General features: G+C 71.6%; 51 protein-coding genes (2 of these 51 running past the window's edge). 29 read left to right on the top strand and 22 right to left on the bottom strand.

The genetic code is table 11. The features are described from left to right. The 5 genes from priA to ACFC96_RS30070 all read left to right on the top strand — a co-directional run. On the top strand, positions 1-233 hold the 3' portion of the coding sequence (gene priA / locus ACFC96_RS30090) for a bifunctional 1-(5-phosphoribosyl)-5-((5-phosphoribosylamino)methylideneamino)imidazole-4-carboxamide isomerase/phosphoribosylanthranilate isomerase PriA (protein ID WP_376258627.1). The gene continues 496 nt to the left of window position 1, outside the view; the window shows 233 of its 729 coding nt (coding positions 497-729); the start codon falls outside the window, past its left edge; the stop codon is at positions 231-233. Continuing rightward, positions 230-631 carry a RidA family protein gene (locus ACFC96_RS30085; protein ID WP_340460909.1) on the top strand — a complete coding sequence of 134 codons (402 nt, stop codon included), beginning with the start codon at positions 230-232 and terminating at the stop codon, positions 629-631. The genes priA and ACFC96_RS30085 overlap by 4 nt, the downstream gene beginning before the upstream one ends. Further along, positions 628-1,383: an imidazole glycerol phosphate synthase subunit HisF gene (gene hisF, locus ACFC96_RS30080; protein ID WP_376258625.1), complete on the top strand. Its 756-nt coding sequence runs from the start codon at positions 628-630 to the stop codon at positions 1,381-1,383. Before ACFC96_RS30085 ends, hisF begins: the two co-directional genes overlap by 4 nt. Before the next feature lie 128 nt (positions 1,384-1,511). Next, on the top strand, positions 1,512-2,099 hold the full coding sequence (locus tag ACFC96_RS30075) for an ArsR/SmtB family transcription factor (protein ID WP_376258624.1): 588 nt from the start codon (positions 1,512-1,514) through the stop codon (positions 2,097-2,099). A 14-nt stretch (positions 2,100-2,113) separates the two neighbouring features. Then, complete coding sequence (locus ACFC96_RS30070; protein ID WP_376615057.1) at positions 2,114-3,364, top strand: MFS transporter; 1,251 nt, start codon at positions 2,114-2,116, stop codon at positions 3,362-3,364. A 7-nt stretch (positions 3,365-3,371) separates the two neighbouring features. Here the strand turns inward: ACFC96_RS30070 and ACFC96_RS30065 are convergent, their stop codons facing one another. Then, positions 3,372-4,007, bottom strand: a complete 636-nt coding sequence (locus ACFC96_RS30065) for a TIGR03085 family metal-binding protein (RefSeq protein WP_376258620.1) — start codon at positions 4,005-4,007, stop codon at positions 3,372-3,374. Between the two features lie 140 nt (positions 4,008-4,147). Here ACFC96_RS30065 and hisI point away from each other — a divergent pair, with 140 nt between their 5' ends. The 11 genes from hisI to lgt all read left to right on the top strand — a co-directional run bounded on the left by hisI (position 4,148) and on the right by lgt (position 13,005). Further along, positions 4,148-4,522 (top strand): phosphoribosyl-AMP cyclohydrolase, encoded by a 375-nt coding sequence (hisI, locus tag ACFC96_RS30060; protein ID WP_376258618.1) that lies wholly within the window; start codon positions 4,148-4,150, stop codon positions 4,520-4,522. 75 nt (positions 4,523-4,597) lie between these two features. Then, entirely contained in the window at positions 4,598-6,079 is a 1,482-nt protein-coding gene (locus tag ACFC96_RS30055) for an anthranilate synthase component I (RefSeq protein WP_376258616.1), read from the top strand. Between the two features lie 22 nt (positions 6,080-6,101). Beyond that, a complete protein-coding gene (locus ACFC96_RS30050) occupies positions 6,102-6,758 on the top strand; it encodes a TIGR02234 family membrane protein (RefSeq protein WP_376258614.1) in 657 nt (218 codons plus the stop codon). A gap of 140 nt (positions 6,759-6,898) precedes the next feature. Next, the gene (locus ACFC96_RS30045) at positions 6,899-7,141 is read left to right on the top strand and encodes an HGxxPAAW family protein (protein ID WP_376258612.1); all 243 of its coding nucleotides are present in this window, start codon (positions 6,899-6,901) and stop codon (positions 7,139-7,141) included. A 114-nt stretch (positions 7,142-7,255) separates the two neighbouring features. After that, positions 7,256-7,702 (top strand): DUF2752 domain-containing protein, encoded by a 447-nt coding sequence (locus tag ACFC96_RS30040; RefSeq protein WP_376258610.1) that lies wholly within the window; start codon positions 7,256-7,258, stop codon positions 7,700-7,702. A 146-nt stretch (positions 7,703-7,848) separates the two neighbouring features. Then, a complete protein-coding gene (gene trpC, locus ACFC96_RS30035) occupies positions 7,849-8,658 on the top strand; it encodes an indole-3-glycerol phosphate synthase TrpC (RefSeq protein WP_376258609.1) in 810 nt (269 codons plus the stop codon). 8 nt (positions 8,659-8,666) lie between these two features. After that, a complete protein-coding gene (trpM, locus tag ACFC96_RS30030; protein WP_368080809.1) occupies positions 8,667-8,813 on the top strand; it encodes a tryptophan biosynthesis modulator TrpM in 147 nt (48 codons plus the stop codon). A gap of 105 nt (positions 8,814-8,918) precedes the next feature. Next, a complete protein-coding gene (trpB, locus tag ACFC96_RS30025) occupies positions 8,919-10,205 on the top strand; it encodes a tryptophan synthase subunit beta (protein WP_376258607.1) in 1,287 nt (428 codons plus the stop codon). Further along, positions 10,202-11,017: a tryptophan synthase subunit alpha gene (trpA, locus tag ACFC96_RS30020; protein ID WP_376258605.1), complete on the top strand. Its 816-nt coding sequence runs from the start codon at positions 10,202-10,204 to the stop codon at positions 11,015-11,017. Before trpB ends, trpA begins: the two co-directional genes overlap by 4 nt. Positions 11,018-11,109: 92 nt before the next feature. Next, positions 11,110-11,889 carry a DsbA family protein gene (locus ACFC96_RS30015; protein ID WP_376258603.1) on the top strand — a complete coding sequence of 260 codons (780 nt, stop codon included), beginning with the start codon at positions 11,110-11,112 and terminating at the stop codon, positions 11,887-11,889. Positions 11,890-11,979: 90 nt separating this feature from the next. After that, positions 11,980-13,005, top strand: a complete 1,026-nt coding sequence (gene lgt, locus ACFC96_RS30010; protein WP_376615055.1) for a prolipoprotein diacylglyceryl transferase — start codon at positions 11,980-11,982, stop codon at positions 13,003-13,005. A gap of 73 nt (positions 13,006-13,078) precedes the next feature. Here lgt and ACFC96_RS30005 read toward each other — a convergent pair whose 3' ends face one another. The 7 genes from ACFC96_RS30005 to ACFC96_RS29975 form a co-directional block, all read right to left on the bottom strand. Then, the gene (locus ACFC96_RS30005) at positions 13,079-13,915 is read right to left on the bottom strand and encodes an HpcH/HpaI aldolase/citrate lyase family protein (RefSeq protein WP_376258599.1); all 837 of its coding nucleotides are present in this window, start codon (positions 13,913-13,915) and stop codon (positions 13,079-13,081) included. Then, positions 13,912-15,174: a CaiB/BaiF CoA transferase family protein gene (locus ACFC96_RS30000; protein ID WP_376615054.1), complete on the bottom strand. Its 1,263-nt coding sequence runs from the start codon at positions 15,172-15,174 to the stop codon at positions 13,912-13,914. The genes ACFC96_RS30005 and ACFC96_RS30000 overlap by 4 nt, the downstream gene beginning before the upstream one ends. Beyond that, positions 15,171-16,625 carry an ADP-ribosylglycohydrolase family protein gene (locus ACFC96_RS29995; RefSeq protein WP_376615052.1) on the bottom strand — a complete coding sequence of 485 codons (1,455 nt, stop codon included), beginning with the start codon at positions 16,623-16,625 and terminating at the stop codon, positions 15,171-15,173. Before ACFC96_RS29995 ends, ACFC96_RS30000 begins: the two co-directional genes overlap by 4 nt. After that, a complete protein-coding gene (locus ACFC96_RS29990; RefSeq protein ID WP_376615050.1) occupies positions 16,625-17,836 on the bottom strand; it encodes an ADP-ribosylglycohydrolase family protein in 1,212 nt (403 codons plus the stop codon). Before ACFC96_RS29990 ends, ACFC96_RS29995 begins: the two co-directional genes overlap by 1 nt. Next, positions 17,836-19,035, bottom strand: a complete 1,200-nt coding sequence (locus ACFC96_RS29985; protein ID WP_376258592.1) for an ADP-ribosylglycohydrolase family protein — start codon at positions 19,033-19,035, stop codon at positions 17,836-17,838. The genes ACFC96_RS29990 and ACFC96_RS29985 overlap by 1 nt, the downstream gene beginning before the upstream one ends. A gap of 329 nt (positions 19,036-19,364) precedes the next feature. Next, a complete protein-coding gene (locus ACFC96_RS29980) occupies positions 19,365-20,462 on the bottom strand; it encodes an ADP-ribosylglycohydrolase family protein (protein WP_376258590.1) in 1,098 nt (365 codons plus the stop codon). A gap of 34 nt (positions 20,463-20,496) precedes the next feature. Then, positions 20,497-20,796 carry a LacI family DNA-binding transcriptional regulator gene (locus ACFC96_RS29975; RefSeq protein ID WP_376615048.1) on the bottom strand — a complete coding sequence of 100 codons (300 nt, stop codon included), beginning with the start codon at positions 20,794-20,796 and terminating at the stop codon, positions 20,497-20,499. A gap of 273 nt (positions 20,797-21,069) precedes the next feature. Here ACFC96_RS29975 and ACFC96_RS29970 point away from each other — a divergent pair, with 273 nt between their 5' ends. The 3 genes from ACFC96_RS29970 (at position 21,070) to ACFC96_RS29960 (ending at position 28,196) form a co-directional block, all read left to right on the top strand. Further along, positions 21,070-21,801, top strand: a complete 732-nt coding sequence (locus tag ACFC96_RS29970; RefSeq protein WP_376258586.1) for a VIT1/CCC1 transporter family protein — start codon at positions 21,070-21,072, stop codon at positions 21,799-21,801. A gap of 346 nt (positions 21,802-22,147) precedes the next feature. Then, positions 22,148-26,743: a glutamate synthase large subunit gene (gene gltB / locus ACFC96_RS29965; RefSeq protein WP_376258584.1), complete on the top strand. Its 4,596-nt coding sequence runs from the start codon at positions 22,148-22,150 to the stop codon at positions 26,741-26,743. Further along, positions 26,736-28,196 carry a glutamate synthase subunit beta gene (locus tag ACFC96_RS29960; RefSeq protein WP_376258582.1) on the top strand — a complete coding sequence of 487 codons (1,461 nt, stop codon included), beginning with the start codon at positions 26,736-26,738 and terminating at the stop codon, positions 28,194-28,196. Before gltB ends, ACFC96_RS29960 begins: the two co-directional genes overlap by 8 nt. A gap of 137 nt (positions 28,197-28,333) precedes the next feature. Here the strand turns inward: ACFC96_RS29960 and ACFC96_RS29955 are convergent, their stop codons facing one another. From ACFC96_RS29955 to ACFC96_RS29925, 7 genes are all read right to left on the bottom strand, one after another. Beyond that, positions 28,334-28,780 carry a hypothetical protein gene (locus ACFC96_RS29955; RefSeq protein WP_376226029.1) on the bottom strand — a complete coding sequence of 149 codons (447 nt, stop codon included), beginning with the start codon at positions 28,778-28,780 and terminating at the stop codon, positions 28,334-28,336. A 343-nt stretch (positions 28,781-29,123) separates the two neighbouring features. Further along, positions 29,124-34,286, bottom strand: coding sequence for a caspase family protein (locus ACFC96_RS29950; RefSeq protein WP_376615046.1), 5,163 nt, complete (start codon positions 34,284-34,286; stop codon positions 29,124-29,126). 103 nt (positions 34,287-34,389) lie between these two features. Beyond that, complete coding sequence (locus tag ACFC96_RS29945) at positions 34,390-35,295, bottom strand: chitosanase (RefSeq protein WP_376258579.1); 906 nt, start codon at positions 35,293-35,295, stop codon at positions 34,390-34,392. 323 nt (positions 35,296-35,618) lie between these two features. Continuing rightward, positions 35,619-36,533: a rhomboid family intramembrane serine protease gene (locus tag ACFC96_RS29940; RefSeq protein WP_376258577.1), complete on the bottom strand. Its 915-nt coding sequence runs from the start codon at positions 36,531-36,533 to the stop codon at positions 35,619-35,621. A gap of 73 nt (positions 36,534-36,606) precedes the next feature. Beyond that, positions 36,607-37,557, bottom strand: coding sequence for an alpha/beta hydrolase (locus ACFC96_RS29935; protein WP_376615044.1), 951 nt, complete (start codon positions 37,555-37,557; stop codon positions 36,607-36,609). Continuing rightward, a complete protein-coding gene (locus ACFC96_RS29930; RefSeq protein WP_376258575.1) occupies positions 37,554-38,282 on the bottom strand; it encodes a glucose 1-dehydrogenase in 729 nt (242 codons plus the stop codon). Before ACFC96_RS29930 ends, ACFC96_RS29935 begins: the two co-directional genes overlap by 4 nt. Continuing rightward, positions 38,279-39,412: an LLM class flavin-dependent oxidoreductase gene (locus ACFC96_RS29925; RefSeq protein WP_376258573.1), complete on the bottom strand. Its 1,134-nt coding sequence runs from the start codon at positions 39,410-39,412 to the stop codon at positions 38,279-38,281. The genes ACFC96_RS29930 and ACFC96_RS29925 overlap by 4 nt, the downstream gene beginning before the upstream one ends. A gap of 89 nt (positions 39,413-39,501) precedes the next feature. On the opposite strand from ACFC96_RS29925, the gene ACFC96_RS29920 reads away from it, so the two are divergent. Then, positions 39,502-40,107 (top strand): helix-turn-helix transcriptional regulator, encoded by a 606-nt coding sequence (locus ACFC96_RS29920; protein ID WP_376615042.1) that lies wholly within the window; start codon positions 39,502-39,504, stop codon positions 40,105-40,107. Here ACFC96_RS29920 and ACFC96_RS29915 read toward each other — a convergent pair. After that, positions 40,032-40,583, bottom strand: coding sequence for a flavin reductase family protein (locus tag ACFC96_RS29915; protein ID WP_376615040.1), 552 nt, complete (start codon positions 40,581-40,583; stop codon positions 40,032-40,034). The genes ACFC96_RS29920 and ACFC96_RS29915 overlap by 76 nt on opposite strands. 109 nt (positions 40,584-40,692) lie before the next feature. On the opposite strand from ACFC96_RS29915, the gene ACFC96_RS29910 reads away from it, so the two are divergent. Genes ACFC96_RS29910 through ACFC96_RS29900 form a run of 3 tightly spaced genes read left to right on the top strand, consistent with a single transcriptional unit; the run spans position 40,693 to position 43,923 of the window. Further along, entirely contained in the window at positions 40,693-42,276 is a 1,584-nt protein-coding gene (locus tag ACFC96_RS29910) for a FadD3 family acyl-CoA ligase (protein WP_376258569.1), read from the top strand. Further along, on the top strand, positions 42,273-43,313 hold the full coding sequence (locus tag ACFC96_RS29905) for an acyl-CoA dehydrogenase family protein (protein ID WP_376615038.1): 1,041 nt from the start codon (positions 42,273-42,275) through the stop codon (positions 43,311-43,313). Before ACFC96_RS29910 ends, ACFC96_RS29905 begins: the two co-directional genes overlap by 4 nt. Before the next feature lie 43 nt (positions 43,314-43,356). Beyond that, positions 43,357-43,923: a HutD family protein gene (locus ACFC96_RS29900; protein ID WP_376615036.1), complete on the top strand. Its 567-nt coding sequence runs from the start codon at positions 43,357-43,359 to the stop codon at positions 43,921-43,923. A gap of 641 nt (positions 43,924-44,564) precedes the next feature. Here ACFC96_RS29900 and ACFC96_RS29895 read toward each other — a convergent pair. Genes ACFC96_RS29895 through ACFC96_RS29885 form a run of 3 tightly spaced genes read right to left on the bottom strand, consistent with a single transcriptional unit; the run spans position 44,565 to position 47,571 of the window. Beyond that, positions 44,565-45,527 carry an acyl-CoA dehydrogenase family protein gene (locus ACFC96_RS29895; protein ID WP_376258563.1) on the bottom strand — a complete coding sequence of 321 codons (963 nt, stop codon included), beginning with the start codon at positions 45,525-45,527 and terminating at the stop codon, positions 44,565-44,567. After that, positions 45,527-46,669 (bottom strand): acyl-CoA dehydrogenase family protein, encoded by a 1,143-nt coding sequence (locus ACFC96_RS29890; protein WP_376258561.1) that lies wholly within the window; start codon positions 46,667-46,669, stop codon positions 45,527-45,529. The genes ACFC96_RS29895 and ACFC96_RS29890 overlap by 1 nt, the downstream gene beginning before the upstream one ends. Then, positions 46,669-47,571 carry an enoyl-CoA hydratase gene (locus ACFC96_RS29885; RefSeq protein WP_340460672.1) on the bottom strand — a complete coding sequence of 301 codons (903 nt, stop codon included), beginning with the start codon at positions 47,569-47,571 and terminating at the stop codon, positions 46,669-46,671. Before ACFC96_RS29885 ends, ACFC96_RS29890 begins: the two co-directional genes overlap by 1 nt. Positions 47,572-47,618: 47 nt before the next feature. Between ACFC96_RS29885 and ACFC96_RS29880 the strand changes: the two genes are divergently transcribed. The 6 genes from ACFC96_RS29880 to ACFC96_RS29855 all read left to right on the top strand — a co-directional run bounded on the left by ACFC96_RS29880 (position 47,619) and on the right by ACFC96_RS29855 (position 53,706). Next, the gene (locus ACFC96_RS29880; RefSeq protein WP_376615035.1) at positions 47,619-48,767 is read left to right on the top strand and encodes an acyl-CoA dehydrogenase family protein; all 1,149 of its coding nucleotides are present in this window, start codon (positions 47,619-47,621) and stop codon (positions 48,765-48,767) included. Next, on the top strand, positions 48,764-49,549 hold the full coding sequence (locus ACFC96_RS29875; RefSeq protein ID WP_376258558.1) for an SDR family oxidoreductase: 786 nt from the start codon (positions 48,764-48,766) through the stop codon (positions 49,547-49,549). Before ACFC96_RS29880 ends, ACFC96_RS29875 begins: the two co-directional genes overlap by 4 nt. Positions 49,550-49,585: 36 nt before the next feature. Next, complete coding sequence (locus ACFC96_RS29870) at positions 49,586-50,206, top strand: TetR/AcrR family transcriptional regulator (protein ID WP_116502637.1); 621 nt, start codon at positions 49,586-49,588, stop codon at positions 50,204-50,206. Positions 50,207-50,219: 13 nt separating this feature from the next. Next, positions 50,220-51,377 (top strand): acetyl-CoA C-acetyltransferase, encoded by a 1,158-nt coding sequence (locus ACFC96_RS29865; RefSeq protein ID WP_376258556.1) that lies wholly within the window; start codon positions 50,220-50,222, stop codon positions 51,375-51,377. Positions 51,378-51,574: 197 nt separating this feature from the next. Next, positions 51,575-51,778, top strand: a complete 204-nt coding sequence (locus ACFC96_RS29860) for a cold-shock protein (protein WP_005318814.1) — start codon at positions 51,575-51,577, stop codon at positions 51,776-51,778. Positions 51,779-52,005: 227 nt separating this feature from the next. Next, positions 52,006-53,706, top strand: coding sequence for a DEAD/DEAH box helicase (locus ACFC96_RS29855; protein WP_376615033.1), 1,701 nt, complete (start codon positions 52,006-52,008; stop codon positions 53,704-53,706). A 76-nt stretch (positions 53,707-53,782) separates the two neighbouring features. Here ACFC96_RS29855 and ACFC96_RS29850 read toward each other — a convergent pair whose 3' ends face one another. The 3 genes in view from ACFC96_RS29850 to ACFC96_RS29840 are tightly spaced (at most 27 nt apart) and all read right to left on the bottom strand, a layout consistent with a single transcriptional unit that may run on beyond the window. Continuing rightward, positions 53,783-54,694, bottom strand: a complete 912-nt coding sequence (locus tag ACFC96_RS29850; RefSeq protein WP_376615031.1) for a tyrosine-protein phosphatase — start codon at positions 54,692-54,694, stop codon at positions 53,783-53,785. Between the two features lie 27 nt (positions 54,695-54,721). Further along, entirely contained in the window at positions 54,722-55,786 is a 1,065-nt protein-coding gene (locus ACFC96_RS29845; RefSeq protein WP_376258551.1) for an NAD(P)H-dependent flavin oxidoreductase, read from the bottom strand. Further along, positions 55,783-56,325 carry the 3' portion of a CoA-transferase subunit beta gene (locus ACFC96_RS29840; RefSeq protein WP_376615129.1) on the bottom strand. 168 nt of this gene lie beyond the right edge of the window, so the window shows 543 of its 711 coding nt (coding positions 169-711); its start codon lies off the right edge, out of view — the gene reads right to left on this strand; the stop codon is at positions 55,783-55,785. Before ACFC96_RS29840 ends, ACFC96_RS29845 begins: the two co-directional genes overlap by 4 nt.

Below are 56,325 nucleotides of genomic sequence, written 5' to 3'. Positions count from 1 at the left end.
TCACCGACATCGCCAAGGACGGCACGCTGCAGGGCCCGAACCTGGAGCTCCTGCGCAACGTGTGCGCCGTGACCGACCGGCCCGTCGTCGCGTCCGGCGGCGTCTCGTCGCTCGACGACCTGCGCGCCATCTCCGAGCTCGTCCCGCTGGGCGTCGAGGGCTCGATCGTCGGCAAGGCGCTGTACGCGAAGGCCTTCACGCTGGAAGAGGCCCTCGCCGCGGTGGCGTCATGAGCGACGACGTACGCAGGGTCAAGTCGGACGGGCCGTGGGAGGAGGCCGTGGGCTACTCGCGCGCGGTCGAGCTGCCCAACGGCCTCGTCCTGGTGTCCGGTTGTACGTCCGTGATCAACGGCGTCATCGACGCGGGAACGCCGTACGAGCAGACGCTCAACGCGTTCAAGGCCGCGTTCGACGCTCTCAAGACCTTGGGGCTCGGGAGCGAGCATGTGGTGCGCACCCGTATGTACATCACCCATGCGCGGGATGTGGACGACGTGGGCCGGGCCCACAAGGAGCTGTTCGACGCCGTCCGCCCCGCCGCATCCATGATCATCGTCTCCGGCTTCATCGATCCCAGCCTGGTCGTCGAGGTCGAGGTGGAGGCGTACCGAGGAGACACACCGTCATGACGCTGGCCGTACGGGTCATCCCCTGCCTGGACGTGGACAACGGCCGGGTCGTCAAGGGCGTCAACTTCCAGAACCTGCGCGACGCGGGCGACCCCGTCGAGATGGCGAAGGTGTACGACACCGAGGGCGCCGACGAGCTGACGTTCCTCGACATCACGGCGTCCTCCGGCAATCGCGAGACGACCTACGACGTGGTGCGCCGCACCGCCGAGCAGGTCTTCATCCCGCTCACCGTCGGCGGCGGCGTCCGCACGGCGGACGACGTGGACAAGCTGCTGCGGGCCGGCGCGGACAAGGTGGGCGTGAACACGGCCGCCATCGCCCGCCCCGAGCTGATCCGCGAGATCGCCGAGCGGTTCGGCCGCCAGGTGCTCGTCCTGTCGGTCGACGCGCGCCGCACACCGTCCGGCACGTTCGAGGTGACGACGCACGGTGGCCGCAAGTCCGCCGGCATCGACGCCGTCGAGTGGGCGCACGAGGCCGCGGAGCTCGGCGCGGGCGAGATCCTGCTCAACTCGATGGACGCCGACGGCACGAAGGACGGCTACGACATCGAGATGATCGCGGCCGTCCGCAAGCACGTCACGGTGCCCGTGATCGCGTCGGGCGGCGCGGGACGCCTGGAGCACTTCCCGCCCGCGATCGCGGCGGGCGCCGACGCGGTGCTCGCCGCGTCCGTCTTCCACTTCGGCGATCTGCGGATCGGCGAGGTCAAGGGGACGCTGCGCGAGGCGGGTCACCCCGTCCGCTGACGCGGGAGCGCACGCGCTCGGGCCCCGGTCACCCTCAGGGTGGCCGGGGCCTTTTTCTCCGTCCGATGCACAGGATTCATTGCGCAATTTATCTTGCGCAATATTTCTTTCGTATCTAGCCTCGTGCCATGACCGACGAACAGACCCGCCGCATCACGGACCTCGCCACCCTCAAGGCGCTCGCCCACCCGCTGCGCTCGCAGCTGTACCGCGCGCTGGTCGTCGCCCGCACCGCGACCGCGTCGCAGCTGGCCGGGCAGGTCGACGGGGCTGTCTCGCTGGTCAGCTACCACCTGCGCAAGCTCGCGGACGCGGGGCTCATCGAAGAGGCGCCCGGGACGCAGCGGGACGGCCGCGAACGCTGGTGGCGTCCCGCGTCCGACGGCGTCAGCATCCGCGAGGCGGACTTCGTCGACGCCCCCGAGAAGGCCGCGGCGCACCAGGCGGCCACCCGGCTCTTCTACGAACAGCGCAGCGAGCTCTACCGCCGCTACCTCGACGAGCGCTCCACCTGGGCCCCCGAGTGGCGCGCCGCGTCGTCGGACTCCGAAGCCCTGATGCCTCTGACGGCGGCCGAACTGACCGAACTGACCGGCGAGTTGCTCGCCGTCATCAGGAAGTACGACGCGCAGGGCCGCGCCGCACAGGCCGCGGGCGACACCGAAGGGCGCGAGAACGTCGCGCTGCACCTGTACGGCTTCCCGTTCCGCGCCTGAGAGGACCACCTCCCATGACCGTGACCGACACGCCCCTCACCGGCGGCCCCGCCCCCGAGAAGCCCGCCCACCGCGACGGCAACGTGCTGCGCTGGCTCGGCGCCTACGGCGCCTCGATGATCGGCGACAACATCTACTACGTCGCCCTGTCCTGGGCGGCCGTCCAGTCGGGCAGCCCCTCGCAGGCCGGGCTCGTCATGGCGGCGAGCGCGGCGCCCCGCGCCCTGCTGATGCTCGGCGGCGGAGTGATCGCCGACCGGCTCGGGCCGCGCCGCATCGTCATAGCCGGCGACGCCGTGCGCAGCGCCGCGGTCCTCGGCGTCGCCGGGCTCTTCCTCGCGACACAACCCGGCCTGTGGCCGCTCACCTTCCTCGGCCTGGTCTTCGGCGTCGTCGACGCGCTCTTCCTGCCGGCCGTCGGCGCACTGCCCGCCCGGGTCACCGGACGCGACCAGCTCGCCCGGGTCCAGGGCATGCGCGGACTCGCGGTCCGCCTCGCCAACGTCGTGGGCGCGCCCCTGGGCGGTCTCGGCGTCGCACTCGGCGGCCCCGCGGCGGCGTTCGGCGCGGCCGGACTGCTGTTCGCGATCTCGCTGCCGCTCCTGATGTCCCTGCGCATCCGGGACCTGCCCGACGACCACGGCAAGAGCGGCGCCCCGGCGAGGAGCGGCCTCGCGGACGGCCTGCGCCACATCCGCCGCCACAGCGTCCTCGCCCCGCTGGTCGTCGTCATCGCCCTCAGCGACCTCGGCTTCGTCGGCCCCCTGAACGTCGGCCTGACCCTCCTCGCCGACCAACGCGGCTGGGGTGCCTCAGGCATGGGCTCGGTGCTCGCCGGGTTCGGCGTCGGCGCGGGAGCATCCTCGCTGCTCCTCGCCGTCCGCGGCCGGGTGCCGCGCGCGGGTCTCGTCCTCGCCGCGACCATGGGAGGCGGCGCCGTCGCCATCGGCGCGCTCGCCTTCGTGGCGCACCTCGCCGCCGCGGTCGCCGTCGCGCTGGTCATCGGGCTGCTCGCCGGCCTCAGCGGCACCCTGTGCGGAGCGCTCACGCAGACCCACGCCGACCCCGCCTACCTCGGCCGGGTCACCGCCGTCACGAGCCTGTCCAGCCTCGGCCTCGTCCCGCTCACCATGCCGCTGACCGGCGCGGCCGTCGGCCAGTGGGGCACCGGACCCGTCTTCGTGGCCAGCGCCGCGATCTGCGCCCTGGCCGGCGTCTACGGCCTGTGCCGCACGCCGCTGCGCCGCGCCGAACTCCCGGACTGAACCCGCATCAGATCCCGAGCTGCTTCGTCTCGTGCAGCTTCCCGATCGCGTCCTTCTCGCCCTCCGTGTCCACCCGCGCCGCGTCCTGCCGGCCGAACGCGAACATCAGCAGCTCGGCGGGCTCACCGGTCACCGTCACGACGGGCGCGCCCTTGTGCGCCACCACCGTGCGGCCGTCAGGGCGGCGCAGGACCAGGCCGACCGGCGACTTGCGGCCCATCACGCGGGCCATCCGCTCCAGGCGCGACCACAGCACGTCCGCGAAGACCGGGTCGAGCTCGCGCGCCGTCCAGTCCGGCTGCGCGCGGCGCACGTCCTCCGCGTGGACGTAGAACTCGACCGCGTTGGACGCCTCGTCGATCTGCTTGAGGGCGAACGGTGAAAAACGCGGCGGGCCCGTCCTGATCAGCTGGATCAGCTCGCCGTAGGGCTTCTCGGCGAACTCCGCCTGCACCCGCTCCAGACGCTGCGCCAGCTGCTTGATCAGGATCCCGCCCGCGGCGTCCGCACGGCGCTCGCGCACCACCACATGGGCCGCGAGATCGCGGGCGGTCCAGCCCTCGCACAGGGTCGGGGCGTCGGGACCCGCGGCCTCCAACAGGTCGGCGAGGAGGAGTCGTTCACGCTTTGCATGGGTCGACATATGGCCAGCGTACGACCGTCCGACCGGTCCGCCCACCCGTCGGCCGGCCGCCGCCCCCTCGACGCGGCGCTCCGCGCCATCGCTCTCAGTCGGTGGACGCCCGCCCGAGACGGCGCCCGGGGCGCGGCACAATGGTCCCCATGACCAGCACGCCCCCGCCCAGCAGCCTCGACCCCGCCGTCGCCGCCCGCCTCAAGCGCAGCGCCGACGGCCTGGTCCCCGCGATCGCCCAGCAGTACGACACCGGCGAGGTGCTCATGCTCGGCTGGATGGACGACGAGGCGCTGCACCGCACGCTGACGACAGGCCGCTGCACGTACTGGTCCCGCAGCCGCCAGGAGTACTGGGTCAAGGGCGACACGTCCGGTCACTTCCAGCACGTGAAGTCGGTCGCCCTCGACTGCGACGCGGACACCCTCCTGGTGAAGGTCGACCAGGTCGGCGCGGCCTGCCACACCGGCGACCGCACCTGCTTCGACGCGGGTGAGCTGACGGTGACCGGCGCCGGCGCCTGAGACCACCGCCCCGCCGCCCGTTCCACGGACCGGGCGGCGCACCGGACCCGTCCGGACACGGCCTAAGCTCTTCCTATGGATCTCGAGACCTTCCGCAAGCTCGCGACCGACCGCCGAGTGATCCCCGTCAGCCGCAAGCTTCTCGCGGACGGCGACACCCCCGTCGGTCTGTACCGCAAGCTGGCCGGTGAACGCCCCGGCACGTTCCTCCTGGAATCCGCGGAGAACGGCCGCTCGTGGTCCCGCTACTCCTTCGTCGGCGTCCGCTCGGCCGGCACCCTCACCACCCGCGACGGCCAGGCGCAGTGGCTCGGCACCCCGCCCGTGGGCGTCCCCACCCACGGCGACCCGCTCGCCGCCCTGCGCGCCACCGTCGAGACCCTCCACACCCCCCGCTACGAGGGCCTGCCCCCGTTCACCGGAGGCATGGTCGGCTACCTCGGCTACGACATCGTGCGCCGCCTGGAGAAGATCGGCCCCGGCGAGCGCGACGACCTGAAGCTCCCCGAGCTGACGATGCTGCTCACCAGTGACCTCGCCGTCCTCGACCACTGGGACGGCTCGGTCCTGCTGATCGCCAACGCGATCAACCACAACGACCTCGACACCGGCGTCGACGACGCCTACGCGGACGCCGTGGCACGCCTCGACGCGATGGAGGCCGACCTCTCCCGGCCCGTCGTCCAGGCCCCCGCCATGCTCCCGCCCTCCGAACTGCCGGAGTTCACCGCTCTGTGGGGCGGCACGGACTACCAGGAGGCCGTCGAGGACATCAAGGAGCGCATCCGGGCGGGCGAGGCCTTCCAGGTCGTGCCCTCGCAGCGCTTCGAGACGCCGTGCACGGCCGGCGCGCTCGACGTCTACCGGGTCCTGCGCGCCACCAACCCGTCGCCGTACATGTACCTGTTCCGCTTCGACGGGTTCGACGTCGTCGGCTCGTCGCCGGAGGCCCTCGTCAAGGTCGAGGACGGGCGCGCCATGGTGCACCCCATCGCCGGGACCAGGCACCGCGGCGCCACCCCCCAGGAGGACCAGGCGCTCGCCGACGAGCTCCTGGCCGACCCCAAGGAGCGCGCCGAGCACCTGATGCTCGTCGACCTCGGCCGCAACGACCTCGGCCGCGTCTGCGAACCGGGCTCCGTCGAGGTCGTCGACTTCATGTCCGTCGAGCGCTACTCGCACGTCATGCACATCGTGTCGACCGTCACCGGCCGGGTCGCCCCGGGCACCACCGCCTTCGACGTCCTCACCGCCTGCTTCCCCGCGGGCACCCTCTCGGGCGCGCCCAAGCCGCGCGCGATGCAGATCATCGACGAGCTCGAACCCTCCCGGCGCGGTCTGTACGGCGGATGTGTCGGATATCTCGACTTCGCCGGGGACTCCGACACGGCCATCGCCATCCGCACCGCGCTCCTGCGTGACAACACCGCATATGTGCAGGCCGGAGCGGGTATCGTCGCCGACTCGGATCCCGTCGCCGAAGACACCGAGTGCCGCAACAAGGCGGCGGCCGTGCTGCGCGCCGTGCACACGGCCAACCGGATGCACGACGCCTGACGACGTGGGGGATAGTGGTGAGGTGACTTCCGCAGTGCCATCCCCCCGAACCGACGCCGGGACCGCCTCCCCGGAGACGGCCGCCGCGCGCAACGGCCGCCGCAGCCTCGCCGCCGCGCTCCTGTTCGGCGCCGTCGGCGCGGCGGTGGCCCTGCTCGCCTCGCGGCAGGAGTGGGCCTCCGGGTCCGCGACCGTGCCCGGCGGCAGCTTCCCGCTCACCGCCAAGGGCAGTGACGTCACCGGAGTGCCCGCGGCCCTCGCCATAGTGGGGCTCGCGGCCCTCGTCGCCGTCTTCGCGGTCCGCCGCGCCGGGCGCACGCTCGTCGCCGGGCTCCTCGCGCTCAGCGGTGCGGGCGCCGTGGTCGCCGCCGTCCTCGGCGCCGGCGACAGCGCGGCCCTCGACGAGAAGGCCGCCCAGGTCTCCGGCAACACCGCCGCCACCATCGACTCCCTCGGCCACACCGTATGGCCGTACGTCGGTGCCGCGGGCGGCGCCCTCATCCTCCTGGCCGGCCTGCTCGCCCTGCGCTACGGCCGCTCCTGGCCGTCGATGGGCGGCCGCTACGAACGTGACGGCACCCCGCGGCCCCGCAAGGCGGCCCGTCCCGTCGACCCGGAACGCCCCGAGGAGCTGTGGAAGGCCCTCGACCGGGGCGAGGACCCCACACACGAGGCATAGCGGGGCCCCGGACCCCGAGTGCCGCCCATGCCCGCGAGTGCGGGACAATGGGCACGAGCGTCCGGCTCACCCCCAGCGCGGTGCCACGCGCGGGGCACGGGGCCGCGCATCAGCCACGCATTGAGCAACGAGGAGCAACCATGGCGGACAGCAGCCACGGACACACCCCGGCCGCCTGGACCGGTGTCATCATCGCCTTCATCGGTTTCTGCGTCGCGGGCGCCTTCATGGTGATGGGCAACCCCGTCGGCTTCTGGGCGGGCATGGCCCTGCTCGCCATCGCCGCGGTCGTCGGCGGCGCCATGAGCGCCGCGGGTCTCGGCAAGCCGAAGCCCCAGTCGCTGCCGGCCGTCTCGCCCGAGGCTGTCGCCGCGGAGGCCTGAGCCTCACCCACGTCGTGAGAGGCGGTCCGGCACCTGGTGCCGGACCGCCTCTCACGCTTTGCGCGCGCTGCGCGCCGACGGGCGGACCCGGCGGACCCGTTGCACAATTCACGGGTGAACGCCGAAACGGACACCTCCGCGGCCGCCCTGACCGGCGGCGCCGGCGGTCCGCTGCGGCGGCTGGCCGTCCCCGCCGGTGTCCTCGCCGCGGTCGGTGCGGGCTTCGCCTACGTCGGGTCCGTCGACCCGAACGAGCCGGGCCACTACCCCGCCTGCCCACTGCTCCACTACACCGGGATCTACTGCCCCGGCTGCGGCGGCCTGCGCAGCGCTCACGCGCTCGTCCACGGCGACCTCACGGCCGCTGTGGGGGACAACGCGCTCGCCGTGGCGGGCTACGCCCTCTTCGCCGTCCTGTGGGTCGTATGGGCCGTACGGGCGGCACGGGGACTGCCGGTGCGGATCGATCTCGGACGCCCCCACCGGTGGGCCGTGGGCGCCGTGGTGCTTGTCTTCACGGTTGTCCGGAACCTGCCCCCAGGTGGCTGGCTCCACCCTTGATCAACAGTATGTGTCCAGGTAGTGGGACCGGCGTCAACCGGATGCGAGCCCTTCGCCCTCCTCCGGATATCATCGCTGTGACCAGTGGATTGCCCTCGGGGGCAATCAGCTTCCACCGCTCCACCGTCAGGAAGGGGGCCGCTCGCGTGAGTGTGCTCGACGAGATCATCGACGGAGTCCGTGCCGACCTCGCGGAGCGGCAGGCGCACGTCAGCCTCGACGAGCTCAAGGAGCGCGCGGCCAAGGCACCCGCCGCCAAGGACGGGGTGGCCGCCCTGCGCGGCGACGGCGTCAAGGTGATCTGCGAGGTCAAGCGCTCCAGCCCGTCCAAGGGCGCGCTCGCCGCGATCGCCGACCCGGCCGGCCTCGCCGCCGACTACGAGGCGGGCGGCGCCGCCGTCATCTCCGTACTGACCGAGCAGCGCCGTTTCGGCGGTTCGCTCGCCGACCTGGAGGCCGTACGCGCCAAGGTCGACATCCCGATCCTGCGCAAGGACTTCATCGTCACCTCGTACCAGCTGTGGGAGGCCAGGGCGTACGGCGCCGACCTCGCGCTGCTGATCGTGGCCGCCCTGGAGCAGCCCGCCCTCGAGTCGCTCATCGAGCGCGCGGAGTCCATCGGGCTCACGCCGCTCGTCGAGGTGCACGACGAGGACGAGGTCGAGCGCGCCGTGGACGCGGGCGCCCGCATCATCGGCGTGAACGCGCGCAACCTCAAGACGCTCAAGGTCGACCGCGACACGTTCCAGCAGGTCGCTCCGGAGATCCCCGACCACATCGTCAAGATCGCCGAGTCGGGCGTGCGCGGCCCGCACGACCTCATCGCGTACGCCAACGCCGGCGCCGACGCCGTCCTCGTGGGCGAGTCCCTGGTGACCGGCCGCGACCCGCGCACCGCGGTCTCCGACCTGGTCGCCGCGGGCGCCCACCCCGCCCTGCGCCACGGCAGGAGCTGACCTCCCCGATGGCCATCGCCGCTCGCCTCGCACCCGGCTGCCGCCCCCGCGGCTGCCGGGCGCCGGCGCGGCGTGTGCACGGGCGCCGGGTGCGTTACGTCATCGGTGACGAGCCGGGTCAGGTCAACGGGATGCGATGGTGCTGCGCCCCATAAGGGGCGCGGGGAACGGCGCGGGCGGCCACAGGCGGCCCGCTGCACACACGTGACCCTGCCCCCATGGCGCGTAGTGTCCACACCGCTCACACCATGAGGTTTCGCATGCCCAGCAACTTCTTCATTCCCGATCCCGAGGGCCAGGTTCCCACCACTGAGGGGTACTTCGGCGCGTTCGGCGGCAAGTTCATCCCGGAGGCGCTCGTCGCCGCCGTCGACGAGGTCGCCGTCGAGTACGACAAGGCCAAGAACGACCCGGCCTTCGCCGCCGAGCTCGACGACCTGCTCGTCAACTACACGGGACGGCCCAGCTCCCTCACCGAGGTGCCCCGGTTCGCCGAGCACGCCGGTGGCGTCCGGATGTTCCTCAAGCGCGAGGACCTCAACCACACCGGCTCGCACAAGATCAACAACGTGCTCGGCCAGGCGCTGCTCACCAAGCGCATGGGCAAGACCCGCGTCATCGCCGAGACCGGCGCCGGCCAGCACGGCGTGGCCACCGCCACCGCCTGCGCCCTCTTCGGCCTCGAGTGCACCATCTACATGGGCGAGATCGACACCGAGCGCCAGGCGCTCAACGTGGCGCGCATGCGGATGCTCGGCGCCGAGGTCGTCGCCGTGAAGTCCGGCAGCCGCACCCTCAAGGACGCCATCAACGAGGCGTTCCGCGACTGGGTCGCCAACGTCGACCGTACGCACTACCTCTTCGGGACCGTCGCGGGACCCCACCCCTTCCCGGCGATGGTCCGCGACTTCCACCGCGTCATCGGCGTCGAGGCCCGCCGCCAGATCCTGGAGCGCGCCGGACGCCTGCCCGACGCGGCCGTGGCCTGCGTCGGCGGCGGCTCGAACGCCATCGGCCTCTTCCACGCCTTCATCCCCGACGCCGGCGTGCGCCTCATCGGCTGCGAGCCGGCCGGTCACGGCCTCGAGACCGGCGAGCACGCCGCGACGCTGACGGCGGGCGAGCCCGGCATCCTGCACGGCTCGCGGTCGTACGTCCTCCAGGACGACGAAGGACAGATCACCGAGCCGTACTCGATCTCGGCGGGCCTCGACTACCCGGGCATCGGCCCGGAGCACGCCTTCCTCAAGGACAGCGGCCGCGGCGAGTACCGCGCGGTCACCGACGACGCCGCCATGCAGGCCCTGCGCCTGCTCTCGCGCACCGAGGGCATCATCCCGGCCATCGAGAGCGCCCACGCGCTCGCCGGAGCCATCGAGGTCGGCAAGGAGCTCGGCAAGGACGGTCTGGTGATCGTCAATCTGTCCGGGCGCGGCGACAAGGACATGGACACGGCCGCCCGCTACTTCGGCCTGTACGACACCGACGCCGCCGTCGCGGCGGACGCGGCCGGTTCCGGCGCGGAGATCGAGGGAGACGCCAAGTGAGCGGCAACGTCCAGCTGTTGAACGACACCCTCGCCGGCGCGCGCGCCGAGGGTCGCTCCGCCCTCATCGCCTACCTCCCGGCCGGGTTCCCGACCGTGGAGGGCGGCATCGAGGCGATCAAGGCCGTCTTCGACGGCGGCGCCGACGTCGTGGAGGTCGGGCTGCCGCACAGCGACCCCGTCCTCGACGGACCCGTCATCCAGACCGCGGACGACATCGCGCTGCGCGGCGGCGTCCGGATCGCCGACGTCATGCGCACGGTCCGCGAGGCCCACGCGGCGACCGGCAAGCCGGTCCTCGTCATGACGTACTGGAACCCCATCGACCGCTACGGCGTCGAGCGGTTCACCGCCGAGCTCGCCGAGGCGGGCGGCGCGGGCTGCATCCTGCCCGACCTGCCCGTCCAGGAGTCGGCGACCTGGAGGGAGCACGCGGACAAGCACGGCCTCGGGACCGTCTTCGTCGTCGCTCCCAGCAGCAAGGACGAGCGCCTCGCGACGATCACCGCCGCGGGCTCCGGCTTCGTGTACGCCGCCTCCCTGATGGGCGTCACCGGCACCCGCGAGTCCGTCGGCAACCAGGCCCAGGACCTCGTGCGCCGCACCAAGGCCACCACCGACCTGCCGGTCTGCGTCGGCCTCGGCGTCTCGAACGCGAAGCAGGCGGCCGAGGTCGCCGGGTTCGCCGACGGGGTCATCGTGGGCTCGGCTTTCGTGAAGCTGATGCTCGACGCGCAGGACGAGCCCGCCGGGCTCGCCGCCGTGCGGGCTCTCGCGGCGGACCTCGCGGACGGGGTGCGCGGCAAGGCGTGACCATGACGTCACAGCCCAGCGCGTCGTAACCCGTATGGGTGGACCTGGGACCGGGGAGGCACGCTCGTGCCTCCCCGGTTCGTTTGGCGGGTGTGAGCGAGAAGAACCGTGAGGGAAAGCGCACCGCCCGTGACCGGCTGGCGGAGGAGCGCGAGAAGCAGAGATCCAAGGACAGGCGCCGCAGGGGCTTGATCGTGGGGGGAGCCGTCGTGGGTGTCCTCGCGCTGGCCGCCGTGATCGGCGTGATCGCGGCGAATTCCGGTGACGACAAGACTGCCGCCTCGGGTCCCGTCGTCGCCCCGCAGGGCGCGGTCGGCAAGGACAGCCTCGCGATTCCGGTCGGCAAGGACAGCGCGAAGTCGACACTCACGGTGTGGGAGGACTTCCGCTGCCCCGCGTGCAAGGCCTTCGAGGACGCCTACCGCACGACGATCCACGAGCTGACCGACTCCGGACAGCTCAAGGTCGAGTACCACCTGGTCACGCTCATCGACAAGAACATGGGCGGTACCGGTTCCCTGCGGGCGGCGAACGCGGCGGCGTGTGCCCAGGACGCCGGGAAGTTCACCCCGTTCCACGACGTCCTGTACGAGAACCAGCCCCCGGAGACCAGCGACGCCTTCGCCGACAACGGCAAGCTGATCGATCTGGCCGGCAAGGTCGGCGGCCTCGTGACGCCGGACTTCAGGAAGTGTGTCGACGGCGGCAGCCACGACAGCTGGGTCAAGAAGTCGAACCTGGCGTTCCAGGCCGGCGGCTTCCAGGGCACGCCGACGGTGCTCCTGAACGGGAAGAACGTGTTCGGTGACCAGGCGAACCCGCTGACCCCCGCGAAGCTGAAGCAGATGGTGCAGGCGGCCGACAAGTCGTAGGAGAGGCCGCAGACGCGAGGGTCTCGTTATGGACCCGTAGCCGGGCTGGTTGCCGCCGCCACGGCCCGGCACGGTAGCGTCGACATTGCCATGACTCTTGCCTTCATCCCCAGCCCGGCTCACGGAGTGGTCTATCTCGGACCCATTCCGCTGCGCGGCTACGCGTTCTGCATCATCATCGGCGTCTTCGTGGCCGTCTGGCTCGGCAACAAGCGCTGGATCGCCCGCGGCGGGCGATCCGGCACCGTTGCCGACATCGCGGTCTGGGCCGTGCCGTTCGGCCTCGTCGGCGGCCGGCTCTATCACGTGATCACGGACTACGAGCTGTACTTCAGCGAGGGCCGTGACTGGGTGGACGCCTTCAAGATCTGGGAGGGCGGCCTCGGGATCTGGGGTGCCATCGCGCTCGGCGCGGTGGGCGCGTGGATCGGGTGCCGCAGGCGCGGCATCCCGCTCCCCGCCTACGCCGACGCCATCGCGCCCGGCATCGCCATCGCGCAGGCCATCGGCCGCTGGGGCAACTGGTTCAACCAGGAGCTGTACGGCAAGCCCACCGACCTGCCGTGGGCCCTGAAGATCACGTCGTCGGCGGACGGGCGCGTGCCGGGCACGTACCACCCGACCTTCCTGTACGAGTCCCTGTGGTGCATCGGTGTCGCGCTGCTCGTGATCTGGGCGGACCGCCGCTTCAAGCTCGGCCACGGGCGGGCCTTCGCGCTCTACGTCGCCGCGTACTGCGTGGGCCGCTTCTGGATCGAGTACATGCGCGTCGACGACGCCCACCACATCCTCGGCCTGCGGCTCAACGACTGGACCGCGATGGGTGTCTTCCTGCTCGCGGTGATCTACATCGTGATCTCGGCGAAGGTCCGCCCCGGCCGCGAAGCGATCGTGGAGCCGGGCGCCGGTGACGATGACACGGCCAAGGCCAAGGGCGACGACACCGAGCCCCTGGACAAGGCTGAGGTCGAGGTGGAGACCAAGTCGGCGGACAAGACCGTGGCCGAGGCTGAGGACAAGGCAGCGGGTGACGATGCCGGGTCCACCGAGGACCGGGCCGCCGAAAGGAACGAGGCCAACGGTGAGGCGGGGGCCACGGCGGCCGGGAAGAGCTAGCTGAGCCTCGCCCCCACCCGTCGACGGGGGCGCCGGATCGAATCGATCCGGCGCCCCCGTCGCTGCGTCCCGGTCAGCCCCCGCGACGGCGTGACGCCAGCGCGAGGACCCGGCGCGCGTCCGACACGATCGCCGCGTCGACGAAGCGGCCGTCGGGCAGTGCCAGGGCCCCCGCCTCCGTGGCGGCGGCGCCGACGACCTCCGTGGCCGCGTCGACCTCCGCCGCCGTCGGCAGGAACGCAGCCTCGATGACGGGGAGCTGGCGGGGGTGGATCGCCATACGGCCGAAGAAGCCGAGCGCCCGGCCGTGGGAACAGGAGCGGGCCAGGCCCACCGTGTCGCGGACGTCCGGGTAGACGGACTGTGGCGGCGGGGGCAGCGCCGCGGCCCGCGCGGCGACGACCGCCCGCCCGCGTGGCCACGCCAGACCCTCGCCGTTCGCCACCCCGAGCTCCGCCCGCAGATCCGCCTCGCCCAGCGCGATGCCCCGTACGCCGGGATGCCGCGCGATCTCGTACGCCTGCTCGACGCCGAGCGCCGACTCCAGGAGGGCGTACAGGGGCGGCACCTCGACCGACCAGTCCGAGACTCGGTCCAGGTCGGCGGGGCCGTGGACCTTGGGAAGACGAAGGGCGTCGAGGCCCGGGAGCGGGGTGAGGCGCCTGATCTCGGATTCGGCGCGCGGCGAGTCCAGCGTGTTGACCCTCACATGTACCGGCACCGGGTGTTTCTCGGCGAGCAGCTCGGCGGTCGCGTCGAGGGCGTACGCCTTGCGGTCGGGCGCGACCGCGTCCTCCAGGTCGATCAGGACCACGTCGGCGCCGGAGTCGAGCGCCTTCGCCACGACCTCAGGCCGGTCGCCCGGGGCGTAGAGCCAGGTCAGGAACGTCTCGTAGGACTGGGCGGTCACAGCGCGCCCGCCTCGCGAAGGGTGGTGATCTCCCAGGGGGTCAGACCGAGGCCCGTGAGGATCTCGTCCGTGTCGGCACCGTGGGGGCGGCCGGCCCACTTGATGGCGCCGGGGGTCTCGGAGAGGCGGAACAGCACGTTCTGCATCCTGACCGTGCCCAGCTCCGGGTCGGGCACCTCGGTGATCGATTCGAGCGCCTGGTACTGCTCGTCCTCCATCACGTCGCGGATGTCGAAGACCGGGGCGATGGCGGCCTCGGCCTTCTCGAAGGCCGCGAGGACGTCGTCCCGCGAGTGCCGGGCGATCCAGGAGCCGACCGCCGTGTCGAGCTCGTCGGCGTGGCCAGCGCGCCCCGAGCCCGTCTCGAACCACGGCTCGTCGATCAGCTCGGGGCGGCCGACCAGGCGCATCACGCGCTCGGCGATCGACTGGGCGGACGTGGACACCGCCACCCACTTGTCGTCGCTGGTGCGGTAGGTGTTGCGCGGGGCGTTGTTCGTGGACCGGTTCCCGGTGCGCGGCTGTACGTAGCCGAGCTGGTCGTACCAGATGGGCTGCGGGCCGAGGACCGTCAGCATCGGTTCGATGATCGCCATGTCGACGACCTGGCCCCGCCCCGTTTGCTCGCGGCCCTGGAGCGCGGCCATCACCGCGTACGACGTGGAGAGGGCGGCGATCGAGTCCGCGAGGCCGAACGGCGGGAGTGTCGGGGGGCCTTCGGGCTCGCCCGTGAGCGCGGCGAAGCCGCTCATCGCCTCCGCGATGGTGCCGAATCCGGGGCGCCGCGAGTACGGCCCGAACTGGCCGAAGGCGGTGACGCGGGTGAGCACCAGGCGCGGGTTGGCGGCGTTCAGCTCCTCCCAGCCGAGGTTCCACTTCTCCAGGGTGCCGGGACGGAAGTTCTCGATCAGTACGTCCGCGTCCGCGACCAGCTTGAGGAGGATCTCCCGGCCGCCCGGGGTGGAGAGATCGAGCGTGATGTTCCGCTTGTTGCGGCCGAGGAGTTTCCACCACAGGCCGACGCCGTCCTTCGACGGGCCGTGGCCTCGGGACGGGTCCGGTTTGCGGGGGTGCTCGACCTTGATCACGTCGGCGCCGAAGTCGCCCAGCATGGTCGCGGCGAGCGGGCCGGCGAAGAGGGTGGCCAGGTCGAGTACGCGCAGGCCCTGCAAGGGGGCGGGGTGCCGGGGGGTGCTCGGTGCGGGTGCAGGTGTGCTGGGCGTGGGGGTGGCGGTGTGCTGGTCGTGATCGGAATTCATGTGCGGGCCTCCTGGGTGAGCCTGGCCAGTTCGTCGAAGCCGATCCCGTCGAAGTCGGCGACCGAGGTCGCCAGACGGTTCTTGAGCGGGGTGGTCCAGCGGTCGTCGATCGCGTCGGGGGAGCCGGCGAGGAGGCCGGCGATCGCACCGGCCGTCGCGCCGTTCGAGTCGGTGTCCCAGCCACCCGACACCGCACGGCAGATGGACCCCGTGAAGTCGCCGTCGGCGTGGGTGAGGGCGGCGGCGAGGAGCGCCGCGTTGGGCAGGACGTGCACCCAGTGGTGGTCGTGGGCGTAGCGGGCGTGGAGCGTGTCGACCACGGAGGCGAAGCCGGCCGGGGTGCCGGTGGGCTCGGCGCGGGCCGTCTCGATGCCGAAGCGGATCGCCTGGGCGTAGCGCGAGTCGGTTGGGATCACGCAGAGGCCGGCGTCGAGGGCGGTGTGGACGGTGGGGGCGGTGAGCGTGGTGCGGTGTGGTGTCGCGGTGGGGGGCGTGGTGACGGTCGGTGCTGCCGCGTGGGCGATGGCCGCCGCTACGAACATCTCTCCGTAGACGCCGTTCGCCGTGTGCGTCAACGTCGCGTCCGTGTGCGCCAGTTCGGCCGCCCGGACGGGGTCGCCGGGGTTCGTCCAGCCGAAGACGTCCGCGCGGATCTGGGCGCCGATCCACTCCCGGAACGGGTTGCGGTGCACGGCCGTGTCCGGGGGCTCGATGCCGTCCAGGAGATTGCGGTACGCGATGCGCTCGGCGGTGAACGTGCGGCCCGCCGGCAACTCGTCGAGCCACAACCGTGCCACGTCCGCCGTGGTGAAACCGGCGCCGTGGCGCCGGAGCAGGAGCAGACCGAGGAGCGGGTAGTTGAGGTCGTCGTCCTCCGGCATGCCGTCGATGTTCTCGGCGAGGGAGGTGGGGCGGGAGCGACGGTTCCAGGGGTAGCGCTCCGCCACGTCCCGCGGGAGGTTCCGGTGTGTGAACCACGTGTTCAGGGGCCAGTTGGACGTGGACTGCGCGATGGCCCGGATGCCGTGCAGAGGGAGCTTCTCCACGGGCTTGCCCAGGAGGCAGCCGACCGCTCTGCCCAGCCAGGACGCGTGCAGGCCCTTCGTCCCGGGGGTCTGCGCGGGCGCCGCCGCCGGGCCCCCGCGTTCCCTTTCCTCGTGCGCCGGACGGGCCGGCCGGGGGGTGAGCTGCTTGATCTCCGGCAAGGAGGTCGGTTCCAGTGCCCTCAGGGGGCTCTGTGCCGAGGCCAGTTCGTCCAGGAGCGTGTTCGCCAGTGCTCGTAGCCCTGGGTCCTGGGGTGGCGGTGACGCGCCCGCGCGCTCGGGGGGCGGGAGGCCGCCCGCCTCGCGCCAGCGGCGCTCCACCCCGCTCGCGTCCCGGCCGTCCTGCGCCGCCTGGCGCAGCTCGTGGCCCAGCAGGTCCTCGGGCTGGACCCAGGTGAGGCGCAGCATCACGACCCCGCGGTCGCGGTGAGTTCGGCGAACGCCGCCTCGTGGGACCGGCGGCGGGTCATGTCCTTGGCGAACACCTCGCGCGTGACCCGGGCCAGCGAGGCCGCCGGTGCGCGCAGGTCGAGTCTGCTCGCGCGAGCCACCTCCCCGCTCCACTCCTGTGGCACCGCCGACTCCCCGTACAGCGCGCCCACGATCGCTCCGCTCATCGTCGCGATCGAGTCGCAGTCACGGCCGTAGTTGACCGAACCGAGGACCGTCTGCCGGAAGTCGCCCTGCCCGACCAGGAGCATCCCGAGCGCGATCGGCAGCTCCTCGATCGCGTGCAGCCGGGACGGGCGGCGTGCCCCGAGCGACGGTTTGCGGTAGTCCGGACCGACCGTGTCGAACGGCGTGACCGCCTCCCGCAGCGGTCCCAGAGCGTCCTCGAAGTCCGTGTGCCCGCACGCCACTTCGCACACCGCTTCGATCGCGGACCTCGTGCCGTCCTTCGCGAGAGCCAGCGCCTCCTCGACCACCGACTCCGGCGTCGCGTCCGGCCTGAACGCCGCGGCGACCGCCGCCGCGAAGACGCCCGCCGCCTCCCTGCCGTACGACGACTGGTGCGCGCCCGCGACGTCGAGGGCCTCCTCGTACGCCCTGCCGGGGTTGCCCGCGTTCACCGCTCCGACGGGAGCCATGTACATCGCCGCGCCGCAGTTGACGATGTTGCCCACACCCGCCTCGCGCGGGTCCACATGGCCGTAGTGGATGCGCGCCACGATCCATTTCTCGGCCAGGAAGATCCGCTGGAGGGGGAGCGCCTCCGCCTCCAGCTCCGGGATCCAGCGGGTGTTGGTGATCAGGTCGGGGACGAGGTGGTCCGCGACCGCGTACGCGTCCAGGTGGTCCCGCACGCTCTCGTAGACCCTGATCAGCGCGTGCGTCATCAAGGTGTCGTCGGTGACGTGGCCGTCGCCCTTGTGGTACGGGGCGATCGGGCGCGCCGTGCGCCAGTCGTCCTTGTGGAACGGCTCCACGATGCCGCGGACCCGGCCGCCGTGGCGCTCCACGATCGCCTCCGGCGTCCAGCCCTCCACCGGGCCGCCGAGCGCGTCGCCCACCGCCGCGCCGAGCAGCGCTCCGGTGGTGCGGTCCTCGAGGGAACGGGGGGTCGGAGTCGGGGTGGAGGTTCGCTTCGGGGCGGGGGTGGCCGTTGTGGGGGTGGTCATCAGAGGCCTTTCGGTGTGGTTGCTGCCCGGGTCAGGTCTGCTGCGATGTCCACGAGGTCCGTTCCCGCCAGGCGCGGCAGTGCGCAGCCCGCGAGCCTGCGGCAGGCGTCCCGCCAGCTCGCCGGGAGCGTGTCGGCGCCGCCGATCGCCCCGGTCAGCGCGCCCGCCAGCGCCGGGGCCGAGTCCGCCACCCGCGACAGGCACGCCGCCGTGGGCACCGCCTCCGTCACGTTGCCGCCGGCCGCGGTCGCCACGGCCAGGGCCACCGGGACCGTTTCCGCCGCCGCGATGCCGTAGCTGTAGACGTGGTCGACGATCTCGTGCTCCAGAACCGGGACCAGCGCGAACGCGTTTCCCGGCAGGCCGGGGCGGGCCGCGGCCGCCCGTCGTGCCAGATCCACCGCGTGCAGCGCGTTACGGCGGATCTCGGTTCCCTCGGGGAGCTGGGCCAGCGCGGCGTCCACGCAGGCGTCCACCGCGGCCCCGCCCAGCGCTGTCGCCACGGCGGCCGCGACGGCTCGGGCGCCGTGCACTCCGTCGCCGTCCTGGGTGTACCGGGCGTCGAACTCCGCCAGTTCCGCCGCGAGGTCGGGAGCGCCCGGATGGACCACGGCCAGTACCGCCGCGCGTACGCAGGCCGCGTCGTCGAAGTAGTGCGGGTTGTCGTGTCCTGTGGCCGGGGGGCTCAGGCCCGCCGCCAGGTTGCCCAGGCCCGCTCGCACGGAGATGCGTGCCCGCATCGGCATGCGCGCCGACTCGATCTCGTCCGCGCGGGCCGTTGCCGCGGCCACCTCGGCGGCGAGGGTGCTCCAGGCGAGCGTGAGCGCCTTGCGCACCTGGTCGTCCGGGGCGAGGTCCGTGCTCGGGGCTCTCGCCGCGGTGGCTTTCAGGATCGAGGCCGCCGTGAACGCCGCCCATTCCGCGTCGTCCGACGGGCCCAGGCGCAGGGGTTCCGGGGGCTGGTTGAGCGCGATCGGTACGGGGAGCGTCGTCGTCGCGTTCTGCTCCGCGAACGTGTCCAGTTCCCGGGTCAGGCGGCGGGTCCAGTCGGGGAGGCGGGCGGCGCGGTGCCGGCCCGACGGCCAGCCCGCGGCGTCGCCTGCGGCGATGCCGAGCAGAAGGCCCTCGATGCGGCGGGGGGTGGTGGGGGGTGCGGGGGCGCGGGGTTTCGTTTCGGGTGTGACCGTGGGGGACGTCATGGTGTGCGGGCCTCTCCGGGGCGGGCTGTCGGGCGCGGGCCTGTTCTCGGCTTGTGGCTCGCGCCCGTGGCGGGTGCGGGGCCGGGCCGGTATGTCCGTCCTCGCTCGGACGGTTCGGCGTCGGGTTTCGTACGCGTCGGTGGTGTGCGCCGGCTCTGGGCGGACGTACCGGCCGGGCCCCTCCCGTTCGGGCGCGGGTGCCGGTGCGTCGGGGCCGGGGTCCGTCGGGCCCTCTGCGCGGGCGGGTGCCGGGGCTCTCAGGCGGTGTACGTGGGTGGGGGGCGGGGGCCCGAGCCCGTGTACGTGGGTGGGGGCGGGGTGGTGGGGTGTCACGGTGCGGCTCCCTCCGGGGGCGAGGGTCTGGGGGTCAAGGTGTCGGCGATGTCCAGGATGTGACGTCCCGTCATCGAGGGGAGGCAGCTGCCTCGCACCGGGCCGATCGTCGTCGCCCAGTCGGCGGGGATCGTTCGTTCGCCGCGCAGCGCGCCGGCCAGGGCGCCCGCCACCGCGGCCGTGGTGTCCGCGTCCCGGCCCATGTTCACCGCCATCAGGACCGACTCCCTGAACTCGCCCCGGGCCGCGGCGAACGCGCCGAAGGCCAGGCCCACCGCCTCGGGGGCCAGGTCCGGCCAGGGGTAGCCGCCGATCACCACGGCCCGGCGCACCGCTCGTTCCATGGAGAGCTGGGTGCCTTCGGGGTCGCGTCGGGCGCTGCGGGCCGCCGCCACCGCGCGGTGCAGCGAACGTGCCGTCCAGGAGTCCTCGGGGATCACGGACAGAGCTGCCTGGACCACCGCGTCCGGGTTGTGGCTCACCATCGCCGCCGCGACCCCGGCCGCCACGGCCCGGCCTCCGAGGATGCCCTCCCCGTCGTGCGACACCGAGCCGTCCACCGCCACGAGACGTGCGGCCTCCGCCGGGCGGCCCGCCGCGTACACCCCGAACGGGGCCGCCCGCATGGCGAGTCCGTCGCTCCACGCGTGGCGGTGCTGCGCAGAGATGGGCGCCGCGAGGCCCCGGCGCAGGTTCTCCAGGGTTCCTCTCTCGCTGAAGCCCGCGCCCCGGAACGGGCCCTCGTCGCGGTCGGCGATCCAGGTGTGCCAGGCCGCCTCGACATGTCCCACGGTGAGCGCCGAGCCGTGGTCCGCGAGCAGCAGGCCCGAGAAGATCGCGTACTCGGTGTCGTCCGTGCCCGCCGGGTCCGACGAGACGAACCCCTCGATACGGCCCCATCGTTCGCGGATCTGCGACGGCTTCATGTTCTCGGCGGGCGCGCCGAGCGCGTCGCCCACCGCGAGGCCGAGCAGGGCTCCCCGGGCACGGTCCCGCAGGGAGATCGCGGCCGGCGGCTGGCGGTGCGGGACCGTGCCGAGCCTGCGGGGACCTTCCGCGCCCGGCGACGGATCGGGGTCGAGGTCGACGCTCATGGCGTGTTCGGGCTCTGCGAGGCGCGGTGGGCACTCATGTGGACCTCGTGTTCTCGGTCGGCGGTGCTGTGGATGCGCGGACCATCGCCACGTAGGCCGGGTTTCCGATGTCGGGCAGCGCGAAGGTGAGCTGCCGGCTCCTGCCGTCCTTGAGGGAGCGGGCCACGGCGTTGGGTACGTAGCCGAGTTCCGAGGCGGCGCGCTCCACCCGCTCGACGGTCTCCCGCCGGGCGCCCAGGCCGTTGAGGGCGCGGGAGACCGAGGCGATGGAGACCCCGGCCTGCCGCGCGATCGACACGATCGTCGGCTGGCCGCCGCCCGGCACCGGAGACATGGGATCGCTCCTCACCGCACTTGGAAACGTTTACAGGTGTTGCGGCGATGTTTCCCCCGTCCGTCAACGCTCAGATCATGTGATCCATCTCTCGGGTGACGGTGAGGGCCGTTCGAGCGGGTGGGCAAAGCGGTCGAAAGCCCTGGTAAGTACGGCCTTCCTTGCTGGCGGGGGCCCGGATCCGTGCGTACTTTCGACGGTGTTGAGGGGGGAGTCCGGGCCCGTGGGAACGCCGCGCGGCATCGGCTCCGTACGAGAGGAGCACAGGGCGACATGGCCATCATCGAGACCGAAGCGACGCTGCACGACGCGCACCGCGACAACCACACGCACCGCGACGTCAACGGTGGCTGGCTGCGCCCCGCGGTGTTCGGCGCGATGGACGGACTCGTCTCGAACCTGGCCCTGATGACCGGTGTCGCGGGCGGCGCCGTGTCGCAGCAGACGATCATCATCACCGGGCTCTCCGGCCTTGCCGCCGGCGCCTTCTCCATGGCCGCCGGCGAGTACACCTCCGTCGCCTCCCAGCGTGAGCTGGTCGAGGCCGAACTCGATGTCGAGCGACGGGAGTTGAAGAAGCACCCGGCGGACGAGGAGCGAGAGCTCGCCGACCTCTACATGTCCCGTGGTGTGGAGCCCGACCTCGCCCGGGAAGTCGCGCGTCAGCTGTCGAAGGACCCCGAGCAGGCCCTCGAGATCCACGCGCGCGAGGAGCTGGGTATCGATCCGGGCGACCTGCCGTCGCCGACCGTCGCCGCCGTCTCCTCCTTCGGGTCCTTCGCGCTCGGCGCCCTGCTTCCGCTGCTGCCCTATCTGCTCGGCGCGAGCGCCCTGTGGCCCGCGGTCCTGCTCGCGCTCGTCGGCCTCTTCGCCTGTGGGGCGATCGTGGCCAAGGTGACGGCGCGGTCCTGGTGGTTCAGCGGGGTGCGCCAGCTGGCTCTCGGTGGTGCCGCGGCGGGTGTGACGTATCTCCTGGGCAGCTTGTTCGGTACGGCCGTAGGATGACGCCGCAGTGATGGCTATACAGGTCTCTGTATAAGTAGTCGTTACTTGGCGGTTTCGATTGCTTGACGGCGGGGCATGAGCCGTAAGCGCTGCGGGCAATGACGCCCGCCTCGCTCATGGACCCGCGGACATCGATCTGCCCGTGAAGGTCCCCCACGACGCAGCCGTTCCGTCACCGGGAGCGGCACCGCCACACACTGCGCTGTCCGCATGATGAAACGCAGTGTCCGGTTCCCGAGAACCGATCCATCATGTAACTTGTTCGAAATTTGCACCCCCCAGCAGAGGGCCAACGTCGTCCCTCGGTAGATGTCATATGCCACGCAAAACGACGACGGGAGAGCCGATGCGCACGCCGCGCCAGCCGTCCCAGCACTCCATGTACCAGCCGTACATGGATGCTCGCCCTGCCGCCCAGGGTATGTACGACCCCCGCAACGAGCACGACGCCTGTGGCGTCGGCTTCGTGGCCACCCTCACCGGCGAGGCGAGCCACGCGCTGGTCGAACAGGCGCTCACGGTTCTGCGCAACCTGGAGCACCGAGGTGCCACCGGTTCCGAGCCCGACTCGGGTGACGGAGCGGGCATCCTGTCCCAGGTCCCGGACGCCTTCCTGCGCGCCGAGGTCTCCTTCGACCTTCCCGACGCCGGCGCGTACGCGGTCGGCATCGCCTTCCTGCCCGTCGACGAGGCCGACAACGCCGCCGCCGTCTCACAGATCGAGACGATCGCCGCCGCGGAGGGCCTCACCGTCCTCGGCTGGCGCGACGTGCCGGTCGCCCCGCAGCTCCTCGGCGCCACCGCCCGCTCGACGATGCCGGCCTTCCGCCAGATCTTCGTCTCGGACGCCGACGGCACCGCGAAGGACATCGCGCTCGACCGCAAGGCCTTCGTCCTGCGCAAGCGCGCCGAGCGCGAGGCCGGCGTGTACTTCCCGTCGCTCTCCGCCCGCACCATCGTCTACAAGGGCATGCTGACCACCGGCCAGCTCGAGCCCTTCTTCCCCGACCTGTCGGACCGCCGATTCGCGTCTGCGATCGCGCTCGTCCACTCGCGGTTCTCCACGAACACCTTCCCGAGCTGGCCGCTCGCGCACCCGTACCGCTTCGTCGCGCACAACGGTGAGATCAACACGGTCAAGGGCAACCGGAACTGGATGAAGGCGCGTGAGTCGCAGCTCGCCTCCGACCTGTTCGGCGCCGAGGACCTGTCACGGATCTTCCCCGTCTGTACGCCCGACGCCTCGGACTCCGCGTCCTTCGACGAGGTGCTCGAACTGCTGCACCTGGGCGGCCGCTCCCTGCCGCACAGCGTCCTGATGATGATCCCCGAGGCCTGGGAGAACCACGCCTCCATGGCGGCCGACCGCCGCGCCTTCTACCAGTTCCACTCCGCGATGATGGAGCCCTGGGACGGCCCGGCGTGCGTGACCTTCACCGACGGTACGCAGGTGGGTGCCGTTCTCGACCGCAACGGTCTGCGCCCCGGCCGTTACTGGGTCACCGACGACGGCCTCGTCGTCCTCGGCTCCGAGGTCGGTGTCCTCGACATCGACCCCGCGAAGGTCGTCCGCAAGGGCCGCCTCCAGCCCGGCAAGATGTTCCTCGTCGACACCGCCGAGCACCGCATCATCGAGGACGACGAGATCAAGGCCACCCTGGCCGCCGACAAGCCGTACGGCGAGTGGCTCGAGGCCGGCGAGATCGAGCTCGAGGACCTCCCCGAGCGCGAGCACATCGTCCACACCCACGCCTCGGTCACCCGCCGCCAGCAGACCTTCGGCTACACCGAGGAAGAGCTGCGCGTCATCCTCACGCCGATGGCCAAGACCGGCGGCGAGCCGCTCGGCTCCATGGGCACGGACTCGCCGATCGCGGCGCTCTCCGCCCGCCCGCGGCTGATCTTCGACTACTTCACCCAGCTGTTCGCGCAGGTCACTAACCCGCCGCTGGACGCCATCCGCGAGGAGCTCGTCACCTCGCTGCGCTCCACCCTCGGCCCGCAGGGCAACCTGCTCGAGCCGAGCGCGGCCTCCTGCCGGTCGGTCACCCTGCCCTTCCCGGTGATCGACAACGACGAGCTGGCCAAGCTCATCCACATCAACGCCGACGGCGACATGCCCGGCATGAAGGCCGCGACCCTGTCCGGCCTGTACCGGGTCTCCGGCGGCGGCGACGCGCTCGCCGCCCGCATCGAGGAGATCTGCGCCGAGGCCGACGCCGCCATAGAGGCCGGCGCCCGCCTGATCGTGCTCTCCGACCGGCACTCCGACGCCGAGCACGCGCCGATCCCGTCGCTGCTGCTCACCGCGGCCGTCCACCACCACCTCATCCGTACGAAGCAGCGCACCGAGGTGGGCCTGCTCGTCGAGGCGGGCGATGTGCGCGAGGTCCACCACGTGGCCCTGCTCATCGGCTTCGGCGCCGCGGCCGTCAACCCGTACCTGGCCATGGAGTCCGTCGAGGACCTGGTCCGCGCCGGCACATTCCTGCCCGGTGTCGAGGCCGAGCAGGCCATCCGCAACCTGATCTACGCCCTCGGCAAGGGCGTCCTCAAGGTCATGTCCAAGATGGGCATCTCGACCGTCGCGTCCTACCGCGGTGCCCAGGTCTTCGAGGCCGTCGGCCTCGACGAGGCCTTCGTCGAGAAGTACTTCAACGGCACGGCCACGAAGATCGGCGGCGCCGGTCTCGACGTCATCGCCCAGGAGGTCGCCGCCCGCCACGCGAAGGCGTACCCGGCGAGCGGCATCGCGCCCGCGCACCGCGCCCTGGACATCGGTGGCGAGTACCAGTGGCGCCGCGAGGGCGAGCCGCACCTGTTCGACCCTGAGACGGTCTTCCGCCTCCAGCACGCCACGCGCAACCGGCGCTACGACATCTTCAAGAAGTACACCGGCCGTGTGAACGAGCAGTCGGAGCGTCTGATGACGCTGCGCGGACTCTTCGGGTTCAAGAGCGGCCGCGAAGCGATCTCCATCGACGAGGTCGAGCCGGTCAGCGAGATCGTCAAGCGGTTCTCCACGGGCGCCATGTCGTACGGCTCCATCTCCAAGGAGGCGCACGAGACCCTCGCCATCGCCATGAACCAGCTGGGCGCCAAGTCCAACACCGGTGAGGGCGGCGAGGACGCGGACCGGCTGTACGACCCGGCGCGCCGCTCCAGCATCAAGCAGGTCGCCTCCGGCCGCTTCGGTGTCACGAGCGAGTACCTGGTCAACGCGGACGACATCCAGATCAAGATGGCGCAGGGCGCCAAGCCCGGCGAGGGCGGCCAGCTGCCCGGCCACAAGGTCTACCCGTGGGTCGCCAAGACGCGTCACTCGACGCCGGGCGTCGGGCTCATCTCGCCGCCGCCGCACCACGACATCTACTCCATCGAGGACCTTGCCCAGCTGATCCACGACCTGAAGAACGCGAACCCGCAGGCGCGGATTCACGTGAAGCTGGTCTCCGAGGTCGGCGTCGGCACCGTCGCCGCGGGTGTTTCCAAGGCACACGCCGACGTGGTGCTCATCTCCGGCCACGACGGAGGTACGGGCGCCTCGCCGCTCACCTCCCTCAAGCACGCCGGCGGTCCCTGGGAGCTCGGTCTCGCCGAGACCCAGCAGACCCTGCTGCTCAACGGCCTGCGCGACCGCATCGTCGTCCAGACCGACGGCCAGCTCAAGACCGGCCGTGACGTCGTCATCGCCGCGCTGCTCGGCGCCGAGGAGTTCGGTTTCGCGACCGCGCCGCTCGTCGTCTCCGGCTGCGTCATGATGCGCGTCTGCCACCTGGACACCTGCCCGGTCGGCATCGCCACGCAGAACCCGGTCCTGCGCGACCGCTTCTCCGGCAAGGCCGAATTCGTCGTGAACTTCTTCGAGTTCATCGCCGAAGAGGTCCGCGAGATCCTCGCCGAGCTCGGCTTCCGCACCATCGAGGAGGCCGTCGGCCACGCCGAACTCCTCGACACCGAGCGGGCCGTGGACCACTGGAAGGCGCAGGGCCTCGACCTCGAGCCCCTCTTCTACGTCCCCGAGCTGCCCGAGGGCGCCGTGCGCCACCAGGTGATCACTCAGGACCACGGCCTGGAGAAGGCCCTGGACAACGAGCTGATCAAGCTGGCCGCCGACGCGCTCGCCGCGAACGCGCAGGCCGACGCCCAGCCGGTCCGCGCCCAGGTCGCGATCCGCAACATCAACCGCACGGTCGGCACCATGCTCGGCCACGAGGTGACGAAGAAGTTCGGTGGCGCGGGCCTGCCCGACGACACCATCGACATCACGTTCACCGGCTCCGCGGGCCAGTCGTTCGGCGCGTTCGTGCCGCGCGGTGTCACCCTGCGCCTGGAGGGCGACGCCAACGACTACGTCGGCAAGGGCCTGTCCGGCGGCCGCATCGTGGTCCGTCCGGACCGCGGCGCCGACCACCTCGCCGAGTACTCGACGATCGCGGGCAACACGATCGCGTACGGCGCCACGGGCGGCGAGCTCTTCCTGCGCGGCCGCACCGGTGAGCGCTTCTGCGTCCGCAACTCGGGCGCGACGGTCGTCTCGGAAGGCGTGGGCGACCACGGCTGCGAGTACATGACCGGCGGTCGCGCGGTCGTCCTCGGCGAGACCGGACGCAACTTCGCGGCCGGCATGTCCGGCGGCATCGCGTACGTCGTCGACCTGGACCTCGACAACGTGAACGCCGCGTCCCAGGCGGCGGTCGGTGTCCTGGACGACACCGACAAGCAGTGGCTGCACGACGTCGTGCGCCGCCACGCCGAGGAGACCGGCTCCACGGTCGCCGAGAAGCTCCTCGCGGAGTGGACGGTGGCGGTGGACCGCTTCAGCAAGATCATCCCCAGCACGTACAAGGCAGTGCTCGCCGCCAAGGACGCCGCCGAGCGAGCCGGACTCTCCGAGTCCGAGACCACCGAGAAGATGATGGAGGCGGCGACCAATGGCTGATCCCAAGGGCTTTCTCAACCATGGCCGCGAGGTCGCCAAGACCCGTCCGGTCGGCGAGCGCGTGCGGGACTGGAACGAGGTCTACGTTCCCGGCTCCCTGCTCCCCATCATCAGCAAGCAGGCCGGCCGCTGCATGGACTGCGGCATCCCGTTCTGCCACAACGGCTGTCCGCTCGGGAACCTGATCCCCGAGTGGAACGACTACGCGTACCGCGAGGACTGGTCGGCGGCGCAGGAGCGTCTGCACGCCACCAACAACTTCCCGGAGTTCACCGGCCGCCTCTGCCCGGCGCCCTGTGAGTCGGCGTGCGTGCTCGGCATCAACCAGCCGGCCGTCACCATCAAGAACGTCGAGGTCTCGATCATCGACCAGGCGTGGGACCGCGGCGACGTCGCGCCCCAGGCCCCGGAGCGCCTCTCCGGCAAGACCGTCGCCGTCATCGGCTCGGGCCCGGCGGGCCTCGCCGCCGCCCAGCAGCTGACGCGGGCCGGCCACACGGTCGCCGTCTACGAGCGCGCCGACCGCATCGGCGGCCTGCTCCGCTACGGCATCCCCGAGTTCAAGATGGAGAAGCGCCACATCAACCGCCGCATCGAGCAGATGCGCGCGGAGGGCACCAAGTTCCGTACGGGCGTGGAGATCGGCCGCGACATAGACGCCGCGAAGCTGCGCAAGCGCCACGACGCCGTGGTCATCGCCGCCGGCGCCACGACGGCCCGTGACCTGCCGGTCCCGGGGCGTGAACTCAAGGGCGTCTACCAGGCGATGGAGTACCTGCCCCTGGCCAACAAGGTCCAGGAGGGCGACTACGTCACCACGCCCGTCTCCGCCGAGGGCAAGCACGTCGTCGTCATCGGCGGCGGCGACACCGGCGCGGACTGCGTGGGCACCGCCCACCGCCAGGGTGCGGCCTCGGTCACGCAGCTGGAGATCATGCCGCGTCCGGGCGAGGACCGGAACGCGGGCCAGCCCTGGCCGACGTTCCCCATGCTCTACAAGGTGACGTCCGCGCACGAGGAGGGCGGCGAGCGGGTCTACTCCGTCTCGACCACCCACTTCGAGGGCGACGAGGACGGCAACGTCCAGTACCTGCACCTCGTCGAGGTGGAGTTCATCGACGGCAAGCTGACGCAGAAGCCGGGCACGGAGCGCAGGATCCCCGCCCAGCTGGTCACGCTCGCGATGGGCTTCACGGGCACGGACCAGGAGAACGGCCTCGTCTCCCAGTTCGCCCTGGAGCTCGACGCGCGCGGCAACGTGGCGCGCGACGACGAGTTCCAGACCAACGTCCCCGGCGTCTTCGTCGCCGGTGACGCGGGCCGCGGCCAGTCACTCATCGTGTGGGCCATCGCGGAGGGCCGCTCGGCCGCCCGCGGGGTCGACCGCTTCCTGACCGGAGCCAGCGAACTGCCGGCCCCGATCCGCCCGACGGACCGCTCCCTGACCGTCTGACCGACGCGACGGCGGCCTGACGGCCCAACAAAGACGTCCCGTACAAAGGCGTACGGAACTGAGCGCGACGCTCGCCCGAACTGTCCCCGACCGGACGCCTGGGCGGGCGTCGCGGTGCGTCCGCGGTGGCTGCGGCCCTAAGAACTGGGTGCCACCCAGGTCGTGATGACCGCGACGGCCACAGACACGACTCCGGCGAGAGCGAGTCGGCGGGTCCACTCGACCAGACGCCAGATTCGCCTGGTGCGCAGGACCTCCGCCTCCAGGAACCGTCCCGGCTCGCTCCAGGTCTCCTCGCCCGGGCGCCCGTCGGTGGCGAGCACTCCGAGCCAGGACGCGGCGATCAGCGTCACGAAACCGGCGATGAGCAGGCCCACGACCGTCCAGCGCGCGACGCTGTCCAGCTTGCTCAGGTCCTCCTGTCCCTTGAGGACGAAGACGGCGGTCAACACGGCGGTCAGGGACGAGAGGAAGTTGCGGTAGCCCTCGGCCTGCTGCCGGGCGATACGCAGCTGCTCGTGCGGATCGCCCTGCGCCTCGATCCTGCGCTCGGCTTCGCGCAGCTCACGCTGCGTGAAGTCCATCAGGAACCCCCGTCCGGAGTGATGACTGCGGTCGGCGGGTCCGCGAGCCGCAGCCAGGCACCGCAGCCTTCTGTCGCCTCCGCCGGCCGCGGGAAGTGGTAACTGTCGCAGCGGCAGCGCGTTTGCCAGACACCGCCACCCGGAGGCTTCCTGCGGCCGAGGAATCCGCTGCCCTTGGGAACCGCGGGCTGTTGGTGCCTGAAGGTGTGGGACATGGCGCAGCCGCACACGGGGCAATGACCGCTCGCCTCCAGGAGCACACGCCCGTCGGACTCGTGGCGCGTCCAGGAGAAGGTGACTTCACCAGGATGGGGCTCTTCTCGGTACTGCACAGTGGCTTCCTTCACTCGGGCCGGGCTCTGCCGGACAAGGACAGGCCGAAGAGTCTGGAGTAGAGACGAAGACGCGTGCGCACTTCCTCCTCGGACAGGTCCGTCTCCTGCGCGCACAGGCTCACGTGTTCCGCCGTAACGGGAAAGGCCAGCGCCGGTACACGGCCGGTGAGTTGCTCGCTCAGGATCAGCACGTCCCGCCAGTCGGGGGTGAGCACTGCCTCCTGAGGGTCGGGGGCAGGGACGGTGACCGTCAGGCCGAGGCGGCGGAAGGGAGCGTAGCGGTCGTACGTCTTCCCGAGTGTCCAGCCGAACCGGCCCGCGACGCGGACGAGTTCGAGGGGCCCGAGGACGTGGTCGGCGCCTAGGAGGCCCTTGTCGAACGCGGCGAGGTCGAAGCGGTCGGGGCGCAGCCCGTCCAGGAACGCGGCATCAGGACCCTCGATGGTGCCCGGCGGCCTCGGCGCACCGATGACGGCAAAAGTGGCGATTCGTCGGGCGCTGGTGCCGAGTGGTGTGTGGCTGAGCTGAGCGTGGCGCAGGAGGTCCAGGATGGTGAGCTTCTCGCGGAGGCGGAACGCCGCGTCGTCACCCGTGTCCTCGGCTTTGAGGAGCAGGACATCGATGACGGTGGCCTGCAAAGTGCGGACCGCGTCGGGAACTGGCACGACGTCCAAGGGGATCGCCGTATCGATCTTCTTGATGGCATCGGCGACCTCGCCGAGCGTGCAGTCCTCCATGGCAGTCATTGCCCACAGGTAGACGAGCGAGACACCGTCCTCGTCGAAGTCGCCATTGACCTCCAGGTATTGGCCGCTGTGCGCCGTTCCCACGCTGGGCTGGGCAATGAGGAATTTGCTGCGGGCAGAGGCCTGCAGGTTCAGCGCGGCGGCGTCGTCGCAGCGATCCCAGCGGATCAGATCGCAAGCGTCGAGCGCGGTGACGGCTCGCTGGAACTCGTCTGGTTCGGCGTCCCCGTACTCCTGGAAGGCGCCGATCAGTTCCCATGGCCTGAACCGGCGCGGCGCCCTGTGACGCTGCCATCGGTCGATGGTTCTCGAGACCCAGTAGGGAACCCGCCAGTCGGTCGCCTCGGCGGGGATGTCCGGTGCGCGCACACCGGTGACGGATGTCGCGTCGGCGATGCGTTTGGCGACGTTGCCGGGGGAAGCCGAAAGGCGTTGGGCGATGACCAGGACCTCGGGCAGCGTGATGCTTTCCTCGTGCCACGGTGGCGCGTGGTCGCTGTCGACAGAGAGCAGGAGCCGCTGCCCCGTCGACAGGGCACGTTGTTGCTTCGCGGCCGGTGAAGGCTCGCATTCGTATGAGAACCCGAGGGGCCCGAGCCGGTCGAGGCGACGGGTGATCTCCTCGACGGAGAACGGCGCGTCCGACCGGTGCAAGAGGTCGACGGGCCCCACCCTGCCGGGCAGCCAGGAGAGGTCGGCGGTGGCTTCCACCGGGTCATCCCGGCCGATGGCGAGTCGTCCGGCCTCCTGCGGGGTGATGCGGGTGGTGGCCAGTGCAGCGTCGAGTTCGGGCGGTGACGGTAGCTCGGGGTGGAACTCCCTCAGCCGTACCAGGCGCTCGGCCACCTTTCCCAAAGGCATGTCGTGCTGGGCCGAGACGACGAGTGTGGCTGCGTGCTCAGCCGGTGGCCTGCGGTGCTCGCCGTCCGTGGCACGCGGGTCGGCGGCCTTGAGGTGGGCGGCGAGGAGATCGGCGAGCGCGAGGTCCGCTCTCTGATCGCGCAGCGCCCGGAGGTCCGGGGCCGCGGGGACTTGGATGCCCATGATGGAGTACTTGCGTAGTTCCTTCAGAGCTTCCCCGATCGACACGTCGGCCAGCGCGGCGGCACGCAGCACGCTCTGCCAGCCCTGGGGCAGACGTGTGGCGAAGAGCACGGCGTCGAGGCCGACAGGAACGGGATAGCCCTGCGGAGCGAAGACGCCGTCGGGCTGCGGCAGGGAGAGCCGTGTGTATTGCCAGCTCTGCAGCAGAGCGCTCTCGTACGGGCCGCCCGTGTCGAGCTGGGCGGGCGAGCGGTAGTGGTGAAGAGCCCCATCGTCGCTGGGCAGACATCCGGTCTGTGAGAGCGGCAGTCGCTCCTCCACGAGACGCCGGCCGTCCTCGTCTGCGGAGAGCACCACCATCGTCGCCTCCGGGAGGGCGTCGATAACCTTCACCGCGAGCCGGGGCGCGTCCCGGGCGAGACCCCACAGCCAGCGCAGTGACACCTCTTCGAAATGTCCGGCGACAGCCGCGACGCCTTCGAGGAGTTCCGACAGGACGCTCTCCTTGTCGTACTCGAGGAGCTGGTTGCGGTCCACGCTCGGCACGGGGCTGTGGCGTTCGCGCAGGTTGACGACCCGGCCGTACACCTTGGGCGCATCCTGCACGAGCACGCCGTCGAGCAGCAGCTGCCCTTTTCCCTGAACCAGCCAGGCGTCGGCGTCCGTCCCCGCCTGTGCGGGCTCACCGTGCCATTCGTCGCGAGGTTCCAGGTGATGCGGCTTCCAGGAGAGATTCCGTACGCGATCGCCGTTCCGGGCCAGTTCCTCGGCGGCCACCTCGTGCTCGGAGACCCACAGCTGGGTGCGGAGCGTCTCCACGAGGGAGGGCTGCTTCTCGTTCTTGCCCGGTTCGGCGAGATACAGCCGTACGCGAGTGCCCCCGTCGGGCGGGACGAGGCCCGAGTCCGTGTCACTGATCTGCAGGAGTCCGGAGCCCGATTGGATGTCCGCGCGCAGCGCCCGCGCGCCCCCACTGAGGCCGCGCTCATCAACCGCGCTGGTCCATACGACGACCTCGTCGGCGAGCATGAAATAGCTGAACACGCCGATGCCGAAACGGGAGTTCATGGCGACGTCCTCGATGCCCTCCCTGCGCCAGTTGCGCCGCTCCAGGACGAACTCGGGGTCCTGCTCGTAGCGCTTGCCGGCCCGGGCGAACATCGAGGTCAGCCGGGCGCGGGTCATCCCCGCGCCGTTGTCGAGACATTCGATGTAGGGCCGCGGGCCCTCCCAGCTTTGGGTGAACTCGATACGGGCTTTCCACTCGGGGCCGCGCTGCTTCCCGTACCTCTTGCGCATGTCCCGATAGCGGCAGGCGTCGAGGGCGTTCTGGTACAGCTCGCGCACGGCGAGCATCCGGTCGCCGTACAACTGCGTGCCCATGAGGAGGGCGCGGATCTCGTCCTCGGCGAGCCGGAAGCGCTCGACAGGGGTCTGGTACCCGTTGGAGGGAGGCCTCAGGTGCTCGGCCGTGACCCGGTCGGGAAGCCCGCGCAACAGGGGATGCAGGCCCCGCGGCCCGGCCGCCGCGTGGAAGGCCCGTACCGCGGCGTCGGCAATGTGGACGGTCTCCTCGATCGCGGCGTGCAGGGCGGGGTGCGGGCACAGGAAGCGTACGGCGAGACCGCGCGTGCCTTCCGTGCGGCCTTCGACTCTGTCGTAACCGAACCGGTTGGCGAGTGCGGACACCACCTGGGACGGCAGCAGGGGCTGATGCGCGCCGAGGTGGTCGACGAGCACGCTCGCGGGCCGGCGGGGGTCAGCGGCCAGATGTGCGGCTGTCCACAGCAGTGTCGCGAGCTCGCGGCCGCGCCAACAGCTGCCGGAGACAGGAGAGTTGTTGTTCCAGCGGTCGCTCCCCTTCTCGTTGATCCGCGGGCTGCTGCCCGGTTTGATCGTGAAGTGGCCCAGAACCTGGCGTACCTGGCTGTCGATCTCATGACGGGCCTCCGGCGTCACCGGCTCCGGGGAGGGGCCGTCGGCCGCCGCCACGACGGCGTCCACCGTCATGCCGATGAGCAGATCCACCAACTCGTAGCCGTCGGTGCGCCCCCACAGTCGGTCCCACTCGGCTATGAGCCGATGGCGCAACCAATGGTCCGCGGCCGTCGCGGCCTCGTCGAGGCCACGGCTGCGCAGGGTGTCGACGGTCCTCTGCACGAGCATGTGGGCACGGCAGACGTCCCGTGCGTCGTCCCGCACCTGCTGGTGGCGGTCGCGCGATTTCACGCGGCCGCGCGGGCCTGGGTCGAGTGTGTTGGGCAGGAAGCGGTGCAGGTCTTGGAGTGCCGTGGCAACGACGCCCTCGTGGACGACGGCGGCCGCCAGCAGGCAGGCCGTTTCGGCGGGTGACAGCCGGTCAGGCCCGGACAGGTCCGCATGGGTCACGAGGTCGTCGAGGCGGTCCTGGACACGTGCCGGGTACGAGGCATCGGTCCAGGGGTCGCGACGGTGGGCACCCGCCCCCGCGCCGCTCTCCACGACGCATCGGACCAGCTCCGACAGCGCCTCCTTCACCCGTTGGTGTGTCGCGGGGGAACCGGATGTGTGGTCCCACAGAGCGGACTCCATGAGGAGGTGGCTCCAGTCCAGGGTCTCCGTGGAGCCCTTGCAGACCCATGGATCGCGCTGGTTGCCGGGCGCACGTACGGGCCAGGTCGGTTCGACCGTGGGCCATTCGACCTGGTGCCCGTCGGCGAGTCCGCGCAGCCGGCTTCCGGTGTACTCGGCGAGCTGCGAGAACGTGGTCGGCGGCGTGCCGGGCTGCAGTGCCTTGGCGAGGGCCTGCGCGAACCAGCTGCCCTGCTCGGGATCTGCGTAGGAGCGCTGCCCCTGGCCGCAGCTGTAGAGCCAGTACGCGTCGAGGCCGGGGCCCTGGCCCTGAGGCTCCACGGTGGTCGGGGGCGTGCCCGGTGTGCGGCAGGTGTCGAGGCACACGATGGTGCTGACCCCGGGCTTGGCGTCGCGGAGCAGCCCTGCCGCGTCAGCGCTGAGCAGGGCGGTGGTGCTCAGGCCCCGGCTTCCGTCCTCCATGGCTCTGGACTGGCTGTCCGAAAGGACGAGGTAGTGTCGGTCGCCGAGGGTCTGACCGTGGCAAGAGACGTATACGAACGCGGTGTCACCCTCATGGCACGATGCGAAGAACTCCTCCAAGGTGCCCGTCACAGGTCCGTAGTTGGTGTCCTCGCAGGAGACGAAGACCTCGTACTCGGAGTGCTCCAGGGCCTCCTGGACGAGCGAAATGTCCTTGCTGACGAAGTCCAGGGGCCGGAAGCGGGCATGGAGCTCCGGATGCCTCGCCAGATAGGGAGTCTCCCGCACACCGATCAGCAGTGCCCGCCGCTTTCCGGTCCGCTGTGCCTGGCCGTCCTCCGGTCCCACCGAGCCCCTCCCTCTCTCGCCTGACCTGGCACATCATCCCAGAAGTGGCAGTACGGGGAAGGGTGTTGAGGGGGGTGACTCGGTGAGGGCGCAGTGGACGGGCTTACGGCACCCGGTACGTCTCCCCGTACACCTTCCACACCAGTGGTGTCTTCAGGGACAGGTTGCCGTCGTAGAGGAACTGGCGCTGGGCCGTGTCGATGCGGGTGGTGTCGCGGTTCGGCTTCTTCGCCTTCATCGCCGCGCGGCGCACGTCGAGGAAGATGTCGAGGTAGGCCTTCTCCTTGCCGCCCTGCGCCGGGGTGTCCGCCTCCCGCATGGCTTTCTCGCGCAGGCCGTAGAAGCCGCTCGGGCCGGTTCCGGGGCCGTGCAGGACCATCGCGTCGTAGTAGACGAACTGACCGAGCGTGCCCAGGCCGTCGAGCTTGGCGAGGCGGACGGCCGGGTCGAAGTAGACGCGGTCGCGCTCGGAGTTCTGGGCGGCGCGGAAAGCGGGGTCGGTCGCCTCCTTCTTCCATGCCGCGGTGAAGCCGGGGTCGAGGCCCTCGTGGGAGTCCGTGCCGTCGACCTTGCGCAGAGCCGGCAGATAGCGGGCGAGGCCGTTGTCCGGGTGGGCCTTCGTGTACCGCTCGACGAGGGTGAGCAGGTCGTGCGTGCCGGTGCAGAAGCCGATGATCCCGGCCGTGTACCCCTGGCCGTCCTTGATGTCCTCGATGTAGCCGTACTGGCCGCGCCAGTCGAGCGTCGAGTTCTCCGCGCTGGCCACGATCTGCTGGGCGAGGTCCTTCTTCGCGGGCGCGGCGAGGCCGGGCGGCAGGTCGGCGATGGCGTCGTCGTCGGCCTGCTTCTCCGCGGCGGCCTTGGCAGCCGCGGCGTCTTGGGCGGACCGGTGCGACGTGGACGGGCCGTTCGCGCCGCCCTTGCCGTCGTCGTGCCCCGGCGTGAAGAGGAACACCGCGACCGTGGCGACCGGAGCCACGGCCAGAAGTATGCAGCCTGCGCGTTTCATGCGCCTCAGATTACGTGGCGGACACACCGGCTCCGATGCCCGCCGCTCTTGGCCAAAAGTCGATCCGACGCCAGTCGCCGGGGCGAGCCGAGCGCGAACCGATCGCGAGCTGCGCCCAGGCCGCGCGCGGTCCGCGCCCGAACACGACGCGCCGGCCCGCGAGGTGGACAAGCAGACCCAGTGGGACCTGCTCCTGCCCCTGGTGGAGCTGATGGACGACGCCGCGGCAGGCAGCGGATCCTCGAACTTCCGGCGTTCCAGGAGCAGGAGCAGGAGCAGGAGCAGGAGCAGGGGCGCGAGCGGTCGAAGTGACAGCCTTCGTTCTACGGCTGCTTGAGGAACGTCAGCGCCATCAGGAGCGCGAACAGCCCCGCGCACGCCGAGCCCTGTACCAGGGTGCGGCGGGCGCGAGGCGCGTACGCGAGGGCGAGCGTTGCCGCGCCACCCGTGAGCAGGCCGCCCAAGTGGCCCTGCCAGGAGGCGAATCCGGCCGAGATCACCATCCACAGCAGGAAGTACGCCATGAACCGGTTGACGCCGCTCATGTCCGCGCCCAGGCGCCGTGCCATCACGTAGTACGCGGCGCCGAGCCCGAAGATCGCGCCCGACGCGCCGACCGTGAGGGTGCCCGGCGCGATCAGATAGACGAGCACGGAGCTGCCGAACGCGGACAGGAGATAGACGGCGAGGTAGCGGACGCGGCCCAGCTGTGTCTCGACGACGCGGCCGAGGTTCCACAGCGAGTACATGTTGAACAGGATGTGCAGGATCCCGAAGGCGCCCTCGGTGGCCGGCAGATGGAGGAAGGCGCCGGTGATCATCCGGTACCACTCGCCCGCCACCACGCCCTCCGCGTGGAAGTCGGCCGGGAACCCGTCCTGGTACACGTAATGCCCGCCGTCAGGGCCGACGAGCCCCGCGCCCAGCATCCCGAACCGGTCCACGACGGCCGGGCGCACCAGCTCGGCGAGGTAGGCCACGATGTTCAGGCCCATCAGGACGTACGTGACGAGCGGGACGGCCGACACCCGTCCGCCGAAGACCGTGCGGGCCTGGCGGACCGAGCGGACGCCCTCCTTCACGCAGTCGGGGCAGTGGTGGCCGACGGCCGCCGACCGCATGCAGTCGGGGCAGATGGGCCGCTCGCAGCGGGTGCAACCGACGTAGGTCTCCACCTTGGGATGGCGGTAGCAGGTGGTGACCGCGGGGGGCGTGGCGGACTGGGACTCGGCTTCCACGGCCGGCTCCTCTGAGGTTCGGGGAGGGGGACAGAGCCGGTGGGGACGGCGGCGAACAAAATAGCGAACGCCGTCAGGTGCCGGTGCCCGGGGTGCGGGTCAGCCAGGCGGCGGCCCGCGCGAGCGCCGCGTCCGCCTCGGGCAGGAACCCGGCCGCACCCAGGAACCCGTGGAACACGCCCGGATACAGCGCCACCTCCGCCCGCACCCCGGCCTGCGCGAGCCGCCGCGCGTAGGCGAGACCCTCGTCGCGCAGCGGGTCGCAGTCCGCGAGGAGCACGAGGGCGGGCGGCAGCCCGTCGAGGTCGGGTGCGAGCCCGGGCGAGGCGGCGACGGGATCGCCGGCGGAGCCGAGGTACTGCTCCCAGTACCAGCGCATATGGGCCGTCGTGTGGAAGAACCCCCGCTCGAACGCCAGCGGGGACTCGCCGCCGAGCCGGTGGTCGAGCACCGGGTACAGCAGCAGCTGGCCCGCGACCGCCGGCCCCTCGGGGTCGCCCTGGGCCCGCTGGGCGACGGCGGCGGCCAGGTTGCCGCCGCTGGAGTCCCCGGCGACGTACAGCCGGTCCGGGTCGCACCCCAGTTCCCGCGTGTGCGCGGCGGCCCACCGCGCCACGGCGTACGCGTCGTGGGACGCGGCCGGGAAGGGGTGCTCGGGGGCGCGCCGGTAGTCGACGGACACGACCGACGCGCCTGAGAGCGCGGCGAGTCGACGGCAGAGCCCGTCGTGCGTGTCGAGGTCGCAGAGCACCCATCCGCCGCCGTGCAGGAACACCACGAGCGGGCGCGGGCCGTCGGACTCGGGTTCGTAGATCCGTACGGGCACGGAGGCGTCGAGATCCGGCCCGGACACCAGACGCTCGGTCACCGACCGCATGGGCACGGCCGGCCCTCCGAGCCCCGCCCGCGCGGCCGCCCGCAGGGCGGACGCGTCGAGAGGGCCGTCGGCCGGGTCGGGAAACGTGGCCGACATGGCGTCGCACAGGGTGCGCGCCTGCGGGGTGAGGGGGTCGTGCGCCGTCATCCCGCCGTCGACCCCCCGTCCACCGTGAACTCCGTGCCGGTGATGTACGAGGAGGCGTCCGACGCCAGGAACAGGACCAGCTCACCGACCTCCTCGGGGCGGCCCATCCGGCCCAGCGGCAGCTGCGACCAGTCCTTGCCGGAGACCCCGGCGATCATCGGGGTGTCGATGGCACCCGGGTGCACCGAGTTGACGCGGATCCCGTACCCCGCCAGGTCGAGCGCCGATGACCTGGTCAGGCCGCGGAGGCCGAACTTCGTCGAGCCGTACGCGGCGTGCCCCGGGATGCCGATGAGGCCCGCCGTCGACGAGACGTTGACGACCGATCCGCCACCCGCCTCCCTCATCGCGGGGACCACGGCCTGGATGCCGAGGAACGGGCCGAGGAGATTGACCCGGATCAGCTGCTCGAAGTTCTCCAGGGTCTCCCGCTCGACGGGGGCGGTGCGCCACAGCGCCGCGTTGTTGACCAGCGCGTCGATGCGCCCGAAGGCGCCGAGCGCGGCATCGACGACCTCGCCCCAGCTGTCCGGGTCCGCCACGTCGTGGCGCACGAACAGCCCCTGATCGCCGAGCGACTCGGCGACCTCGGCGCCCTCCTCCTCCCGCACGTCCGTGACCACGACCCGGGCGCCGGCCGCCGCGGCGAGAGCGGCCTCCGCCGCGCCCTGCCCGCGCCCCGCGCCCGTGATGACGACGACCTTGCCGTCCAGTGAGACCGTCACTTCGCCTCCAGCGCCCGGAAGTGCGGGATGACCTTCTCGCCCCACTGGCGGATGGTCTCCATGCACGCCTCCTGCGGGACCGTGCCCATCTGGATCAGGCACATCACCTCGTCCACGCCGATCTCGCGCAGCTGCTCGACGTACGAGATCGCGGTGTCCGCGGAGCCGTAGGCGTGTTCGGCGTTGTAGGTGCCGGTGTCGACCGGGCGGGCCGGGATGTTCGCCTCGTGCAGCTTGGCGACGAGCTCCTCACGGTCCCTGGCCATCGCGGCCACGTGGTCGGCGGTGTCCTCGGACTCGGCGTAGGACGTGGGCGCGGGCGCGTTCCCGTACCAGTGCGCGATCGACTCGGCGAAGAAGCGCTGGCCGCGCGTGCCGAGGCGCAGGGCGAGGTCCGCGTCGTCGAGGACGATCGTCGGGCAGAGCGCCGAGAGGTGGTCGTTGACCTCGGTGGACACGAAGCGCTCGCCGGTGCGGGTCGCGATGGCCTCGTCGTAGACCTTCCGCATCGTGCGCACGTCGTCGGCGCCGGCGAAGCCCATCACCAGGGCCCCGATGCCGAGTTCGGCCGCGAGCTTGAGCGTGTCGTGCTTGGAGCAGGCCATGAAGAGCGGCGGGTGCGGGTTCTGCACCGGGCGGGGCAGGACCGCGCCGGGCCCGATGTCGATCGAGCCGTGCCACTCGAACTGCTCCTCGCGCCAGGCCGAGGAGAAGATCCGCAGGGCCTCCTCCATCTGCGGATACGTGTCCTCGGGGCGGACCCCGTACATCCGCATCTCCTGCTTCGTCGCGCCACGTCCGGCGCCGATGTCGACGCGGCCGCCGGTCAGCGAGTCGAGCATCGCGGCCCGCTCGGCGACGCGGACGGGGTGCTGGTAGCCGAAGGGCATCGTGACGACGCCGTGCCCGATGCGGATCCGGGACGTCCTGGCGGCGACCCAGGTCAGGAAGATCTCGGACGCGCTCATGTGCGCGTACTGGGTGAGGGAGTGGTGCTCGACCGCCCAGACGCGGTCGAAGCCCATCTCCTCGGCGTAGACGGCCTGTTCGACGCAGTCCTTGAGGACCTGGCGCTCGTTCTCTGGCGTCGGGTCGGCGAGCTGAGCCTCGAAGATCATGGAGAACTTCACGGGGGATCCTCCCGGGAGATGTATTTCTAATAGGAATACTTCTAGCAGGCATACGCAGGGCGAGGGAAGGGGCTACGTAGACTGCGTGCGTGGTGAAGAAGAAGGCGGTAGACGACGCGGCCGGCGCGGAGCGCCCCGCACTCCCGGCGACCAGCTGGGCGGTGCTCGGGCTGCTCTCCTTCGGTGAGGAGCTGTCCGGCTACGACCTGAAGAAGTGGTCCGACTGGTCCCTGCGCTTCTTCTACTGGAGCCCGTCGTTCAGCCAGATCTACAGCGAGCTCAAGCGCCTGGAGAAGGCCGGTTACGCGACCTCGCGGATGGTCGCGCAGGAGACCGGCACCCGCGACAAGCGGGTCTACCGGATCACCGACGAGGGCATGGAGGCCGTGCGGACCTGGGCCCGCGAGGCGCCCGTCGACCCGCCCGTCCTCAAGCACGGACCCATGCTGCGGCTCTGGCTCGGGCACCTGCTCGAAGCCGAGCAGATGCGTGAAGTGCTCGCGCGGCACCGGGAGTTCGCCGAGACGATGCGGGTGCGCGCGGAGGAGGACGTGGAGGGCGCGAAGGCCAACGAGGCCTGGACGTACCCCACGCTCACGCTCAAGTGGGCCGAGCGGTACTACGCGTCCGAGCGCGACCTCGCCGACGCCATGCTCGCGGACATCGAGGAGCTGGAGCGCGGCAAGCGCCCGTAGGTGCGCCGGAAGTAGAGCAGCGGCCCCGCGTCGCGGTGCGTGGTCAGTGAGGTGACCCGGCCGAGCGCGATGGCGTGGTCGCCGCCGTCGAGCACGTCGGCGAGTTCGCACTCGATCGTGGCGAGCGCTCCGTCGAGCAGGGGTGCGCCGTTGCCGCCCGGCCGCCAGGGCGTGCCGGCGAACTTGTCGCCGCCCGTCACCGCGAAGCGCCGGCACAGCTCGCGCTGGTCCTCGGCGAGGACGTTGACGGCGAACCGGCCCGCCGCCCTGATCCGTGGCCAGGTCGTCGAGGTGCGCGCCGGGCAGAAGCAGACCAGGGGCGGGTCGAGCGAGACCGACGAGAACGACTGCACGGCCATGCCCGTGGGGCGGCCGTCTCCGTCGAGCGCGGTGATGACCGCGACACCCGTACAGAATCCGGCGAGGGCCGACTTCAGGTCCTCGGCCGAGGTGGCGGGGTGGGTGGGGATCGGCATGCGAGGCCTCCAAGGAATGTGCCTACTAGGTATATGCCTAACCGAAACACCTGTGATTGGATACCGGCCACGCTCGCACGTCAAGTACCCCTGATCACAGGGAGGGTTCGTGACCAGCACCACCCCACCGCGTACGCTCGCCCAGCTCCCCGAGTACGCCGCCGCCGCGTACGGCGACCGGGAGGCACTCGCCGACGGCGAGGTCCGCTGGAGCTTCAGCCGGCTGCGCGACGAGATCGCCGCGGCCTCGCGCGCCGCCGTCGCGCACGGCATACGCCCCGGCACCCGTGTCGCGATCTGGGCCGCCAACAGCCGTCAGTGGATCCTCGCCGCGCTGGGCGCGGTCGGCGCCGGGGCGGTCCTCGTCCCGGTCAACACGCGCTACAAGGCGGCCGAGGCCGCCGACATCATCCGCCGCAGCGGCGCCGAACTCCTCTTCACGGAACGCGGCTTCCTCGGCACCGACTACGTCCACACACTCCGCGCGAGCGGCGAGGACCTCGGCGCCCTGCGCTCCGTGGTCGTCCTCCGCGGCGACGCGCACGACGACGCTCTCGCATGGGAGACGTACCTGAAGGCGGGCGAAGGAGTCACCGACACCGAACGCCTGGCCCGCGCCGCCGCCGTGGGGCCCGACGACCTCGGCGACATCCTCTACACCTCCGGCACCACGGGCCGCCCCAAGGGTGTGATGACGACCCACGGACAGACGATCCGCCTCTACGAGGAGTGGTCGCACCAGGTCACCCTGAGAACCGGCGACCGCTACCTCCTGCTGAACCCGTTCTTCCACACCTTCGGCTACAAGGCGGGCATCATCGCCTGCTTGCTGCGCGGCGTCACGATGCTGCCCGAGGAGGTCTATGACGCGGACCGCGTCCTGGAGCGCATCGCCACCGAACGCGTCTCCTGCCTGATGGGCCCGCCCACCGTGTTCCACGGCCTGATCCACCACCCCCACCGCAGCGAAGCAGACCTCGCAGCGCTGCGGCTCGCCGGAACCGGCGCCGCCGCCGTGCCGACCGAACTGGTCGAACTGATCCGCACGGAACTCGGCGCCCCCGACGTGTTCACGGCGTACGGACTCACCGAGTCGGGCGGCGTCGTCTCCGTCTGCCCCACGGACGCCGACGCGTGGACGGTCGCGCACACGGTGGGCCGCGCGCTGCCCGGCACCGAGATCCGGATCGCCTCGCCGCTGGGCGACGAACTGCCCGCCGGTGAACCGGGCGAGGTGCAGGTGCGCGGCTATCACGTGATGCGCGGCTACCTGGACGACGAAAGCGCAACCCGGGAGGCGGTCCCCCAGGACGGCTGGCTCCGCACGGGCGACATCGGAACGCTCGACGAGCGCGGCTTCCTCACCATCACGGACCGGCTCAAGGACATGTACGTCGTGGGCGGGTTCAACGCGTACCCGGCCGAGGTCGAGAACACCCTCCTGAGCCACGAACTGATAGTCGACGTGGCCGTGGTCGGCGCCCCGGACGAACGGCTCGGCGAGGTAGGAGTCGCCTTCATCGTCGTATCCGGACCCGTTGACGCGGAGCAGCTCACCGCATGGACGCGCGAGCGTCTGGCCAACTTCAAGGTGCCGCGCCGATTCGTGACCGTCCGCGAGCTGCCGCGCAACGCGGGCGGCAAGCTCCTGAAAGGCGCGCTGCGCAGCAAGGCAAGAGGAGACCGGGGATGAATTTCACCAGCGAACAGGACGAACTGCGCTCGGCGGTACGGGCGGTGCTGACCCGGCACGAGGGCACGGCCGCGTGGGGCCCGCTCACCGAGGCGGTCGGCGCGGCGGGCCTCGGGGTGCCGGAGGAGTACGGGGGGTGCGGCGGCGGCACGGTGGAGACGTACGTGGTCATGGAGGAACTGGGCCGGGCCCTCAGCCCGGTCCCGTACCTGGCCTCCACCGTCCTGGCCACCCAGGCGCTGCTCGCGTCCGGTAACGCGCAGGCCTGCGCAGAGCTGCTTCCCGAGCTCGCCGACGGTACCGCGGTGGGGGCGTTGGCCTGGGCGGAGAACGGAAGCTGGGAGCCGGAGGCGTTGAACGCCCGGGTCCGGGCGGGCCGGCTCACCGGAGTGAAGGAGCACGTCCTGACGGGCCCCGGACGCCCGGACACCCTGCTGGTCCTGGCCCGGGACGACGACGGACTCGCCCTCTACCAGGTCCCCACCGCACAAGCCGAGTTCACACCCCTCCCGACCATGGACCAGACGCGCCCCCAGGCTCGCATCACGTTCGACACGGCCCCCGACGCCAAGCTCCTGGCCACCGACGGAGAACGCATCCTGTCCCGCGTGCGGGACCTCGCCTGCACGGCGTTGGCAGCCGAACAGACGGGCGCCGCAACCCGGGCACTCGAGGACACCGTCCAGTACGCCAAGGACCGAGTGCAGTTCGGGCGGCCCATCGGCTCGTTCCAGGCGGTCAAACACCGGACAGCCGACCTGCACGTCCAACTGGAGGCGGCACGGTCGCTGGCACTGGCGGCCGCGCACTCCGACGCCGCACCCGGCCTGGCGGCAGCGGCGACAGCCGCCTGCTCCGAGGCGTACACGCACATCGCCGGCGAGATGATCCAGCTGCACGGAGGCATAGGCATCACCTGGGAACACGAGGCCCACCGCCACCTGAAGCGGGCCCACTCGGGCCGCCACCTGTTCGGCACCCCGTCGGCACACCGCCGACGGCTCGCCTGCGGGCTGGGCCTGACTCCCGTGGCGTAGCCTCGGCACTCCCGCCCCACGACAGCACCATCGGAGCCGCCCAATGCCCGGGATCACTGACAACGGTGTACGACTGCTGCCCGCGGCGGAACGGACCGCTGTGCCCTGGAAGAACGGCGGCGGGGTCACCCGCAACATCGCGGCGTCGCCACCGGACGCGGGGACGGACGACTTCGTGTGGCGGGTGAGCCTCGCGGACGTCGAGGGCGACGGCCCGTTCTCGGCGTTCCCCGAAGTCGACCGGACCCTGACGATGGTCGAGGGCACCGGTATGGAACTGACGCTCGGAGGCGAACACACCACCGTGGACGAGCGCTACGTGCCACAGGACTTCCGTGGAGACGTACCGACCGACTGCCGTCTCATCGACGGCCCGGTGGTGAACTTCAACGTCATGTGGCGCAGGGGAGCGGGCACGCCCCCGTCGGTGGCAGTGGTCCGAGGCCGCCTCACCCTCACCGGCAAGGCCCTGGTGGTGGCCCTCGACGAACAGGGCGCCGACATCGCCGACGTCACGCTCGGCCACTACGACGCGGCGCTGATGGACTCCGCCACGGGCAGGGCGGCCCTGCACGCCAGAGGACGCACCGCCGTGGTCTCATTCCACTGAGTGCTCACTCCTCGGCGTCGTACGAGCCGGCTGCCGCCGGGGAACCCCGACGGGCCGGTAGTCGCCCTCGACGGGAGGGGACGCGGCGGGATGTGCGCGCGGAGCCACCCTAGGGAGCGCTCGGGACGCAGCCTTTTGGTGCCCGGAACCCGTAGAACGGCGAGCGCGTACATGCCGTAGTCACGTTCTCTGAGCGCCCGCCCCTCGGTGGCGTACGAGCCGGCTGCCGTCGGGGAAACCCCGACCGGCCGGCAGTCGCCCCCGACAGGAGGGGACGCGGCGGGATGTGCGCGCGGAGCCACCCTAGGGAGCGCTCGGGACGCAGCCTTTTGGTGCCTGGAACCCGTAGAACGGCGAGCACGTACATCCCGCCGCGTCCCCGCACCCCGAACGGCGAGACGCACCGAAGAACGGCGCAGCACCCTCGAACGGTGAGACGCACCGAAGAGCGGCGCAGCACCCTCGAGCGGTGAGAGGCCCCGAGAGCGGCGCAGTACCCCAAAAACGGCGAGACGCCCCACGACCAAGGCCGCGAGGCGCACCGAACCACCGCCGAGCCCGGCACCAGAGCGTGTCAGCCCTACAGCGCCGGAGTGCGTCATTCCCCCCGCACCGGAGCGAGCCCCCCGCACCGGAGCCCGTCAGCCCCCCAGCACCCGAGCCCGGCAAGCCGCAGGCGTGCCCCAAGCGTCCCGCAGCGGTCGGGCCTTGCGCAGCCACAGCGACAGGTCCAGCTCCTGTGTGTACCCGATCGCCCCATGGAGCTGAAGCGCAGCCCGCGCCGCCGCGTAGGACGCCTCGCCCGCAGCGACCTTCGCCGCCGCGATGTCCCCGGGCGCGAGCGAGAGCGCCGCCCCGAACACCAGCGGCCGCGCGAACTCCAGCCCCGTGAGCGCGTCCGCGAGCCGGTGCTTCACGGCTTGGAAGGAGCCGATGGGGACGCCGAACTGGGTGCGCTGCGTGACGTATTCGACGGTCCGGTGCAGCAGGGAGAGCCCCACGCCGAGCGACTGCGCGGCGGTGAGGAGCGAGGCCAGGTCCACAGCCCGCGCCGCCGCGTCCCGTACGTCCGGCCCCCGCGCGAGCAGCGTCCCGCCGTCCGCGGGCGCGTAGAGCCGGCGCGCGGGGTCGGCGGACGGCAGCAGAGGCCCGTGGCCGCCGGAGGCGAGCCGCAGCTCGTCACCGCTGACGGCGAAGACGGCGTCGGCGGAATCCGCGTCGAGGACGTACGAGGAGTCCACGCCCAGCGAAACGACCGCGTCCCCGGACGCGATCCGGGGGAGCCACTCCTTGGCGACATCGGGCAGGCCGCCCAGCAGCCGAGCGACGGCAGCGGTCTCCACCACAGGACCGGGCATTCCGTGCCGCCCCAACTCCACGTAGGACAGAGCCAGTTCGACCGGCAGGAACCCCGCCCCGTCGAACGCCTCCGGAACGCCGAGAGCGAAGACCCCCGTCCCGCCCAGCCGCTCCCACAGAGCTCGCCCGGGCCCATGGTCGCCGGACGACCAGGCCCGGATCACCATGGGCGTGTCCGCCGCGCCCAGAAGCCGATCGAGCGTGCGCCCGAACTCGGCCTGCTCCGCGTCGAGGAGGAACCTCATCAGCGCCGTCCCTTCGGCAGGCCGAGCAGCCGCTCGGCGATGATGTCGCGCTGGATCTCGTTGGTCCCCGCGTAGATGGGCCCGGCGAGCGAGAAGACGTGCCCCTCGCCCCACCCGCCGTCGTCGGCCAACTCCCCGTCCGCGCCGAGAAGATCGAGCGCGGTCTCATGCAGAGCGATGTCGTACTCCGACCAGAACACCTTGTTCAGGCTGGATTCGGCGCCGATCGTCTGGCCGGCCGCGAACCGCGACGCATTGGCGTACGTGAACAACTGGTACGCCCGCGCCCCGATCAAGGCGTCGGCGACCCGATCGCGCGTACCCGCGTCCTCCCCGCGCTCCCGCCACAGCCGCGCGAGCCGGTCGGCGGAAGCGAGGAAGCGGCCGGGGGAGCGCAGCGTGAGCCCGCGCTCGTTCCCCGTGGTGGACATCGCGATCCGCCACCCGTTGCCGGGCGCGCCGATGACGTCCTCGTCGGGGACGAAGACACGGTCGAGGAACAGCTCGGCGAACGCGGGCTTCCCGTCGAGCCGCCCGATGGGCCGCACGGTCACCCCGGGCGCCCGCAGGTCGAACATCAGGTAGGTCAGGCCCTGGTGGGGCCTGGGCGCGTCCGGGTCCGTACGGAAGATCCCGAAGGCCCGGTCGGCGAACGCGGCCCGCGAAGACCAGGTCTTCTGTCCGGACAGCAGCCAGCCCCCCTCGGTGCGCACGGCCTTGGACGTGAGGGACGCCAGGTCGGAGCCGGCCTCGGGCTCGGACCAGGCCTGCGCCCAGATCGTCTCGCCGCTCGCCATGGACGGCAGCACCCGGGCCCGCTGCTCGGGGGTGCCGTGGTCGAAGAGGGTCGGCGCGAGCAGGTTGATGCCGTTCTGCGAAACACGGCCCGGGGCGCCCGCGGCGTAGTACTCCTCCTCGAAGAGCAGCCACGTGAAGATGTCGGCGCCCCGCCCTCCGTACTCCTCGGGCCAGGACACCACCGACCAGCGGCCGGCGTGGAGCTCGGCCTCCCAGGCGCGGTGTGCGGCGAACCCCTCCTCGGTCTCCAGGGACGGCAGTGGCTCGTCCGGGACATGCGCGGCGAGCCACTGACGTGCCTCGGCGCGGAACGCGTCCTCGGCGGGTGTGAAGTCGAGGTCCATCAGGCGTTCGCCTCCTTCATCGCGCGTACGTCCATGCCGCCGAGGGAGTCCTTCGCCGTCTCCGCGTTGTGCGCGTGGGCGAGATGATGCAGGCCGAACACGGAGTCCATGCCCGCGTGCAGGCCCTGCAGGTCCTCCGCCTGGTTCACCGCCCGCTTGGTGAGGGCGAGCCCGAGCCGCGGCATCTCGGCGACGCGCAGCGCCAACTCGTCCGTGGTCCGGGCCAGTTCGCCGCGCCCCACGACGCGGTTGACCATCCCCACCTCGTGGGCCCGGCGGGCGCTCATCCGGTCGCCGGTGAACAGGAACTCCTTGGCGACGCGCGGCGGCATCACCCAGGGGTGCGCGAAGTACTCGACGCCGGGGATCCCCATGCGCACGACGGGATCCGCGAAGAACGCGTCGTCGGAGGCCACGATCAGGTCGCAGACCCAGGCGAGCATCAGCCCGCCCGCCACACACGCCCCGTGGACCGAGGCGATCACCGGCTTGGGCAGCTCGCGCCAGCGCCGGCACATGCCGAGATACACCTCCGACTCACGGGCGAACCGCGACTCGGCGCCCTGCTTGTCCGAGTGGTCCCACCAGAGTCCGGCCCGCCGCTCGAAGGGCAGATGCGCGTCCCGCTCCGGGGTGCCGATGTCGTGCCCCGCGGAGAAGTGGTCACCCGCCCCGGCCAGGACGACGACCTTGACGTCGGGGTCGTCGGCCGCGCGGTAGAAGGCGGCGTCCAGGGCGTAGGTCATCGCCGAGTTCTGCGCGTTGCGGTACCGCGGACGGTTCATCGTCACGTACGCGACCGGGCCGCGGCGCTCGTACAGGACAGGCTCAGGACCCTCGTGCGGGGCGGACTCGGGACCCTCGTGCGGGGCGGGTGCGGGACTGTCGTGGGCTGCGGGCATCGGAAACATCCTTCCCTAACAAGTGTTTGGTAGGTTAACGTACGTCCATGAGCAGCGTCGAGGAGTTTCGCGCCGAGATCCGGGCCTGGCTCGCGGACCATCTCGTAGGGGAGTTCGCCGAGTTGAGGGGCCGCGGCGGGCCGGGCCGTGAGCATGAGGCGTTCGAAGGGCGGCTCGCCTGGGAGCGGCACATGGCGGCGCACGGATGGACCTGCGTCGGCTGGCCCGTCGAGCACGGCGGCCGCGGCGCGAGCCTCGAGGAACAGATCGCGTTCCACGAGGAGTACGCGCTTGCGAACGCGCCCGCCCGGGTCAACCACATCGGGGAGCAGCTCCTCGGACCGACGCTCATCGCCTTCGGCACGGAGGAGCAGAAGAAGCGCTTCCTGCCGCCGATCGTCGCCGTCGAGGAGCTGTGGTGCCAGGGTTACAGCGAGCCGGACGCGGGCTCCGACCTGGCGAACGTCCGCACGAGAGGCGCCCTGTCGCCCGACGGTTCGCAGTGGGTCGTCGACGGCCAGAAGATCTGGACCTCGCTCGCCCATGAGGCGCAGTGGTGCTTCGTCGTCGCCCGCACCGAACCCGGCTCGCGTCGGCACGCGGGCCTGTCCTATCTCCTCGTGCCCCTCGACCAGCCGGGCGGCCGCGTCGACATACGCCCCATCGTGCAGCTCACCGGCACCAGCGAGTTCAACGAGGTGTTCTTCGACGGCGCCCGCACCGACGCGTCCCACGTCGTCGGCGAGCCCGGCGACGGCTGGCGGATCGCGATGGCCACCCTCGGCTTCGAGCGTGGCGTTTCCACCCTCGGTCAGCAGGTCGGATTCCGCCGCGAATGGGACGCACTCGCGGAGCTGGCCAGGAAGAACGGCGCGATCGCCGACCCCCTGATCCGCGACCGCCTCGTCCAGGCCTGGATCGACCTGGAGGCCATGGCGGCCTCCGCCCGGCGCGGCGTCGACCCCTCCGTCGGCAAGCTCCACTGGGCGGCCTGGCACCGCGGTCTCGGCGAGCTCGCCATGGACGTGTGCGGTGCCGCGTCCACGGTCGCCGCCGGGGAACCCTATGAACTCGACGCCTGGCAGCGGCTGTTCCTCTTCTCCCGCGCCGACACCATCTACGCCGGATCCGACGAGATCCAGAAGAACATCGTCGCCGAGCGCCTGCTCGGCCTGCCCAAGGAGGCGCGGGTATGAGCGCGAAGCCCGAGTATGTGCCCGGCCACGGCCTGCTGACGGGGCGCACGGCCGTCATCACCGCGGCCGCCGGAGCCGGGATCGGCGGCGCGACGGCACGCAAGTTCCTCGAAGAGGGCGCCCGCGTCCTCATCAGTGACGCGCACGCCCGCAGGCTCAAGGAGAGCGAACAGGCGCTCGCCGACGAGTTCGGCGCGGCGAACGTCGCCTCGCTGCCCTGCGACGTCACCGACGAGGAACAGGTCGCGGCCCTGTTCGCGCTGGCCGCCGAGGCGCACGGCGGCCTCGACATCGTGGTCAACAACGCCGGTCTCGGCGGCACTTCGGACCTCGTCGACATGACGGACGACCAGTGGTCCCGCGTCCTCGACGTCACCTTGAACGGCACGTTCCGGTGCACCAGGGCTGCGCTGCGGGCCTTCCGCGACACCGGCCGCCACGGCGTCGTCGTGAACAACGCGTCCGTCGTCGGCTGGCGCGCCCAGGCCGGACAGGCCCACTACGCCGCCGCCAAGGCGGGCGTCATGGCTCTCACCCGGTGCGCCGCGATCGAGGCGGCCGCGTACGGAGTCCGGGTCAACGCGGTCTCGCCCAGCCTCGCCATGCACCCCCACCTCGTGAAGGTCACCTCCGCCGAACTCCTCGCCGAACTCACCGAGAAGGAGGCCTTCGGCCGGTACGCCGAGCCCTGGGAGATCGCCAACGTGATCGTGTTCCTGGCGTCCGGCTACTCCTCGTACATGACGGGCGAGGTCGTCTCCGTCAGCAGCCGGCATGCGTAGCGCCGCCACCGTGTCGGTGAGGACGACAATGGACCCGTGCCTACCAAGAAGAAGCCCCAGGTGACCGCCTCGCCCGAGCGCCGCCGCGAACTCCTCGACACCGCCGCCGAGGTCTTCGCCGCCCAGGGGTACAACGCCACCACCGTCCGCAAGATCGCCGACCACGCGGGCATGCTCGCGGGCAGCCTCTACTACCACTTCGACTCCAAGGAGTCGATGCTCGAAGAGATCCTGCGGACCTTCCTCGACGAGCTGTGGCACGGATACGACTCCGTCCTCGACTCCCGGCTCGGCCCCAGGGAGACCCTGGAGGCCCTCGTCACCGAGTCCTTCCGCGAGATCGACCGGCACCGCGCGGCCGTCGCCATCTACCAGAAGGAGTCCAAGCACCTCGCCGTACAGGAGCGCTTCGAGTTCCTCGCGGCCTCCCAGCGCAAGTTCGAGAAGGCGTGGCTCTCCACCCTGGAGCGCGGCGTCGCCGCCGAGGTGTTCCGCGCCGACCTCGACATCCGGCTCACCTACCGGTTCGTCCGCGACACCGTCTGGGTCGCCGCGTCCTGGTACCGCCCCGGCGGACAGCACAGCCCCGAGGAGATCGCCCGCCAGTACCTCTCGATGGTCCTGGACGGCATCGCCGTACGCGTCACCCAACCCTGAAGGGAAACCCGTCATGGCCGAGGCCTACATAGTCGAAGCGGTCCGCACCCCCGTCGGACGGCGCAAGGGGGGTCTCGCCGCCGCCCACCCCGCCGACCTGGGCGCGCACGTCCTCAAGGAGCTCGTCGCCCGCTCCGGGATCGACCCGGCCGCCGTCGAGGACGTCGTCTTCGGCTGCCTCGACACGGTGGGCCCGCAGGCCGGTGACATCGCGCGGACCGCCTGGCTCGCCGCCGGCCTCCCCGAGGAGGTCCCCGGCGTGACGATCGACCGCCAGTGCGGTTCGTCACAGCAGGCCGTGCACTTCGCGGCGCAGGGCGTCCTGTCCGGCACCCAGGACCTCGTCGTCGCCGGCGGCACCCAGAACATGACGCAGATCCCCATCGCCTTCGCCTCCCGCCAGGCCGCCGAGCCCCTCGGCCTCACGGACGGCCCGTACGCGGGCAGCGAGGGCTGGCGCGCCCGCTACGGCGACCAGCCGGTGAACCAGTTCCACGGCGCCGAACTCATCGCCCGCAAGTGGGGCATCACCCGCCGTGACCAGGAGGAGTGGGCCCTGCGCTCCCACGAGCGGGCGATCCGGGCCATCGACGAGGGCCGCTTCGCCCGTGAGACCGTCGCCTACGCGGGCGTCACCGTGGACGAGGGCCCGCGCCGCGACACCACCCTGGAGAAGATGGCGGGCCTCAAGCCCGTCGTCGAGGGCGGCACGATCACCGCCGCCTGTTCCTCGCAGGTCTCCGACGGCGCCGCCGCGATGCTCCTCGCCTCGGAGCGCGCCGTACGGGAGCACGGCCTCACCCCGCGTGCCCGCGTCCACCACCTGTCCGTGCGCGGCGAGGACCCCATCCGCATGCTCTCCGCGCCGATCCCCGCGACGGCGTACGCCCTGAAGAAGACCGGCCTGTCCATGGACGACATCGACCTCGTCGAGATCAACGAGGCCTTCGCCCCCGTCGTCCTCGCCTGGCTCAAGGAGACGGGCACGGACCCGGAGAGGGTGAACGTGAACGGGGGAGCGATCGCCCTCGGGCACCCCCTCGGCGCGACCGGCGCGAAGCTGATGACGACGCTGCTGCACGAGCTGGAGCGCACGGGCGGACGCTACGGACTGCAGACGATGTGCGAGGGAGGCGGCCAGGCCAACGTCACGATCATCGAGCGTCTCTAGTCCCGTGACGGTCGTGCTAAGGTCGATGACGTTGCAGTTTTGGTACCCATAGACTTTATGTGCGCCTGACGGGAATGTTCCTCAGGCGCATTATTGTTTTCCGGCCGGTCTCCGGGCCACTCCGGATGGGGCTCAATGGTGCGACTGGAGATTCGAAGGACTCGGATTTCCGTACCGCCCCAGTAAAGGAGATTGTTATGGCCACCGGAACCGTGAAGTGGTTCAACTCGGAAAAGGGCTTCGGCTTCATCGAGCAGGACGGCGGCGGCGCCGACGTCTTCGCCCACTACTCCAACATCGCCACCTCGGGCTTCCGTGAGCTCCAGGAGGGCCAGAAGGTGACGTTCGACGTCACGCAGGGCCAGAAGGGCCCCCAGGCGGAGAACATCCTCCCCGCCTGAAACACCGCTTGATCCCAAGGATCACGCACCCCACGGCCGGGGTCCGCACCGCGAAGGTGCGGGCCCCGGCCCGTGCTGTCCCCAGGCCGGCGGCCCCGTGGGGCCTGTGGTCACCTTCCCGTCCGCCCGGCGGCCTGCTCCCCGGCGAACGGGAAGGTGACGACAGACCCTAGACGCGTCGATGGCCACCGGCTCCCGGCCGCCCAGGCCCAGGAAGGCATGCCCGCATGGCTAACCCCGCACGTCCGCCCCGCCCGACCCGCAACCGGTCCGCATCCGCTTCAGGAAGCGCGGGCGCCGGGAACGCCGGAAGGAATCCCCGGGGCGGAAGGTCCGGTGGAAGGGGCCGCGTTCCCGAGCGCAGGCCCACGCCGCCGCAGGAATTCACGATGCCGGAGAACACGACGCCCGCGCTGCCCGCGGCCGCGACGTTCGCCGAGCTCGACATGCCGGCCGGCCTTCTGAAGACGCTCACCGAGCAGGGCGTCACCGAGCCGTTCCCCATCCAGGGCGCCACCCTCCCCAACTCCCTCGCGGGACGCGACCTCCTCGGTCGCGGCCGCACCGGCTCCGGCAAGACCCTCGCGTTCGGCCTGCCGATGCTCGCCCGCACCGCCGGCCTCAAGGCGGAGCCGCGCATGCCGCTGGCCCTCGTCCTCGTGCCGACCCGCGAGCTCGCCCAGCAGGTCACCGACGCCCTCACGCCGTACGCGGGCGCCGTCAGGCTCCGCCTGACCACCGTCGTCGGCGGCATGTCGATCTCGCGTCAGGCGTCCTCCCTGCGCCGCGGCGCGGACGTCGTCGTGGCGACGCCCGGCCGCCTCAAGGACCTCATCGAGCGAGGTGACTGCGACCTGTCCGAGGTGCGGATCACCGTCCTCGACGAGGCCGACCAGATGGCCGACATGGGCTTCATGCCGCAGGTCACGGCGCTCCTCAAGCAGGTCGCCCCGGGCGGCCAGACCATGCTGTTCTCGGCGACGCTCGACCGGAACGTCGACCGGCTGGTCCGGCAGTTCCTCACCGACCCGGTCGTCCACTCCGTGGACCCGTCGGCGGGCGCCGTCACCACGATGGAGCACCACGTCCTGCACGTGCTCGACGAGACCGACAAGAAGGCCGTGACCGCGCGCATCGCCGCCCGCGAAGGCCGCGTGATCCTCTTCGTCGACACCAAGCGGTCCGCCGACCGGCTCGCCAAGCGGCTCCTCGCCAGCGGTGTCCTCGCGGCGCCGCTGCACGGCGGACGCTCGCAGCCGCAGCGCAACCGCACCCTGGAGCAGTTCAAGGACGGCCGGGTCACGGCCCTCGTCGCCACGAACGTCGCCGCCCGCGGCATACACGTCGACGACCTCGGCCTCGTCGTGAACGTCGACCCGCCGACCGAGCACAAGGACTACCTGCACCGCGGCGGCCGCACCGCCCGCGCCGGTGAGTCCGGCAGCGTCGTCACGCTGGTCCTGCCCGAGCAGAAGCGCGACGTCACGCGCCTCATGCGGGACGCGGGCATCCGCCCGCAGACCACGCAGGTCAAGTCCACCGACGAAGAGCTCGTCCGTATCACCGGCGCGCGCGAGCCCTCCGGCGTCCCCGCCGTCATCGAGGTCCCCGAGCCGACCGCTCCGGCCGCCTCCGGTGCCCGCAAGCCGCGGCGCAGCCGCGGCGGCAGCGGACGCGGACAGGGCGCCGGCCAGGCGGGGCGTGCCCAGGGCGGGCGCGCGCAGGCCGGGCGCGGCGAAGGCGGCGGCCAGGGCGGCGGGCGCGGCCAGGCCGTCCAGGGCGGCCGCTCCCAGGGCGCCGGTGGCCGGGGCCAGGGCGGCCGTTCCCAGGGCGGTCCCGGGCAGGGCGGCGCAGGTCAGAGTGCCGGCGGGCGCGGCGGCCGGGCGCGGCGCGGTCCGCGTGACGCCGGGCGCGGCGCGGCCGCGTAACCCGTACTCCAGCTGAACGGCGGGGCGGTGGGACGAGGTGAACAGCCTCGCCCCACCGCCCCGCTTCGCGTTCGCGTCAGTCGAGGAGCCGGTGACGCAGGGCCGCGACCGTGTGCCCGTCGAGGCCGAGCCCCCGCGAGACGTACCGGCCCAGGCTTCCGTAGTCCGCCCGCGCCTGGTCGACGGCCGCCGACAGATACTCCGTACGGACCTCCTGGAGCGGGATCAGCAGGTCCGGGTCGAGCATCATGCCGGACTGCTTCAGCCCGTCGCGCACCTTCGCGTCGTACGCGGCACGGAACCCGTTCGACGCCAAGTAGTCCTCCACGGCGGTCCGTTCGGGGACGCCGAGCAGCAACAGGAGGACATACGTCGTCCAGCCCGTGCGGTCCTTCCCCGATGTGCAGTGGTACAGGAGTGCGCCCCGGTCCCCGGTGCCGTACGCGGCGTCGCGCAGTGTGGCCGCGAACCGCGCGCGGTTGTCCACGTCCGACACGAACCGCGGATACACGCTCCGCATGAACGCGGCCGCCCGGCCGCCGCCGAGCATCTCCTCCTGCCGCACGGGGTCCTTGGAACCGATCGCGGCCATCATCTGCGCGTACAGGCCGTTGTCGGAGACGGGCCGTGACTGCGGGGTGAGGCCCGCGGGGAGGCGGTCCGCGCCGTCGTACTGGATCTCCACCGGGACCCGGTAGTCGACCACCCGGCGCAGACCGAGGCCCGCGAGCGTGGTGACGTCGGCGTCGGTGAGCTTGGACAGGGCGTCGGAGCGGTAGACGAGTCCGTGGCGGACACGACGGCCGCCGAGGGCCCGGTAGCCGCCCAGGTCGCGGACGTTGACCGCGCCCTGGAGCGGGATGTGCCGGATCGGCGGGTCCTGGTACGGACGCCGTCCGGCCGCGGCGGCACCGGGCGCGACGGCCGCGGCCGTCAGGGTGGTGAGCGCGGCGCCGACGAGGGCGCGTCTCGAAACGGTGCGTGGCATCGCTGAACTCCCTTGCGGGAAGCGGGATCACCCTGGGGTAGGCAGGGTGCCGAGCACGTGCCGGGCTTCGGACATCACGCGGGTGACGAGCTCCTCGCAGCTGGGGAGGTCCTCGATCACCCCCGCGACCTGGCCCGACGCCATGACGCCGAGGTCGGTGCGGCCCTCGACCATGGACGCCTTGAGGAGCACGGGGGTGTTCGCGGCGAGCAGGACCTGGCTCCACGACAGTTCCTTGCCGTGCTTCATCGCCAGTCCGTCGCGGACCATCTGCGGCCAGCTCAGGCCCGACAGCTTCCTGAACCCGGCGGCCCGCCGCACGGCCTGCACGAGCGCGCGCGTGCGCCCCGACCGCTCCAGCGAGTCGACGAGATCCGTCCGCAGCATGCGGTGCGGCAGACCGTCCACGGCGGTCGTCACCGTGACGTCCTTGACCGTGGCGGCCAGATATCTCGCCTTCACCGCGTCCGGGACGGTCGAGTCGGAGGTGAGCAGGAAACGGGTGCCCATGGCGACGCCGGCCGCCCCGTACGCGAGGGCGGCGACCAGGCCGCGCCCGTCGTGGAACCCGCCCGCGCCGATCACGGGGATGTCCACGGCGTCCACGACCTGCGGCAGGAGCACCGTCGTCGCGACGTCCCCCGTGTGCCCGCCGCCCTCGCCGCCCTGCACGATGACGGCGTCCGCGCCCCAGGCGGCGACCTTCTCCGCGTGCCGCCGGGCACCGATGGACGGGATGACGACGACGCCGGCGTCCTTCAGCTCGGCGATCAGGTCACGGGACGGCGCGAGCGCGAACGAGGCGACCCGCACCCCCTCGTCGATGATCACCCGCACCCGGTCCCGCGCGTCACCGGCGTCCGCGCGCAGATTGACCCCGAAGGGCTCGTCCGTACGGGACTTCACCTCGCGCACCGCCGACCTGAGCTGATCGAGGGTCATGGTGGCGGAGGCGAGGATGCCGAGCGCCCCGGCGTTCGCCGACGCCGACACGAGGCGCGGGCCCGCGACCCAGCCCATGCCGGTCTGTACGAGCGGATGGCGGACACCGACCAGCTCGGTGAACGCCGTCTCGAGGGTCGCGTCGCTCATACGGTCCTGACCTCGCGGTCGCGCAGGCCCTTCGGGTCGATGACCTCGCGGATCAGCCGCAGCTCCTCAGGGGTGGGCTCGCGCGTCTGCGGCACCTCGCCCCCGTCCGGCAGGGCCAGGGGGAAGCCCGTCGCCGCGATCACCTCGTCGACGGTGACTCCGGGGTGCACGGACGCGAGCCGCATCGAGCGGTCCGGAGTCTCGAAGTCGAAGACGCCGAGGTTCGACACGACGCGCGGGATGCGGTGGTAGCGCGTCGCCGAGGGTCCGGCCGCGGCGGCGCTGTCGTACCCGACCCCGCTGATCATGTCGACCTTCTCGACGAACACGCGCGCGGAGTGCTTGGGCACCCAGTAACTCACCGGATTGTTGAGGGTGTTCACGGGCGCCCCGCGGACGCCGAGGAGCTGGCGGTCGGGGCGGTCCCAGTCGCCGATGCACGAGATGTTCTGGTTGCCGTGCCGGTCGATCTGGCTCGCGCCCATCATCACGTGACGCCTGCCGCCGGTGACCATGGTCAGGTGCTGACGGTACGGAAG

Origin of the sequence: Streptomyces sp. NPDC055955, from assembly GCF_042270245.1 — a bacterium.
In the GTDB taxonomy this organism is placed as follows: domain Bacteria; phylum Actinomycetota; class Actinomycetes; order Streptomycetales; family Streptomycetaceae; genus Streptomyces.
This window is presented reverse-complemented; position numbering and strand designations above follow the sequence as displayed.

What these genes read in the sequence shown, in the direction of transcription:
- ACFC96_RS29900 (WP_376615036.1), top strand. Translation starts at nt 43,357, where the DNA reads ATGCCCGGGATCACTGACAACGGTGTACGACTGCTGCCCGCGGCGGAA.
- ACFC96_RS29975 (WP_376615048.1), bottom strand. Translation starts at nt 20,796, where the DNA reads ATGTCTCCGGTGCCGGGCGGCGGCCAGCCGACGATCGTGTCGATCGCG.
- ACFC96_RS29895 (WP_376258563.1), bottom strand. Translation starts at nt 45,527, where the DNA reads ATGAGGTTCCTCCTCGACGCGGAGCAGGCCGAGTTCGGGCGCACGCTC.
- ACFC96_RS29845 (WP_376258551.1), bottom strand. Translation starts at nt 55,786, where the DNA reads ATGAGCGACGCGACCCTCGAGACGGCGTTCACCGAGCTGGTCGGTGTC.
- ACFC96_RS30045 (WP_376258612.1), top strand. Translation starts at nt 6,899, where the DNA reads ATGGCGGACAGCAGCCACGGACACACCCCGGCCGCCTGGACCGGTGTC.
- ACFC96_RS29980 (WP_376258590.1), bottom strand. Translation starts at nt 20,462, where the DNA reads ATGAGCGTCGACCTCGACCCCGATCCGTCGCCGGGCGCGGAAGGTCCC.
- ACFC96_RS30065 (WP_376258620.1), bottom strand. Translation starts at nt 4,007, where the DNA reads ATGTCGACCCATGCAAAGCGTGAACGACTCCTCCTCGCCGACCTGTTG.
- ACFC96_RS30070 (WP_376615057.1), top strand. Translation starts at nt 2,114, where the DNA reads ATGACCGTGACCGACACGCCCCTCACCGGCGGCCCCGCCCCCGAGAAG.
- ACFC96_RS30055 (WP_376258616.1), top strand. Translation starts at nt 4,598, where the DNA reads ATGGATCTCGAGACCTTCCGCAAGCTCGCGACCGACCGCCGAGTGATC.
- ACFC96_RS29880 (WP_376615035.1), top strand. Translation starts at nt 47,619, where the DNA reads ATGAGCAGCGTCGAGGAGTTTCGCGCCGAGATCCGGGCCTGGCTCGCG.
- trpM (WP_368080809.1), top strand. Translation starts at nt 8,667, where the DNA reads ATGGCCATCGCCGCTCGCCTCGCACCCGGCTGCCGCCCCCGCGGCTGC.
- hisI (WP_376258618.1), top strand. Translation starts at nt 4,148, where the DNA reads ATGACCAGCACGCCCCCGCCCAGCAGCCTCGACCCCGCCGTCGCCGCC.
- ACFC96_RS29855 (WP_376615033.1), top strand. Translation starts at nt 52,006, where the DNA reads ATGGCTAACCCCGCACGTCCGCCCCGCCCGACCCGCAACCGGTCCGCA.
- ACFC96_RS29915 (WP_376615040.1), bottom strand. Translation starts at nt 40,583, where the DNA reads ATGCCGATCCCCACCCACCCCGCCACCTCGGCCGAGGACCTGAAGTCG.
- ACFC96_RS29890 (WP_376258561.1), bottom strand. Translation starts at nt 46,669, where the DNA reads ATGGACCTCGACTTCACACCCGCCGAGGACGCGTTCCGCGCCGAGGCA.
- ACFC96_RS29955 (WP_376226029.1), bottom strand. Translation starts at nt 28,780, where the DNA reads ATGGACTTCACGCAGCGTGAGCTGCGCGAAGCCGAGCGCAGGATCGAG.
- ACFC96_RS29935 (WP_376615044.1), bottom strand. Translation starts at nt 37,557, where the DNA reads ATGACGGCGCACGACCCCCTCACCCCGCAGGCGCGCACCCTGTGCGAC.
- gltB (WP_376258584.1), top strand. Translation starts at nt 22,148, where the DNA reads ATGCGCACGCCGCGCCAGCCGTCCCAGCACTCCATGTACCAGCCGTAC.
- ACFC96_RS29860 (WP_005318814.1), top strand. Translation starts at nt 51,575, where the DNA reads ATGGCCACCGGAACCGTGAAGTGGTTCAACTCGGAAAAGGGCTTCGGC.
- ACFC96_RS29960 (WP_376258582.1), top strand. Translation starts at nt 26,736, where the DNA reads ATGGCTGATCCCAAGGGCTTTCTCAACCATGGCCGCGAGGTCGCCAAG.
- ACFC96_RS29990 (WP_376615050.1), bottom strand. Translation starts at nt 17,836, where the DNA reads ATGACCACCCCCACAACGGCCACCCCCGCCCCGAAGCGAACCTCCACC.
- ACFC96_RS29995 (WP_376615052.1), bottom strand. Translation starts at nt 16,625, where the DNA reads ATGCTGCGCCTCACCTGGGTCCAGCCCGAGGACCTGCTGGGCCACGAG.
- ACFC96_RS29865 (WP_376258556.1), top strand. Translation starts at nt 50,220, where the DNA reads ATGGCCGAGGCCTACATAGTCGAAGCGGTCCGCACCCCCGTCGGACGG.
- hisF (WP_376258625.1), top strand. Translation starts at nt 628, where the DNA reads ATGACGCTGGCCGTACGGGTCATCCCCTGCCTGGACGTGGACAACGGC.
- lgt (WP_376615055.1), top strand. Translation starts at nt 11,980, where the DNA reads ATGACTCTTGCCTTCATCCCCAGCCCGGCTCACGGAGTGGTCTATCTC.
- ACFC96_RS29885 (WP_340460672.1), bottom strand. Translation starts at nt 47,571, where the DNA reads ATGCCCGCAGCCCACGACAGTCCCGCACCCGCCCCGCACGAGGGTCCC.
- ACFC96_RS30000 (WP_376615054.1), bottom strand. Translation starts at nt 15,174, where the DNA reads ATGAATTCCGATCACGACCAGCACACCGCCACCCCCACGCCCAGCACA.
- ACFC96_RS29970 (WP_376258586.1), top strand. Translation starts at nt 21,070, where the DNA reads ATGGCCATCATCGAGACCGAAGCGACGCTGCACGACGCGCACCGCGAC.
- ACFC96_RS29850 (WP_376615031.1), bottom strand. Translation starts at nt 54,694, where the DNA reads ATGCCACGCACCGTTTCGAGACGCGCCCTCGTCGGCGCCGCGCTCACC.
- ACFC96_RS30085 (WP_340460909.1), top strand. Translation starts at nt 230, where the DNA reads ATGAGCGACGACGTACGCAGGGTCAAGTCGGACGGGCCGTGGGAGGAG.
- ACFC96_RS30075 (WP_376258624.1), top strand. Translation starts at nt 1,512, where the DNA reads ATGACCGACGAACAGACCCGCCGCATCACGGACCTCGCCACCCTCAAG.
- ACFC96_RS29905 (WP_376615038.1), top strand. Translation starts at nt 42,273, where the DNA reads ATGAATTTCACCAGCGAACAGGACGAACTGCGCTCGGCGGTACGGGCG.
- trpB (WP_376258607.1), top strand. Translation starts at nt 8,919, where the DNA reads ATGCCCAGCAACTTCTTCATTCCCGATCCCGAGGGCCAGGTTCCCACC.
- ACFC96_RS29985 (WP_376258592.1), bottom strand. Translation starts at nt 19,035, where the DNA reads ATGACGTCCCCCACGGTCACACCCGAAACGAAACCCCGCGCCCCCGCA.
- ACFC96_RS29875 (WP_376258558.1), top strand. Translation starts at nt 48,764, where the DNA reads ATGAGCGCGAAGCCCGAGTATGTGCCCGGCCACGGCCTGCTGACGGGG.
- ACFC96_RS29945 (WP_376258579.1), bottom strand. Translation starts at nt 35,295, where the DNA reads ATGAAACGCGCAGGCTGCATACTTCTGGCCGTGGCTCCGGTCGCCACG.